Source organism: Arthrobacter sp. D3-16 (assembly GCF_054408515.1).
Genome location: NZ_CP096437.1, coordinates 3753148 through 3810042, shown reverse-complemented (window position 1 = coordinate 3810042; position 56895 = coordinate 3753148). Strand labels below are relative to the sequence as shown.

The 56895-nt window shown below is 64.1% G+C and carries 52 protein-coding genes and 1 pseudogene (2 of these 53 cut by a window edge); 18 read left to right on the top strand and 35 right to left on the bottom strand.

Going from position 1 to position 56895, the window contains the following annotated elements; all coding sequences use genetic code 11:
* The 6 genes from M1D32_RS17815 to M1D32_RS17790 form a co-directional block, all read right to left on the bottom strand.
* On the bottom strand, window positions 1-386 hold the 5' portion of the coding sequence (locus tag M1D32_RS17815) for a sensor histidine kinase (RefSeq protein WP_458779945.1). Its footprint begins 88 nt before the window's first position; only the first 386 of its 474 coding nucleotides appear in the window; its start codon is at window positions 384-386; its stop codon lies beyond the left edge, outside the window.
* 203 nt (window positions 387-589) lie between these two features.
* Window positions 590-2098, bottom strand: coding sequence for a glycoside hydrolase family 32 protein (locus M1D32_RS17810; RefSeq protein WP_458779944.1), 1509 nt, complete (start codon window positions 2096-2098; stop codon window positions 590-592).
* Between the two features lie 126 nt (window positions 2099-2224).
* Window positions 2225-3832: an ABC transporter substrate-binding protein gene (locus tag M1D32_RS17805; protein ID WP_458779943.1), complete on the bottom strand. Its 1608-nt coding sequence runs from the start codon at window positions 3830-3832 to the stop codon at window positions 2225-2227.
* Window positions 3833-3917: 85 nt separating this feature from the next.
* The gene (locus M1D32_RS17800) at window positions 3918-4877 is read right to left on the bottom strand and encodes a carbohydrate ABC transporter permease (protein WP_458779942.1); all 960 of its coding nucleotides are present in this window, start codon (window positions 4875-4877) and stop codon (window positions 3918-3920) included.
* 7 nt (window positions 4878-4884) lie between these two features.
* Window positions 4885-5859, bottom strand: a complete 975-nt coding sequence (locus M1D32_RS17795) for an ABC transporter permease (protein WP_458779941.1) — start codon at window positions 5857-5859, stop codon at window positions 4885-4887.
* Window positions 5856-6899: a LacI family DNA-binding transcriptional regulator gene (locus M1D32_RS17790; RefSeq protein WP_458779940.1), complete on the bottom strand. Its 1044-nt coding sequence runs from the start codon at window positions 6897-6899 to the stop codon at window positions 5856-5858. Before M1D32_RS17790 ends, M1D32_RS17795 begins: the two co-directional genes overlap by 4 nt.
* Window positions 6900-7073: 174 nt before the next feature.
* Here M1D32_RS17790 and M1D32_RS17785 point away from each other — a divergent pair, with 174 nt between their 5' ends.
* Window positions 7074-8165 (top strand): SDR family oxidoreductase, encoded by a 1092-nt coding sequence (locus M1D32_RS17785; RefSeq protein ID WP_458779939.1) that lies wholly within the window; start codon window positions 7074-7076, stop codon window positions 8163-8165.
* Between the two features lie 124 nt (window positions 8166-8289).
* On the opposite strand, the gene M1D32_RS17780 is transcribed toward M1D32_RS17785, so the two are convergent.
* Window positions 8290-9477, bottom strand: a complete 1188-nt coding sequence (locus M1D32_RS17780; protein ID WP_458779938.1) for a rhamnogalacturonan acetylesterase — start codon at window positions 9475-9477, stop codon at window positions 8290-8292.
* A gap of 248 nt (window positions 9478-9725) precedes the next feature.
* On the bottom strand, window positions 9726-10655 hold the full coding sequence (locus M1D32_RS17775; RefSeq protein ID WP_458779937.1) for an aldo/keto reductase: 930 nt from the start codon (window positions 10653-10655) through the stop codon (window positions 9726-9728).
* 337 nt (window positions 10656-10992) lie between these two features.
* Here M1D32_RS17775 and M1D32_RS17770 point away from each other — a divergent pair.
* A pseudogene (locus tag M1D32_RS17770) lies at window positions 10993-11074 on the top strand (YkvA family protein); the annotation flags it as partial.
* Window positions 11075-11266: 192 nt separating this feature from the next.
* Window positions 11267-11452, top strand: a complete 186-nt coding sequence (locus M1D32_RS17765; protein WP_458779936.1) for a hypothetical protein — start codon at window positions 11267-11269, stop codon at window positions 11450-11452.
* A 625-nt stretch (window positions 11453-12077) separates the two neighbouring features.
* Here M1D32_RS17765 and M1D32_RS17760 read toward each other — a convergent pair.
* From M1D32_RS17760 to M1D32_RS17720, 9 genes are all read right to left on the bottom strand, one after another.
* Window positions 12078-12254, bottom strand: a complete 177-nt coding sequence (locus M1D32_RS17760; protein ID WP_458779935.1) for a CsbD family protein — start codon at window positions 12252-12254, stop codon at window positions 12078-12080.
* A 266-nt stretch (window positions 12255-12520) separates the two neighbouring features.
* Window positions 12521-14386, bottom strand: coding sequence for a glycoside hydrolase family 15 protein (locus M1D32_RS17755; RefSeq protein WP_458779934.1), 1866 nt, complete (start codon window positions 14384-14386; stop codon window positions 12521-12523).
* Window positions 14383-14859: a hypothetical protein gene (locus tag M1D32_RS17750; protein ID WP_458779933.1), complete on the bottom strand. Its 477-nt coding sequence runs from the start codon at window positions 14857-14859 to the stop codon at window positions 14383-14385. Before M1D32_RS17750 ends, M1D32_RS17755 begins: the two co-directional genes overlap by 4 nt.
* A 192-nt stretch (window positions 14860-15051) precedes the next feature.
* A complete protein-coding gene (locus tag M1D32_RS17745) occupies window positions 15052-16038 on the bottom strand; it encodes an aldo/keto reductase (RefSeq protein ID WP_458779932.1) in 987 nt (328 codons plus the stop codon).
* 158 nt (window positions 16039-16196) lie between these two features.
* The gene (locus M1D32_RS17740) at window positions 16197-18185 is read right to left on the bottom strand and encodes a fibronectin type III domain-containing protein (RefSeq protein WP_458779931.1); all 1989 of its coding nucleotides are present in this window, start codon (window positions 18183-18185) and stop codon (window positions 16197-16199) included.
* Between the two features lie 492 nt (window positions 18186-18677).
* On the bottom strand, window positions 18678-20396 hold the full coding sequence (locus M1D32_RS17735) for a glycoside hydrolase family 13 protein (RefSeq protein ID WP_458779930.1): 1719 nt from the start codon (window positions 20394-20396) through the stop codon (window positions 18678-18680).
* 47 nt (window positions 20397-20443) lie between these two features.
* Window positions 20444-21334, bottom strand: coding sequence for a carbohydrate ABC transporter permease (locus tag M1D32_RS17730; RefSeq protein ID WP_458779929.1), 891 nt, complete (start codon window positions 21332-21334; stop codon window positions 20444-20446).
* Window positions 21331-22269: a carbohydrate ABC transporter permease gene (locus M1D32_RS17725; RefSeq protein WP_458779928.1), complete on the bottom strand. Its 939-nt coding sequence runs from the start codon at window positions 22267-22269 to the stop codon at window positions 21331-21333. Before M1D32_RS17725 ends, M1D32_RS17730 begins: the two co-directional genes overlap by 4 nt.
* Before the next feature lie 37 nt (window positions 22270-22306).
* Complete coding sequence (locus M1D32_RS17720) at window positions 22307-23584, bottom strand: ABC transporter substrate-binding protein (protein WP_458779927.1); 1278 nt, start codon at window positions 23582-23584, stop codon at window positions 22307-22309.
* A 90-nt stretch (window positions 23585-23674) separates the two neighbouring features.
* Between M1D32_RS17720 and M1D32_RS17715 the strand changes: the two genes are divergently transcribed.
* Window positions 23675-24880 carry an ROK family protein gene (locus M1D32_RS17715; RefSeq protein WP_458779926.1) on the top strand — a complete coding sequence of 402 codons (1206 nt, stop codon included), beginning with the start codon at window positions 23675-23677 and terminating at the stop codon, window positions 24878-24880.
* 1052 nt (window positions 24881-25932) lie between these two features.
* Window positions 25933-27051, top strand: a complete 1119-nt coding sequence (locus M1D32_RS17710) for a M20/M25/M40 family metallo-hydrolase (protein ID WP_458779925.1) — start codon at window positions 25933-25935, stop codon at window positions 27049-27051.
* A 76-nt stretch (window positions 27052-27127) separates the two neighbouring features.
* Here M1D32_RS17710 and katG read toward each other — a convergent pair whose 3' ends face one another.
* From katG to M1D32_RS17690, 4 genes are all read right to left on the bottom strand, one after another.
* Window positions 27128-29422, bottom strand: a complete 2295-nt coding sequence (katG, locus tag M1D32_RS17705; RefSeq protein ID WP_458779924.1) for a catalase/peroxidase HPI — start codon at window positions 29420-29422, stop codon at window positions 27128-27130.
* Window positions 29423-29586: 164 nt separating this feature from the next.
* Window positions 29587-29907, bottom strand: a complete 321-nt coding sequence (locus M1D32_RS17700; RefSeq protein WP_458779923.1) for a DMT family transporter — start codon at window positions 29905-29907, stop codon at window positions 29587-29589.
* The gene (locus M1D32_RS17695) at window positions 29904-30260 is read right to left on the bottom strand and encodes a DMT family transporter (RefSeq protein WP_458779922.1); all 357 of its coding nucleotides are present in this window, start codon (window positions 30258-30260) and stop codon (window positions 29904-29906) included. Before M1D32_RS17695 ends, M1D32_RS17700 begins: the two co-directional genes overlap by 4 nt.
* A gap of 116 nt (window positions 30261-30376) precedes the next feature.
* Window positions 30377-31015: an isochorismatase family protein gene (locus M1D32_RS17690; RefSeq protein ID WP_458779921.1), complete on the bottom strand. Its 639-nt coding sequence runs from the start codon at window positions 31013-31015 to the stop codon at window positions 30377-30379.
* 131 nt (window positions 31016-31146) lie between these two features.
* Here M1D32_RS17690 and M1D32_RS17685 point away from each other — a divergent pair, with 131 nt between their 5' ends.
* On the top strand, window positions 31147-32097 hold the full coding sequence (locus M1D32_RS17685) for a GlxA family transcriptional regulator (protein ID WP_458779920.1): 951 nt from the start codon (window positions 31147-31149) through the stop codon (window positions 32095-32097).
* 141 nt (window positions 32098-32238) lie between these two features.
* Entirely contained in the window at window positions 32239-32826 is a 588-nt protein-coding gene (locus tag M1D32_RS17680) for a helix-turn-helix domain-containing protein (protein WP_458779919.1), read from the top strand.
* Window positions 32827-32850: 24 nt separating this feature from the next.
* Here the strand turns inward: M1D32_RS17680 and M1D32_RS17675 are convergent, their stop codons facing one another.
* Entirely contained in the window at window positions 32851-33018 is a 168-nt protein-coding gene (locus M1D32_RS17675; RefSeq protein WP_458779918.1) for a hypothetical protein, read from the bottom strand.
* A gap of 113 nt (window positions 33019-33131) precedes the next feature.
* Here M1D32_RS17675 and glnT point away from each other — a divergent pair, with 113 nt between their 5' ends.
* From glnT to M1D32_RS17645, 6 genes are read left to right on the top strand one after another with little or no spacing between them, the layout of a single operon-like run.
* Window positions 33132-34520, top strand: coding sequence for a type III glutamate--ammonia ligase (gene glnT, locus M1D32_RS17670; RefSeq protein ID WP_458779917.1), 1389 nt, complete (start codon window positions 33132-33134; stop codon window positions 34518-34520).
* A gap of 45 nt (window positions 34521-34565) precedes the next feature.
* Window positions 34566-35474: a class II glutamine amidotransferase domain-containing protein gene (locus tag M1D32_RS17665; RefSeq protein ID WP_458779916.1), complete on the top strand. Its 909-nt coding sequence runs from the start codon at window positions 34566-34568 to the stop codon at window positions 35472-35474.
* Window positions 35462-36193: a GltB/FmdC/FwdC-like GXGXG domain-containing protein gene (locus M1D32_RS17660; RefSeq protein WP_458779915.1), complete on the top strand. Its 732-nt coding sequence runs from the start codon at window positions 35462-35464 to the stop codon at window positions 36191-36193. Before M1D32_RS17665 ends, M1D32_RS17660 begins: the two co-directional genes overlap by 13 nt.
* Window positions 36194-36202: 9 nt before the next feature.
* The gene (locus M1D32_RS17655; RefSeq protein ID WP_458779914.1) at window positions 36203-37582 is read left to right on the top strand and encodes an FMN-binding glutamate synthase family protein; all 1380 of its coding nucleotides are present in this window, start codon (window positions 36203-36205) and stop codon (window positions 37580-37582) included.
* A complete protein-coding gene (locus tag M1D32_RS17650; RefSeq protein WP_458779913.1) occupies window positions 37582-38727 on the top strand; it encodes an FAD-dependent oxidoreductase in 1146 nt (381 codons plus the stop codon). The genes M1D32_RS17655 and M1D32_RS17650 overlap by 1 nt, the downstream gene beginning before the upstream one ends.
* Window positions 38728-38738: 11 nt before the next feature.
* Complete coding sequence (locus M1D32_RS17645) at window positions 38739-40022, top strand: allantoate amidohydrolase (protein ID WP_458779912.1); 1284 nt, start codon at window positions 38739-38741, stop codon at window positions 40020-40022.
* A 134-nt stretch (window positions 40023-40156) separates the two neighbouring features.
* Here M1D32_RS17645 and M1D32_RS17640 read toward each other — a convergent pair whose 3' ends face one another.
* The 8 genes from M1D32_RS17640 to M1D32_RS17605 all read right to left on the bottom strand — a co-directional run bounded on the left by M1D32_RS17640 (window position 40157) and on the right by M1D32_RS17605 (window position 48290).
* A complete protein-coding gene (locus M1D32_RS17640; protein WP_458779911.1) occupies window positions 40157-40654 on the bottom strand; it encodes a hypothetical protein in 498 nt (165 codons plus the stop codon).
* Window positions 40655-40805: 151 nt separating this feature from the next.
* Window positions 40806-41723 carry a carbohydrate ABC transporter permease gene (locus M1D32_RS17635; RefSeq protein ID WP_458779910.1) on the bottom strand — a complete coding sequence of 306 codons (918 nt, stop codon included), beginning with the start codon at window positions 41721-41723 and terminating at the stop codon, window positions 40806-40808.
* Window positions 41720-42592: a carbohydrate ABC transporter permease gene (locus M1D32_RS17630; protein ID WP_458779909.1), complete on the bottom strand. Its 873-nt coding sequence runs from the start codon at window positions 42590-42592 to the stop codon at window positions 41720-41722. Before M1D32_RS17630 ends, M1D32_RS17635 begins: the two co-directional genes overlap by 4 nt.
* A 3-nt stretch (window positions 42593-42595) precedes the next feature.
* Window positions 42596-43510 carry a phosphotriesterase family protein gene (locus tag M1D32_RS17625; protein WP_458779908.1) on the bottom strand — a complete coding sequence of 305 codons (915 nt, stop codon included), beginning with the start codon at window positions 43508-43510 and terminating at the stop codon, window positions 42596-42598.
* Complete coding sequence (locus M1D32_RS17620) at window positions 43500-44279, bottom strand: SDR family NAD(P)-dependent oxidoreductase (protein ID WP_458779907.1); 780 nt, start codon at window positions 44277-44279, stop codon at window positions 43500-43502. The genes M1D32_RS17625 and M1D32_RS17620 overlap by 11 nt, the downstream gene beginning before the upstream one ends.
* The gene (locus tag M1D32_RS17615; RefSeq protein ID WP_458779906.1) at window positions 44255-45385 is read right to left on the bottom strand and encodes a pyridoxal-phosphate dependent enzyme; all 1131 of its coding nucleotides are present in this window, start codon (window positions 45383-45385) and stop codon (window positions 44255-44257) included. The genes M1D32_RS17620 and M1D32_RS17615 overlap by 25 nt, the downstream gene beginning before the upstream one ends.
* Window positions 45382-46944, bottom strand: coding sequence for an N-acyl-D-amino-acid deacylase family protein (locus tag M1D32_RS17610; protein ID WP_458779905.1), 1563 nt, complete (start codon window positions 46942-46944; stop codon window positions 45382-45384). The genes M1D32_RS17615 and M1D32_RS17610 overlap by 4 nt, the downstream gene beginning before the upstream one ends.
* On the bottom strand, window positions 46941-48290 hold the full coding sequence (locus M1D32_RS17605) for an ABC transporter substrate-binding protein (RefSeq protein ID WP_458779904.1): 1350 nt from the start codon (window positions 48288-48290) through the stop codon (window positions 46941-46943). Before M1D32_RS17605 ends, M1D32_RS17610 begins: the two co-directional genes overlap by 4 nt.
* A 115-nt stretch (window positions 48291-48405) precedes the next feature.
* Between M1D32_RS17605 and M1D32_RS17600 the strand changes: the two genes are divergently transcribed.
* Both M1D32_RS17600 and M1D32_RS17595 read left to right on the top strand, forming a co-directional pair.
* A complete protein-coding gene (locus M1D32_RS17600; RefSeq protein ID WP_458779903.1) occupies window positions 48406-49416 on the top strand; it encodes a sugar kinase in 1011 nt (336 codons plus the stop codon).
* Window positions 49400-50134 (top strand): IclR family transcriptional regulator, encoded by a 735-nt coding sequence (locus tag M1D32_RS17595; RefSeq protein WP_458779902.1) that lies wholly within the window; start codon window positions 49400-49402, stop codon window positions 50132-50134. The genes M1D32_RS17600 and M1D32_RS17595 overlap by 17 nt, the downstream gene beginning before the upstream one ends.
* On the opposite strand, the gene M1D32_RS17590 is transcribed toward M1D32_RS17595, so the two are convergent.
* Window positions 50131-51120, bottom strand: coding sequence for a Gfo/Idh/MocA family protein (locus tag M1D32_RS17590; RefSeq protein ID WP_458779901.1), 990 nt, complete (start codon window positions 51118-51120; stop codon window positions 50131-50133). The genes M1D32_RS17595 and M1D32_RS17590 overlap by 4 nt on opposite strands.
* 29 nt (window positions 51121-51149) lie before the next feature.
* Here M1D32_RS17590 and M1D32_RS17585 point away from each other — a divergent pair, with 29 nt between their 5' ends.
* Window positions 51150-52316, top strand: coding sequence for an amidohydrolase family protein (locus M1D32_RS17585; RefSeq protein ID WP_458779900.1), 1167 nt, complete (start codon window positions 51150-51152; stop codon window positions 52314-52316).
* On the opposite strand, the gene M1D32_RS17580 is transcribed toward M1D32_RS17585, so the two are convergent.
* Window positions 52285-53433, bottom strand: a complete 1149-nt coding sequence (locus tag M1D32_RS17580; protein WP_458779899.1) for an ABC transporter substrate-binding protein — start codon at window positions 53431-53433, stop codon at window positions 52285-52287. The two genes, M1D32_RS17585 and M1D32_RS17580, sit on opposite strands and share 32 nt — an antisense overlap.
* Window positions 53434-53531: 98 nt before the next feature.
* On the opposite strand from M1D32_RS17580, the gene M1D32_RS17575 reads away from it, so the two are divergent.
* Window positions 53532-54170, top strand: a complete 639-nt coding sequence (locus M1D32_RS17575) for a bifunctional 4-hydroxy-2-oxoglutarate aldolase/2-dehydro-3-deoxy-phosphogluconate aldolase (protein ID WP_458779898.1) — start codon at window positions 53532-53534, stop codon at window positions 54168-54170.
* Window positions 54163-54546 (top strand): RidA family protein, encoded by a 384-nt coding sequence (locus M1D32_RS17570; RefSeq protein ID WP_458779897.1) that lies wholly within the window; start codon window positions 54163-54165, stop codon window positions 54544-54546. Before M1D32_RS17575 ends, M1D32_RS17570 begins: the two co-directional genes overlap by 8 nt.
* A 40-nt stretch (window positions 54547-54586) precedes the next feature.
* Here the strand turns inward: M1D32_RS17570 and M1D32_RS17565 are convergent, their stop codons facing one another.
* The 3 genes in view from M1D32_RS17565 to M1D32_RS17555 are tightly spaced (at most 2 nt apart) and all read right to left on the bottom strand, a layout consistent with a single transcriptional unit that may run on beyond the window.
* Window positions 54587-55111, bottom strand: a complete 525-nt coding sequence (locus tag M1D32_RS17565) for a flavin reductase family protein (RefSeq protein WP_458779896.1) — start codon at window positions 55109-55111, stop codon at window positions 54587-54589.
* 1 nt (window position 55112) lies between these two features.
* Complete coding sequence (locus M1D32_RS17560) at window positions 55113-55469, bottom strand: cupin domain-containing protein (protein ID WP_458779895.1); 357 nt, start codon at window positions 55467-55469, stop codon at window positions 55113-55115.
* A 2-nt stretch (window positions 55470-55471) separates the two neighbouring features.
* Window positions 55472-56895: the 3' portion of a 4-hydroxyphenylacetate 3-hydroxylase family protein gene (locus M1D32_RS17555; protein ID WP_458779894.1), read on the bottom strand. Its footprint extends 43 nt past the window's final position; only the last 1424 of its 1467 coding nucleotides appear in the window; its start codon lies off the right edge, out of view; it ends in the stop codon at window positions 55472-55474.

Sequence of the window (56895 nt, the reverse complement as noted above, 5' to 3'; positions counted from 1 at the left end):
ACGGACATGAGCCGTAGCCCGTATCCGTGGTGACGGCCGCGCGTGGCGAGCTGGCTGTCAAAGCCGGTGCCGTCGTCCGCCACCACCAGGCGGATGCCGTGGTCCACGGCGGCGAGCTGGACGTTGAGCTGTGACGCTTCCGAATACTTGAATGCGTTGCTGAGCGCCTCCCGCGCCGACTGGTACAGCAGGGCGGCGCAATCTGCCGGAATTTCGACGCCCCAGTGCGGAGTATCCCAGCGGATTGCCATCCCGCGCTGGCGGAGGGGTGCCGTGAGCCGGTCAATGCAGCCGGCCACACCCAGGGTGTAGAAGTCGAGCGGATGCTGGTCCGTGAGCAGGCCTTCTACGGCTGTTACTTCGTCTGAAACTACTTTGTTTCCCATGACTTCCTGCTCCTGCAAGCTGTTTGTCTGATACCTCCAGCGTGAACCTCCAACAGCAACAGGTGGCAAGGTTTACCTCAAGATCCCATCAATTTTCAGCGCGGCGCCGGGACCCGGGAGCATAAGCAGTTAGCAAGCACCTGCAGCGGATGGTGCGGCTCGCCGTTGTTGTGCATGTTGTCTTTCCTGGCTTGGGTGCTGCCCTACGCGAGCTGCCTGACATGAAGGCTGGTGATGGTTGCTGTGCCGCCGGTGGCGTAGACGGAGAGGCTGGTGCTGGTCTCGGCCGGGAAGATCAGTTCGGTCATGGTGATCAGGCCACCCTCGGCGAAGACTTCGACGGAGCAGTGGTCCACGAAGATGGTGAGGCGGTAGGAGCCCGAGGTTGCCTGGATGGGGGCGGTGTCGATGGAGGGGAACGATTTGTGGAAGTCTGTCTGCCCTGATTCCCGCCGGTCCACAGAGAGTCTGCCTTCTCCGGGGCGTATTCCGACACGGGTTCCGTTGGCACCGTCTCCGCGCAGGATGAGCCCGAATTCCTCCGCGCTTCCTGGCGTGAAGGTGGCGTCGATGCGCTGGACCGTTCCGGCCGCGCCCGCCAGAACCTGCACGCCGTCGTGAACTGTAGTTTCAGCGAGGCAGAAGGGGTCCGCGCCGGCCAGGGCTGTCCAGTCACCCGCGGGCTGCTGGACCAGGGACAGGCCGCCGTCGTCGGTGGTCTGGAGTGAAATTTCACGGGCAAGGCTCATGGGGCTGCGCCAGGGCGTGGTGGGGATGTGGTTGGCGTATTCCCAGTTGTTCATCCAAGCGATCATCAGGCGGCGGTTGTCCGGGGCGTCGCTGAAGGAAACGGCGGCGTAGTAGTCCCGGCCCCAGTCAAGCCACCGGTAGTCACCCAGCCGGTCTGGATCTTGGAGGCCTTCGGTCACGGTGCTGGCGGAGGTGAAGGTGGTGCCGTCGAAATCGCCAATGAAGTATTGTCCGGCTGAGCCGTTGTTGGGCCCGCCAGGGTTGAGGTTGACGGTAAGGATCCACTTGAGGTTTTCCGGGTCGCCGTCGACAGGCAGCGGGAAAAGGTCGGGGCATTCCCAGACGCCGCCGGTGGCGTTGGCGGGGCCGAAGGTGCTCAGCAGTTCCCAGTTCTTCAGGTCGTCGGATTTGTAGAGCACCACCTGGAAGTCTTGGGCTTCGACGGCGACCATCACCCAGTAGCTGCCCGCATCGCCGTCGTACCGGATGACTTTGGGGTCGCGGAACTCCGCGGACCCGCGGTTAAGCACGGGGTTGTTAGTGTGCTTTGTCCAGGTGTAACCCCCGTCCAGGCTGAAGGCCAGGGACTGGGCCTGGACGCCCTCATCCAGGGAGCCCGGTTTGAAGGCGCTGGTGTAGATGGCCACGAGCGGGGCAACGGAGCCGGTGCCGAAGCCGCTGGTGTTGTGCCGGTCATGGACGATGCTTCCGGAGAAGATGTCCTCATTGTCGTCGCAGGCGATGGCGACGGGGTGTTCGGTCCAGGTCAGCAGGTCGGGGGAGGTGGCGTGCCCCCAGGACATGTTTCCCCAGACGTTTCCCAGCGGGTTGTTCTGGTAGTAGAGGTGGTAGACGCCGTCATGGAAGATCAGGCCGTTGGGGTCATTGAGCCAGGTGTTCCGGGCGGCATAATGCAGGGCCGGCCGGAAGGTCTCGGCTGTCGTGGCGGTCGCGGCAGTCATGAAGGTGGCGTCTCATTTCTTGGCAGTTGTGGTCTCTGCGGGTCCCGTGGGAGTACCGGCAGGGGGATGAGTGGGGCGGGTGGGGGAAAACGCGGGCAGTGCCGGCCCCACCCGCCTTTTGGGGTGTTAGGAGTTCTTTTTGTAGCGGTCGTAGGCCTGCTGGTAGACCTCGATCATCTTGTCGACGCCGACGTTCTTGAGCTGGGAGACGTAGCCGTCCCATTCCTGCTCGATTCCACCTGAGACGACCCACTTGGCCATGTTCTGCTTCACCAGGGACGTGACATCGGTCTGGATGGTGCTGATCTGCTGGAGTTCCTCGTTGGACAGGGCCACCGGGGGGTAACCGTCGTTGCCGGCGAAGGGCTTGTAGAGTTCCTCAACGGTTTTCTGGCGATCTGCTGCCCGCGGTTCCGGGGCAACCACCGTTGTGAAGCTCTCAGCGGTATTAGCCTTCGGGCCGCCCGGAGCAACCTTTTGGCGGCGTTCGCCTTCGCTGGTTCCGGCCGGCGCCGGGATCTGGGTCAGCAGGCCGCTGGCATCCTTTTGCAGGGTCTCGCCGATCGGTCCCCAGTTGGCCTGTGCGGACTGGATGGGGTCGTAAAGGTTGTCGGCCCAGCGCATGGTGGCAGCAGGGTACTTGTTGTTCCGGGTGATGGCGAAGGCGCCGCGGGCGATTTCCTGGTTGTTGGCCTGGCTGGCGATCCGCTTGCCGTCCACGCCTTCCAGCACGGGGACCAGGGCGTAGTCGTTGGCGCGGTCAGCGCCCACCAATTCGGGAATCTCCCACCAGACAAAGGAGCCGAGGTTGGCGGTGGCGGCCTTGCCCTTTGCCAGGTATGCCTTGTCATCCTGCGAGAAGGACTCGGGGTCGATCAGGCCTTCCTGGTACCACTCGTGCAGGGTCTGGATTGCCTTTTTGTAGCCGTCCTGGGTGGCAGTGAAGATGACCTTGTCGTCCTGGACAATGCGGTGGTCCATGTTGTCCGGCACGCCGCCGAGGGCTGCGATGAGGTCCACGATGTCCCCGCACCAGGATCCGGGCATGAAGCTCAGCGGGATGGTCTTGCCGGTGCCGGAGGCGTCCTGGGTTTTGAAGGCCAGCAGTGCATCGTGGAACTCGTCCACTGTTTTTGGCATGGGGATGTTGAGCTTCTTCAGCCAGGAGGTGTTGATGGCGAGCTCGTGGGGGAACTGGACCAGGCCGAGTTCTTCGACAGAGGGCAGGGAGTAGATGTGCCCGTCCGAGGAGGTAATGGCTGCTTTGATGTCGAGCCGTTCGGAGAGCAGCTTGGAGAGGTTGGGGGCGTTCTTTTCGATCAGGCCCTCGAGCGGAATGAGGGTGCCGCTGGCGGAGTAGGTGGCGATTTCGGCGTCGGTCAGGCCGGTGTTGAAGAACGCGTCGGGCAGGTCACCGCTGGCCAGGATGAGGTTCTTCTTTTCCTGGAAGACCGTCTCGGGCAGGTTCTCCCAGTTGACGTGGATGTTGGTGGCCTTCTCCCATTCCTGCACCACGGCCATGGTGTTGTAGTCCGGGGCCAGGGCGGTTTTGGTGCCGGAGAATGTCAGGTCAAGTTTCTTGCTGACGATCGGGAAGCCTGTTTCCTGGAAACCGAAGTCAGCGGAGGCGTCTTTGATCTCCGTGGTTCCCGAGCCGCCGCCGGAGCAGGCGGTGAACGTCAACGTTCCGGCCAGGACGGCGCCGAGGGCGGCGTATTTGCGGCTGAATGCCATGGTCATTCCTTATCTGAGGTGGAGTTGTTCCGAGTTTGCTGTTGCTGCCCGCAGGCGGTTGCCGGGGCGGTGGTACTGGAAGGAGCTATTTGACGGCGCCGATCATGGCGCCCTTGGTGAAGTGCTTCTGCATGAATGGCAGGGCAATCATGAGGGGCAGGCTCGAGACGACGATCATGGCGTACTTGGTGAGCTCTGCGATCCGCTGGGCGGCGGCATAGGATTCGATGTCTCCGCCGGTGGTACCGGTGGATGAGACGTCTGACTGGATGAGGATGTTGCGCAGGACGAGCTGCAGAGGGTATTTGGTGTCGTCGTTGAGGAAGATCAGTGCGTCGAAGAACGAGTTCCAGTGCGCCACCACGTGGATCATGATCATGAGCATGATCAGTGGTTTGGACAGGGGGAGCACCATCTTGAAGAAGAACTTGAAGTCGGTTGCCCCGTCCATCTGTGCGGCTTCGCGCAGTTCGTTCGGGATGGTGTGTTCGAAGAACGATCTTGCGATGATCAGGTTCCACACACCTACGGCTCCGGGCAGGACAACTGCCCAGACGGTGTCGAGCATGCCCAGGTCGCGGACCACCAGGTACTTGGTGATGAGTCCGCCGTCGAAGAACATGGTGATGACGAACAGGAGCATCAGGAATTTCCGGCCGGGCATGTCCTTGCGGGACAGGGCGTAGGCACCGCAAAGGATGGTGCTGACGCTGACGGCGGTGCCGAGCACGGTGTAGACGACGGTGTTGCCCAGGCCGTTCCAGATCCTGCTGTCCGCGAAGATCCGCTCGTACCCTTCCGTGGTGATACCCGAAGGGAAGAGCCAGACCTTTCCTTCGTAGACGGCGTTGGGGTCGCTGATGGAGGCGATCACGATGAAGTACAGCGGATACACCACGGCCAGGATGGACAGCACGAGGACGGCGGTGGCGGCGATGCCGAAGGCGCGGTCGCCGTACCGGGCCCGTAACGACTGCTTGGGGCGGACCTGGCTGACGGTCCGGTTCGGGGTGTCGGTAGTGCGGGGGTTTGTTGTCAGGGACATATCGGCATCACCACAGGGTCGCTTGGTTGGCCCGGCGCGCAATCGTGTTGAAAACGAGCAGCAGCGCCAGGTTGAGGAGGGAGTTGAACAGGCCGATAGCGGCCGAGTAGCTGAACTGCGCCTGCTGGAGGCCCGCGTGGTAGACGTACGTTTGGATGATCTCCGAGGATGAGATGTTCAGCGGCGTCTGCATCAGCAGCGCCTTCTCAAAACCGACGTTGAGCAGATTGCCGATGGCCAGGATGAACAGGATGGTCACCACCGGCATGATGCCCGGCAGGTCGATGTGCCGGATGCGCTGAAGCTTTGAGGCGCCGTCCACCTTGGCCGCGTCATGCAGGGCAGGATCGATGGCTGCCAGGGCCGCGAGGTAGACAATCATCGAGAAGCCGGCGTTCTGCCACACATCCGAGATCACGTACACGGGACGGAACCATTCGGCGGAGCCCATAAAGAAGACCGGCTCCCCGCCGGCAAGCTGGATGGCATTGTTCACCAGCCCCGACCGCGGGGAGAGGAGGACGAACATGATGCCCACCACCACGACGGTGGAGATGAACGCCGGCGAGTAGAGCACCGTCTGGGTGAACTTCTTGAACCTCTCGCTTTGAAGCTGGTTGACCAGCAGCGCGAGGATGATCGGAATCGGGAAGGCCACCAGCAGGCCGAGGATGGCGATCCACAGCGTGTTTCCGACGACTTGGCCGAACTGGTAGGAGTTCACAAACCTGATGAAGTGCGTCAGGCCCACCCAGGGGCTGTCCGTGAAGCCGTCCACCGGGTTGTAGTTCTTGAACGCTATCTGCACGCCGTACATCGGCCAGTACTTGAAGACCAGGATGTAGATGACGGCCGGAGCTAGTAATACGTATAACTGCCAGGCACGGGAAATTCTCTTGAAGCGGAGCGAAAGAGAATTTTTCCGCTGCGGCAGCGGTGCCGCAGCTGGACTGCCGTGTCGGGCCGGGGTGGTGCGGCTCATGGCATCTCCTTGGGATGGGTCACTGAGTTCCGTTCGATCAGAGGGCAGTCCATAAGCTCGACCCGGCCATCGGGTTCGGCGTCCTGGAGGATCAGTTCAACCGCGCGCCGGCCCATGGCGACGAACGGCAATTCAAAGGTAGTCAGGCCTGGCCGCAGGAACGGTGCCAACGTCGCCTGGTTGTCGAAGCCCACAATGGACACGTCCCCAGGGATTGAAAGGCGCAGGTCAGACACCGCCTGGTAGGCGCCCCAGGCGCCGCGGTCGTTGGCGCAGAAAATCGCGGTGGGCGGGTTGCTGGCGGTCAACAGCTCCATCGCATACTTGTAGCCGTCTACCTCGCCGCCACTGCCGAAGCGGACCAGGTCCGGGTTGATCTCCAGGCCGGCTTCTTCAAGTGCTTTCCGGTAGCCCTCGTAACGTCCGACGGCGGCCGGCAGTCCACTTTCAAGGCTCTCAATATTGATCAGCGCGATCCGGAAATGCCCGGCCTGGAGCAGCCGGCGGGTAGCCGAATATCCGCCTGTGACTTCGTCGGGAGCGACACTCGCAACCCTTCCGGCCCGATCCTGTGAATTCAGCACCACGGATCGGACCCCTGTCAGGGCCTCCGGAACGTCCAGGCGGCGGTGGTACATGCCGGCGTAAACCACTCCTGCAACCCTGTAGGAGAGCATGGTGTCCAGCGACGCAGCCTCCAGCTCCTTGTCCCCGCCGGTGTTGACCGTCAGCAGGAGGAGCCCGTCTTCCCACGCCCGTTGCTGCGCGCCTTCAATGATGGCACCGGCAAAGGGAGTGGTGGCAACGGTGTCGCCGATGAAGCCGATCATCCCGGCCACGCCTTCGCGAAGTGTCTTGGCATGGGCGTTAGTGCGGTAGCCCAGGCGGTCCACTGCGTCCCGGACCTTTCGGCGCGTATCCTCGGAGAACCGCGATCCTGAAGCCGAGTTCAGCACCAGGGATACGGTGGCCTGCGAGACGCCGGCGGCAGCAGCGACGTCGTGCATTGTCGGTCCTGTCTTTGGCCGTGATCCAGCCATGGGCACCTCCTCGGGCCGCTAGTAATTCTTGCAGTTATTCGTATAACTGGGACAACTGTAGCGGGCGTCACGTTGGAGCGTCAATAGTGCCAAGTGGATTGCGGTATGCAGGAATATCTCCCCGGCACGCGGGCTTGTCCCCATTGGCACGAGCAACGCACTACGAGGAGGACCATGACTATCGGCACGGGAACAACAGCGGGAACGGGGCGTACGGCTCTGGTGGTCGGAGCCACCGGCATCGCAGGATCCGCCCTCGTGGACACCCTGGCAGGCGAAGGGTGGGACGTCCTTGCCCTGTCCCGCAGGCCCGGAGCGCAGCGCGCCGGAGTCCGTTGGCTATCCGCAGACCTGACCTCGGCTGCATCCCTGACCAGCGTGCTCGGCCCGGAGAATCCCTCGCACGTCTTTTTTACAGCCTGGTCCCGGCGCGACACGGAAGAGGAGAACATCACCGTCAATGCCGGTATGGTCCGCGACCTGCTCGCCGCACTCCGCGGCAAGGACGTGGCCCACGTTGCCCTGATGACCGGCCTTAAGCATTACCTTGGACCCTTCGAGGCATACGCAGCCGGAGAGATGGCGGACACGCCCTTCCACGAGGAGGAGCCGCGCCTGCCGGTGCCGAACTTTTACTATGCACAGGAGGATGAGCTCTGGGCCGCGGCGGCCGGGCAGGGCTTCACCTGGTCCGTGCACCGTGCCCACACCGTGATTGGGCACGCGGTGGGCAACGCCATGAACATGGGCCTTACACTGGCCGCCCAGGCCACCCTTTGCAGGGAACGTGGGGAGCCGTTTGTCTTTCCGGGATCCGAAACGCAGTGGAACGGCCTGACCGACATGACCGAGGCAGGCTTGCTCGCCGAGCACATGCTCTGGGCATCCACTACGCCTCAGGCCGCAAACGAGGCCTTCAATATCGTCAACGGCGACGTGTTCCGCTGGCGCTGGATGTGGCCGAAGCTTGCAGCCTACTTCGGCGTGGAGTGGGAGGGGTACGAGCGCGAGCCCCGGCCCCTCGAGCAGTCCATGGCAGGGCGGGAGGACCAGTGGAGGGAACTTGCCCGGCGCCATAACCTCAGCGAGCCGGACCTGGATCGGGTTGCCTCCTGGTGGCACACGGACGGCGACTTGGGGCGCAACATCGAGGTGGTGACAGACATGGGCAAGAGCCGGGACGCCGGGTTTACCGGCTACCGTCGGACGCTCGACGCCTTCATCGCACTTTTCGAGCGCTACCGGGCGGAGAACCTCATTCCCTGATCTTGGCGCTCGCCGAGGGCGGTTCCGCCGGTTCCCTGCGCGGCACTTCGTACCTTGGGGCAGGGGGACTTCACGACGGCGGGATGCGGCTCCCGGCCGCATCCCGCCGTCGCTTCCTGCTCGGTTAGAGGCCCTGGCGTGCCAGGTCCTCCGCTACGAGCCGCGCAAGTTCAGTGGCGCCGGCCCGGTTGGGGTGCAGGGTATCGCCGGTCATAAACAGGGCCAGCGTCGCCTCCGGACCAATTTGGGTGAAGTAGGCGGACGCCAGGACATTCAGGTCAACCAGGGGGATGCCTTCCTCCTGGGCCAGGGCAACAGTGGAGTTGCGGTACCAGCGGTTTACTGAGGAGTGGACGCCGTCCACGAAGTCAGTGGCCCTGCCCTGCGGCGTGACCAGGACGGGCGTCGCTCCGGAGGCCGCCACCTGCCGGACCATGTCCCGCATGATCTCCTTGAACTCCGCCTCGGTGGTGGCGTTCTTGGCAGCGGTGTCGTTGATGCCCATTTCCAGCAGGAACAGGTCGCCCGGCTTGATGTACTGCAGGATGGCCTCCAGCTGGCCGTCGTTGCGGAAGCCGCGGGCGATCTGTCCGCCGGTTGCCATGTTCCGGACGTCGAAGGCTTCCGGGTCAACAAACTGCGGGAGCATCTGGCCCCAGCCGCCCTGGATGCTGGTCTCCAGGGGGTAGTAGCTGGCAACCGTGGAATCTCCGCCCACCCAGATGGTCGGGTCCATCTCCGGATGGCGGGACACCTTTTCGATTTCCAGCGCGCTCAGCGTGAAGGCCGTGCCAACCTTGCCTTCAGTGACCAGCAGGTTCAACTGGCCATCGGTCACGGGAACCTCGAAGGAAGCCGTGGCGCCGTTTCCGGTCAGGTTCATTTCCTGGAAGACGCCCTCGGCTGCAATGCTCGCGCGGGATGTGTCACCGAGAGTGACGGACACCCTGTACAGGCCTTCCTTCAGGTCCACATCAAAGGTGTTGGCGCTCTTGGTCCCGAATTGCAGGAAGCGGACGGCGTCGCTCCCTGCTCCGGTGTCCTTGGCGGGAACGTTGACCATGTGCTCGGGCGTGTTGAAGCCGTAACGCTTCTCGGGGCTGTACGCGTCGGTGGCGTTGACCCCGATGTACCCCTGTTCAACCGGTCCGCTGCCGAAGTCAAAGAGGTAGTTGCTGGGTTCGGCGTGGGCGGCAGGTGCGGACAAGCTGACTCCTGCACCGCTCACCAGCGCCGCAGCTGCCAGGCAGCAGGCAAGGGTTTTTTGAGTGGGTTTGCGGGACGTGTTGCGCAGGCGGGGACTTTCGGTCACGTTCATCTCCTTCGATGACGGGTGGAACGGGGACCACGGCGTCGCGTTCTTGTATCGATTCAAAACTAAGCCAGCAAAGGCAGCGTATTTGAAGTGGGGCCAACCGGACGGAATTGGCTTACCGGCTGTAACAACTTTTGTAACAGTTGTTAACCGCGGCCGTCAAGAGAAATTGGTAGATCTGTGTTCCGTTTTGTTCTGGAATGTAGTCGTCGGTCCACCTAGACCTGGGGTGTCGGGGCAGCGTGTCAGCCGAGTTCCCCGGTCCCGGCTGCAGCAAGAGGGAGGATCCTGTTCCAGAAATCCTCGGGAATGTCCGTGCTGGCCAGCTGCAATGTTTCCTCCACGCGGCCCGGTTCGGACATCCCCACGATCGTCGAGCTGACCCGGGAGTCGCGGGTGGAGAATTGCAGCGCGGCGGCCGCCAGCGGTACGGAGTACTCGGCGCAGAGTGCCTCCATCTTCCGCACGCGCCCGATGATAGCCGGACTGGCCGGGCGGTAGCAGTAGTTGGGCGCGGCGTCGGGCCCCTTCACCAGCATGCCGCCACCAAAAGGTGCGGCGTTGATGAACGCCACCCCGCGCGCCATTGCGTCCTGGATCAGGGGCTCGGCGGTCTGGTCCACCAGCGTGTAGCGGTTGTGGCTGATGACGACGTCGAACATGTCGGTGGCCAGGTATTTCAGCTCCAGATCGATCGGCCCGCCAGCCACGCCCAGGTGTCCGATGACGCCCTGGTCCCGCAAATCAACCAGCGCCTCCAGCGGTCCGCCTTCCGCGACGCCTTCCTCGAAGGTGATCTTTTCCGGATCGTGCAGGTAGACCAGCTGCAGCCGGTCCAGGCCGAGCCGCTCGAGGCTTTCCTCCACGGAGCGGCGGACGCGGTCTCCGGAAAAATCTTTAGTCCCGCGGATGGGGTCCACCTTAGTGGCCACAACGAAACCTTCCGGGAGGCCGCCCGCCTCGGCAAGGGCCTGGCCGATCCGCTTCTCACTGTTGCCGCCGTCACCGTACTCGTTGGAGGTATCGATAAAGTTGAAGGGGCTTTCCAGGATGCGTCGGATGGTTGCGACAGCGGTGTCCGTCCCGCGCGGAGCAGGGTGGCTGCCTAAGGAGCTGGTGCCGACACAGATGGCTGAGACGGAGAGGCCGGTACGGCCGAGAACACGGTAATCCATTGCTTGCTCCTCAGGGGCGGGGTTCCCGAAAGGCTACCCCGATCTTGGGCCGGAACCACTGAAGTACGCTCGTCCAGGAGCCGGATCCTCACTCCGCACACCAGGCAGGGAGGTACTGATGACCTGGGAGACCGCCGCTGGAATAGCGGCCGGACTGCTGCTGGCGTATGCCTTGCTGCTCCTCCTTCTGTGGTGGTACGCGCGCCGCCATCCCGAGACGGTCACCATGAAGGATGCACTGCGCCTGCTGCCGGACCTGCTCCGGCTCATCAGGAGGCTTGCGGCGGACCGGACCCTCGCCGTCGGGGTGCGGGTGCGGCTGGTGCTGCTGCTTGCCTACCTGCTCATGCCCATTGACCTGGTGCCGGACTTCATCCCGGTGATCGGCTATGCGGACGATGCCGTCATTGTTGCCCTGGTACTGCGGTCGGTGCTTAAACGGGCCGGGCCCGAGGCGTTGGAAAGGCACTGGCCGGGAAGCCGGCCCGGGCTGGACGTCATCCTGAAAGCGGCGGCCCCGGTCCGCCGTCGGCCCTAAATTCTTCGGCTATGTCCGCTCCTTTCGCGCCTAGGGCTGTTAGCGTGGAGGCCCGGCCACTGAAGGAGGAGCAATGACCATCAACTCACCTGATTCACTGCCTGACGACGAGCTGCAGGAAGGCGCTGCCAGCAAGGGCAAGGACGACGGCAGCGTTCCCGGCGGCGTGGACGGCGTCGGCATCGGCGCTGATGCCGAGCCGAACACCTTCGAACCGGAAGAGGATCCAGAGGCAACCGGCGATCCGGAGACGGACTGAAGCCGGCCGGTTATCGCCCCACGGCCCGCTCAAGGTTCAATCAAGATTCACGGCCAGCGGCCCAAACCGGCTTTTTGGTAGTTACCAGCCGGTAAATTTCTAGGTGCTTCCACATTTTCCCCCAACGCGGAAGCACGGAAGCCCCTGCGCTCGAGCTCGACTCGCGCGGGGGCTTCCAATCACGGCCCGTCCTCGCCGCGTGTGGCTCCAGCGTGGAATTATTTCGGTTCCGGTCATTCGCGCCTCTGCCCTGGCCGCATCTGCCTGCGATGGGCACCGCTCCCGGTGGCCCCGCTGGCGGCTAACCGTTGCAGGTGAGTGGGGCCGGCGACGGCTGGGGGCGGTGCCCGCGGTCTCAGACGGGCACCATCGTCGCCGGCCCCAGCTTGATCCCCGGCGCATAGCCGGAGAAATTCATGGACTGAGACCTCGCAGCGGGATAACTTCCCCGCTGTTGAAAAGACTAAAGTGCTTCAGCCACGTGGACACGAGTAGTCAGTACTCGTTAACGGGATTCAGTCCACTTAGGAGAAGGATGCGGAATGGAATCCGGGACGATTGACGGGCCAACACAGGGAAGGGCGCCGCTCCCGCTGGAGCGACGCCCTCTTTAGTGATGGGAAAATCAGTCTTTCTTGAAAGCGTCTTTGACTTTCTCTCCAGCCTGCTTCAGGTCACCCTTGGCCTGGTCGCCCTGGCCTTCGGCCCTCAGGCTCTCGTCGCCGGTAGCGTCCCCGGCGGCTTCTTTGCCCTTGCCGCCCAGCTTCTCGGCTGCGTTACCAATCTTGTCGTCCAAACCCATGGTGTTTCTCCCCTCGGTCGGAATCCGCCCGCGTTCAGCGGACGGCCTTACGCCCCCATCCTAGCCCTCTGGTTCGCTGGGGCAACCTCATGTCCAATAAGAGATCGCTGGCTCTGCGTCTTTTCGTCGGCAACTCTGTCCCCGTAGTGATAGGCGAGTCTGCCGCCCGAGGTACCGTGATGGCCCAATGCCCTTCAGGTCCTGCCAGGGGTGTTTTGGGATGCTTCGACCGCTGCTGGGGGGTGAGGGTGTCCATCATGTGCTCTTTACTGGTGGTGCTGTTTCCGAGGGGGGTAGTCACGGAGGGCGAGTGAAGCCTGGACCAGCGCGGAGTGGGTCAGGGCTTGTGGGAAGTTACCCAAAAGCATGCCGGAGGAGGGGTCCATCTCCTCGCTGAAGAGTCCCAGCGGCGACCCCTTGTGCAGGAGGGCTTCAAACAAGGCGGTGGCTTCATGGTGCCGGCCCGTCATTGCCAGGGCTTGAACGAGCCAGAAGGAGCAGGGCAGGAACGCTCCCTCGGTTCCGGGAAGGCCGTCCTGGCCGGGCGGATAGCGGTAGAGCAGCGGGAATCCGGCGGACAATTCCCGCCGGACTGCATCGATTGTTGCCGCCAGGCGGGGCGAGCCGGGTTCTTCCAGGCCGGTGAGCGGCAGGACCAGGAGGGCAGCGTCGAGGTCATGGGAGCCGTAGGTGCGGGTGTATGAATTCCCGGAACCGCTGTAACCGCATGATCGCACCTGGGCAGCGATCTCGCTGCGGGCCGACTCCCAGCGGAGCCGGCGCCCCTTGCTGAGCCGGTGTGTAGCCGCAATGCTCAGGGCGCGGTCCATTGCGAGCCAGGCCATGACTTTCGAATGGACGTGCTGGGCAGCGTCGCCCCGGACTTCCCAAATGCCGGCGTCGGGTTCCCGCCAGTTGGCGGCGACAAGATCAGCGAATCCGCGCATGGCCCGCCACGTTTCGGAGGTCAGCCTGCGGCCGCTGTCCACGAATGCCCAGGCGGCGTCCAGGACCCAGCCGTAGCCGTCGAGCTGGTGCTGGCCTGCCGCGAGGTTGCCGGTCCGCACCGGGCTGCTTCCGGCGTAGCCGGGCCACGCGGACAGGCTCCGTTCTGCCGGGACGCGTCCTCCGGTCAGGGTGAGCAGGGCGGGAAGGTGCGGCCGTTCAAGGCGGCTGGCGTGCAGGAGCCAGCCGAGGAAGTCTTCTGCCTCCTGCGTCTTTCCCGCACGGAGGAAGGCGCCGACGCCGATGCTCGCGTCGCGGGGCCAGGCGTACCTGTAGTCCCAGTTGCGGATGCCTCCCGGATGCTCAGGCAGCGAGGTGGTGGGAGCGGCCACCGGAGCGCCCGAGGGGGAGTAGGTGAGGAGCCGAAGTGTCAGCAGGCTGCGTACCACCGCATCACGGTAGGGGATGGCGCCGTCGATCTCCTCTGTCCAGCCCTGCCACCGGGCCTCGTCCCGGCTCACCAGGTCCCATGCTGCCCCTGGGTCTACATGGATCAACGGTTCACCGTAAGCCAAGGCAAGGACAAGGGTGAGGGGTTTGCCCGGGACGATGTCGAACGTCAGGGCGCGCCCCGGCTCAAGATAGAGGTTTGGGGTGGATCCCAGGGAAGTTGCCAATGGACCCCAGTTGCAGACGAGGTCCTGGCCTTGGCGCACATGCGGGCGCCGGTGCTGTTCGCCAAGTTTAGGGTCGAAAAGCACTGTGGCACGGACCGGTGCGCCTTCCGTTGTAAGACGCCTGACCAGGAGGGTGGTGGGGAGCAGTTCTCCGGCCACTTCCGCGATCATGGCTTCGGTCAGCGTGAGCCTGCCGTTCCCCGCTGCCCACACCGTTTGCAGGGTTGCGGTGTTCGGGCGGTACCGGCGGAAAATGACTGGGGCAGGCCCTGCCGGTCCGGCGAGGAACTGCCCGGCCTCCGGTCCTCCCAGCAGGGCACCAAAGAGGGGCTCGCCGTCGAACGCGGGAGCGCAAAGCCAGTCCACTGACCCCGCGGCGGAAACAAGCGCGGCTGTCCGGGTGTCTCCGAGCAGGCCGTAATCAGCGATAGGCGTGGGCGCGTGCTGCTCCCACAACGTGGCCGGCAGCTCCCGCTCCTGAGGGGCCTGGTCCCAATGATCAAGCCTCATCGCGCCCCCAGGAGCAGCCCAAGCACCGCGCCGTAGACGACGTGGGCCACCACGGCAACGGCCGGGGTCTGGATGCCGTAATTCAGCCCCAGCAGGCCCGGCGGTTCCAGGACAGCGGTGGTGGTGGGCCCGGCCCTGGTGGATGCCATCCGCGGATGGACTCCCGGCAGCAGGGGGAGGATGGCCGTCAGGGCAACCGCGACGTGGAGGAGTCCCAGCAGGGCGCCAAGCCACCACGTTGCCTGCCCCAGGAGCGCGAAGACCGCAGCGTAACCGAGGGCGAAACCCTGCCCGGCACCGAGGTGGATAAAGAACCCTGCCACCCGGGCCTTGTCCGGATCGGGCGTAACGAGGGTCCCGAGCACCAGCGGCAGATCCAGCCGGGTGAGTCCGGCCATCTGGGCGGCTATCATCACAGCGGTCAGCACAGAGGTTGCCACCAGCCCGAACAGTGCCCAGCCCTGCCAGTCCATCTCAGGTCACCCGGCCGGAGTACCTGGGCACGTGAATGCAGCTGAGCTTTATGGCCGGATCTCCACAGCGCATCGTGGACTCCTTCTAAAAGTAGATAACCTAACTTTAGAAGTCGCAGCGGGTTTAAACAAGGAATATGTTTTTAGAAGGAGGGGCGCAGGGATCCTGTGACTTCTGCACGTTGGGAACTGTTAGGCCGGGATCATGCCCCGCTCCCGCAGGTCCTGCCACAGCGCCTCGGGGACCTCGGTGGCCATGCGTTCGGCGCTTTCGCTGATCTGCTCCGGCCTGCTCGCACCAACGGTGACGTTGACCACCGCTGGGTGGCGGAAGGGGAACTGTATTGCGGCGGCGGGAAGTTCAACACCATGTTCCTTGCAGATGCTTGCCAACTGGCGGGCCCGGTCCAGGATCTCCGCGGGGGCCTGGGAGTAGTTGTAATGCGCATCGGAAGGCAACTCGGGCTTGGCAAGAATGCCGGAGTTGTATACGCCCACGCTCACCACCCCGGTGCCCAATTCCTGGCATCGGTCCAGCAGTCCTTCGCCGGGGCGGCCGTCCGAGCCCGGCTGTTCCAGCATGGTGAACCTGCCGGCCAGCATGAGGAGATCAAGGTCGGCCGCTTCCACGCACTGCAGGGCGGCGCCCGCGGTGTTGGTGCCGACGCCGATGGCCCGGACCAAACCTTCAGCGCGGAGTTTCTCCAGGGCCGGCAGGGCAGACTTCACGGCATCCTCCATGCTGTACACGTCGGGATCGTGCAGGTAGGCGATGTCGATGTAGTCCAAGCCAAGCCGTTCCAGCGACTGCTCGATGCTGCGCCGCACACCGGCCTCGGATGGATCCCATTCGCGCCGCAGGCCAGCGGGTACGTCAAAGCCGTCCGGATCTTTTGTGTCCTTGGTTGCGGGTGACGGAACGAGCACCCTGCCCACCTTTGTGGAGAGGATGAAGTCTTTGCGTGGTTTCCGGGCCAGGACCTCGCCGATCCGCCGCTCGGACAGGCCGAGCCCATAGTGCGGCGCTGTATCGAAGTAGCGGATGCCGGCATTCCACGCCGCTTCCACCGTGGCAGCCGCCTGCTCGTCAGAGATGGCGCGGTACAGGTTGCCCACTCCGGTACCGCCAAAGCCAAGACGGCCCAACTGATCCCGTAACTGCCCGTTGTCCTCATTCACGGCCTTATCCCTTCGTTTACGCATCCGTAGCTCACAATGGCAGGAGCCTAAGTTGGGGCGGTGGTGCTGTCAACGGAACGGAAAAGCAATCGACGGACGCCAGAAGGCTCCGTCCCGGATGGGACGGAGCCTTCTGCTATGGGCTGGACTGGATGTGGCTACCTTGTACTGGCGGATACCGTGATGGACCCGCCCGCCGAGGACGTCACCTTGATGGTTGACGTCGCTGCCGCGGCCGAGTTACGGGCGCGGATCGTCCAGGTACCGTCAGCGGCGACCGTTGCGGTGCCGATCCGAACACCGCTGGCGTTGGTGGCCGTGATGGTGTTGCCGGCGATGATGCTGGCGCTTCCACCAATCCGCCATTCCCGCTTGTCAGCGCGGAACTCGGCCGTGGCCGTGAGCTGGTCCGCAGGGGTCACGGTTGACGAGGCACCCGTACCAAAGGTTGCCTGAGCACTTTCACCTGCTGCGCTGGTAGCGACCAACTTGAGGGTGTACGTGGTGCCGTTGGTCAACCCGTTCAGCACAGCGTTACGCGCCGCCGCATCCGTCTCCACCGTGATCGCTGTTCCTGCGGCCGGCGTGGCGGTCAGGACGTAACCGGTAACCGGCGTATTGCCTGCGGCTGCACCCTGCCATTCGACAGTTGCGCTGCCGTTGCCGGTGGTCACCCGAACGACGTTGGGAGCGGCCGGGGCGGTCATTGCCCCTGCCTTTACGGAGAAGACCACTGGTTCAGCTGCGGTTTTACCTGCACCGCTATTAGCAGTGACGACGAAGCTGTACTGGGTGCCGGGTGTCAGACCTTCGAGTTTGGCTGAGGTGGCACCGCTTCCTGCGTCAGCCGTCGCGACTACCGCATCCCCGGACAGCGCCTGAACGGTGTACCCGGTTACAGCCGAGCCGTTGGCGGCGGCCGCGGTCCATGTGACATCCGCTGAACCGAGCAGGGAGCCGTCCTTCACGGCCACGTTGCCCGGGGTTGCGGGTGCGGTGGCCGCTGGTGGCAGGTCGGCAGACGTCGCGGTAACCGTGCCGGCCGCCGCAGGGATACTTGCCTGTCCGTTCAATGCCACTACCTTGACCGGGTACGCCTGACCGTCCACCAAGCCGCGGATGATGGCGCTTGTTGCTTCGGCTCCGACCTTGATGCTCACTTCCTGGCCCAGGACAGTGTCCTCTGCGATGACTTCGTAGCCGGTGATGGCAGGAGCGTCCGCGGGAACAGTGGCCGGTGACCAGGTAGCGGTAATGCTGTTGTTGGCTGCCGCGCTGGCGAACGCCGCAGTTGGTTGGTTGGGTGCTTGCCCGGAGGGCCCAGCGGGGCATCCGCCGAAGCCCGGGCCGTCGATCTCCTTGAACTCGGAGATGGTCAGGCCGAGCTGGGCTTCGACGCCAACCGGTTCTGCCTGCCAGCTGGCGACGGACGGGTCGCCAGCCATAGCGGCGTCCCGCTCGGCTGCGGAGAAGAAACCGTACGTCACGGTGAACTCGCCGTTAGCAGCGAGGCCATCGACCTTGTACCCGGCAGGTACCTCATCATCAGGCCAGCCGATTGCCCGCTCACCGATGCCCATGTTCCTCATGGCGGGGTTGACGATTTCCACCGCCATGCGGGCGGTGTCAACGTCGGTACCGTACTTGCCCTTGACCACAACCTGGCCCTCGACGTCACCGGCGATGTTCGGAGTGGGCGTCCCGTCAACAGCGTCGACTGAGGTGATGACCGATGTGCCTGCCAGCGCTCCGTCTGAGCTGCCGTCCTCAAACTCGACCGTGACTTCGTCGCCTCCTGCGATGTTGGGTGTAACCACATCCCAGCAAACACCTCCCGGGTGATTGACCTCAAGGAAGCCTGTGGCATCGACCACGCCGCGTGCGACGCCGATGAGGTTACCGCCGCGGGACACGCGAATGGTTGCATCCTGTCCCGCCTGTGCAGCGTATCCCTCGATGGCGACCATGTCGCGCTTGGTGAAAATTTCAATGTTGCCAGGGCCCACCGGGGGGTTCGCCGCCATCACAGCGGACGTGCCAACTCCCACAAGGGCCAGCGTGGTGGTTCCCGCGAGCAAGCCAGCGATGCGTCTGCGTGAGGACGAGTTACCCGGCGTACCAGGAGAAAGTTGCCTTCGAAAGCTCATGACGAGTCCTTTCCTAAACGAAGCTCTCAGGCCCCGAAATAGTTCAGCTGCAGGACGGACGCCTGCGAGATAACAACCACTCTCATGAACCCGAGTTGGAGAAACGTTAGAAACCAAGTTGCAAAAACCTTGATGAAGCCTCGTTTCCGGGCAGAAGATTTCTGAGCCTTGCCATAACCAGGCCAAGGAAAAAATCACGAGGGCACGCGGCATTGCGCCGCATGTACCGGCGATGTCCACACATACCTGCTGTAGAGGGAAGCGTGCGAGCCGGGCCCGGCAATCGAAGCCGGACCCGGCGGTTCTTCAATCAGCGGCTGTCATCCAGCATCAATTGGTTCAGGATTCACAGCTGATTCCCGAACAGCGCCAGCGTCGGGGGCACCTTGTGGAAATCTGGGACAAGGCAGGCTAACCTCGGAACGTTGATCAGGCGGGCAGCTTACGCCCCCAGGGCAGGCTGTTTCCACGGCCTTTTTAACTGCAGTACAGCTACAGCTGGAGCCAGGCAGTGGTCGCTCCGGGCAGGGAGTCGGCTTGGAGTGGCGAACTGGAGACCAGTACCTTGCCGGCGGGCAGTTCGAAGGCTTCGGTACCGAAGTTCGTTACGGAGGTCCAGCCGTTGGGGCGCCGGAAGGCTATGACGTCAGACCGGCCGGTCTCCAGCCATTCCAGCGTTTCGGTGGTTTGCAGCTGTGACCGCAGGGCCAGTGCCTCGCGGTAAAGGGCCAAAGTTGAGTCCTCCTGCGTTTCCTGGACTTCCACGGAGTGACCCGCAAACCACTCTGGCTGCGGCAAGTGGGCGCCGCCTGTTCCGAAACCGAATGAGTTGCCCGAGGCTGTCCAAGGCAACGGGACCCGGCAGCCGTCACGGCCGATTTCCACGCCTTTGTTGCGGAAGAAGGCGGGGTCCTGGCGCTCGGCGTCGGGAATTTCGCTGCCGACTTCCTGCAGGCCCAGTTCCTCACCCTGGTAGAGGTATGCAGAGCCTGGAAGGGCAAACATCAGCAATGATGCGGCGCGGGCACGGCGCAGGCCGAGTTCGACGTCGACGTCCTCCTGCCTGCCTCCGTCAAGCAACCACTGCTTGCCGGCCTCGCCGGCCATGATCCCGCCCTCGGCCGAAGGCCCGGACACCGGAAGCCCGTAGCGCGTAGCGTGCCGGACGACGTCGTGGTTGGAGAACACCCATGTGGAGGAAGCGCCGGACGCCTCCGCCTCGGCGAGGTTCTTGGTGATGATTCTCCGGAACTGGGCGCCGTCAAAGTCTGCCTGCAGCAGGTCGAAATTGAAGGCCTGGCCAAGGCCCTCAGGGCTCGCGTAGCGGGCACGGCGGTCCGAGTGCACCCATGCTTCGGCAACTGCTGTGCGCGGCGGGTTGTACTCGTTGAAGACCTTGCGCCACTCGGCGTAAATCTCGTGGACTTCGTCCCGGTCCCAGTACGGATGCGCACCGGCAAGGTAGAGCGCCTCGCCCTGTGCTTCGAGGTCTGCCTTGGTGGGCAGGGACTCTTCGAGGTTCTTGGTCAGGGCATGGGCGACGTCAATGCGGAAACCGTCCACGCCCCGGTCGGACCAGAACCGCAGGGTCGTCAGGAAGTCTTGGCGGACCTCGGGGTTGTCCCAGTTAAAGTCCGGCTGCTCCTTGGCGAAGATGTGCATGTACCACTGCCCCGGGGTTCCGTCGGGTTCTGTAATGCGCTCCCAGGCCGGGCCCCCGAACACGGAGTCCCAGTCGGACGGCGGCAGTTCACCGTTTTCACCGAGTCCGTCCCGGAAGATGTAGCGGTCGCGGGCCGGGGAACCCTTGGGCGAGGCGAGGGCTTCCTGGAACCACTCGTGGAGGTTGGAGGAGTGGTTGGGCACGATGTCCACGATCAGCTTGATGCCGGCGGAGTGCAGGGCGGAAGCCAGGCGGTTGAAGTCCTCCAACGTGCCGAGCCGCGGATCAACGTTACGGTAGTCGTCCACGTCATAGCCGCCGTCTGCAAGGGCCGAAGGGTAGAAGGGGCTCAGCCAGACCGCGTCGATTCCAAGCTCCTTCAGGTACGGGACCTTGGCGGTGATGCCGTTGATGTCACCGATGCCGTCACCGTTGGAGTCAGAGAAGCTGCGTGGGTAGATCTGGTAGACCGAGGCCTGGCGCCACCAGTTGGGGTCGGACATCTGCTGGTGCTTGGTGCTGGTTGCCTGGGTGACGATGGAGGGCAAGACTGGTTCCTTTACTTTTTTTGAGGGGTCGGTGTCGTGGTAAGGGGTCACTTGACGGCGCCCTGGGTCAGGCCGGCCATGACCCAGCGTTGTGTAAACAGGTAGACGACGATCGCGGGCGTCATCGCCATCAAGTACGAGGCGAAGGCTACGTTGTAGCTGTTGCTGAACTGGGTCTGGAAGATCTTCTGCAGCACCGGGATGGTCTGCAGTTCTGGATCGGAGATGATGAGTGACGGCATCATGAAGTCGTTCCAGGAGGCGATGAAAGCGAAGATGCCCACCGTAGCGCTCATCGGTCCCAGCAAGGGGAAGATGAGCTTCCAAAAGACCTGCCAGGTGCCGGCACCGTCCATGCGCATGCTTTCTTCCAGCTCCAGCGGGATGGAACGCAGGAACGCGGTGAACAGCATGATGTTGAACGCCAGGGCAAAGACGATGTGCAGGATCGCTACGCCGAGCGGGTTGTCCAGCCCGACGAGGCCGGTGAGCTGGATCTGCGGCAGCGCCACCACGGGGAACGGGATGAACATCGCCGCGAGCAGGTAGAAGAAGGACCAGCGGAAGAGCTTGCGGTCCCAGTTCCGTACGATCGCGTAAGCTGCCAGCGCTGACACGATGATTTCCCCCGCAACCGCAGTCACGGACACAAACACGGAGATCGCGAAGCCGCGGGGAAAGTTCGTGAGCGTCCAGGCCTGGACGAAACTATCGAAGGTCAGGGGGCTCGGCCACGAGAAGGCGTTGCCGTCCACCGCCTGGCCGGTGGTTTTGAACGCCATGCTGATGGTGACGTACAGCGGGACGAGCACGCTGAGCGTGCAGACGATCAGGACGATGGTGGCGGGCCAGTTGCTGCGCTCCTTAGGTGCCCGGACCCGTTGGTTCTTCCCGGCGGCCCCGGGTTCTGCTGGGATGGTGATGGGTGCGCTGCTCATGCGGCGATCCCTCCTTTGCCACGTGTGAAGCGAAGCTGGATGAGTGCGATGACGATGCTGATGAGGAAGAAGATCACGGCGTTGGCCATCTGGTATGCGTAGTCGCCGCCTTCGAAGCCGCGGAAGATTGACATGGCGACGCTGCGTGTGGCGACTCCGGGGCCGCCGTCGGTCAGGCCGACAATGATGTCGTAGGCGTTGAGGTAGTTCTTGAAGCCGAGGACCATATTGATCACGGCATACCCGGCAACGAGCGGCAGGGTGATATGCCGCAGGTTGTGCCACGGTGATGCTCCATCGATGGAGCTTGCCTCGTACACCTCGGCGGGAACCGTCAGGAGCCCTGCGATGTAAATCAGCATCGCACTCGGAATCGACTGCCACGCCGTGACGAAGACGATTGCCAGCCACGCGAGGTCCGGGTTGGCGAGGATGCTCGTCGCCAGCGGTTCGATTCCCATGGCTTGACCCAAGAGCGGCAGCGAGTTCGAGAAAAGGTATTGGAAGACGAAGGCGATGACGATGCCCGAGACCACCATGGGGATCACGAATACTGTGCGCAGTGCAGCACGGAAGCGGACACGGGACGTCAGTCCCAGAGCCAGGAAGAAGGCCACTGCGTTTACGACGATGACGGTCACCAGCGCAAAGGCGAGTGTGAAGCCGTAGGCGCTGAGGACTCCTTCATCCTGGAGGACCGCGATGAAGTTTCGGATGCCTATGAAGTCGAACTCACCAAAGCCCACGGAGTTCGTGAAGCTGTAGACGAATCCGAGTACGGCGGGCAGCGTGACGGCGAGCGTGAAAATCGCCAGTGCGGGGAAAAGGAAAAAGTAGTAGAGCGGATCGACGCGGCTCTTGCGTGCATTTCTCGCCTGAGTCGCTGCCGGGGCTGTCACCACCGCTCCAGTGGAAGGCTTTGTCGTCGATGACATGGTGGTCCTCGTTTCGTGCATTAGGTCGGAAGGGTGATCACGCACGGAAAGCCAGACGCGCCCAGTCGGCGTCCATCCGGCGCAACATGCTCTCGGCGTCGGCACCGCCGATGATCGACTGAAGGTAGTTGGCGGCGGGGATCGAGTTCGGAATGAACTGTGAGGCACCCATGTAGAAGCGGCCCTCGTCGTAATACTTCTGCATTTCAACGATCCGGGGGTCTGTGACCGCTGGTGCGTCCTTGCTGGTGCCGAATCCCAGGAATTCGGCGTTGTAGGAATTCTGGATCTCCGGCTGCATGAGGTATTGAAGGAAGTCACGGGCACCCTCCTGGGCATTGGCAACTTCCGGAACCGAGAGCGAGAGGTCTATGTTGACGCGAACTTTCAGATCGGCGGGGTCGCTGGTCATCGGCAGCGGGAACGTGCCGAGATCAACATCCGTGCCGGCCTTTTCTATCTCTCCGAAGGCCCACGGCCCCTGGAGGTACATCGCCGCCTGGTTCTGCGCCATGGCTGTGTTGCCGTCCCCGTAGCCACGGCTGGCGGCATCGGGGTTGATGTAGGTCGTCAGCTGGACCATGCGCTGGACCGGCTCAAGCATCGTTTTCTGGAAGGACACTTCGGAGTCCGGTCCGACGTTCTCGCCAATCGCGTGCATTGTTTTGTAGAAGTCGCGCACGTTGACCATGCCGCCCACGGTGTAGTCGAAGAGGCCCTGCGCGATGGTCCACGGGTCCCGGAAAGTGCCGTAGATGGGGGTGATGCCTGCGGCTTGGAGCACCTCGCATACTTCGATCAGTTGGTCCCAGGTTGTCGGGACAGCCAGACTGTTCTGCTCGAAGATGCGGCGGTTGTAGATGACCGAGGCAGCCATGACCGAGTACGGGATAACGCTCGTACGGCCCGGGTATGTGGGGTACCAGTTCGTGAGGTCCAGAACGTCGTCCCGGATGGAGGCTGCTGCCGGGAGGTCGGAAAGGTCCGAGAGGGCCCCGCGCTCCATGAATCTGGCCATTTCAAGGTTGTAGTTGAGGCAACCGAGATCCGGCGGACTGCTGCGCACAAAACTGGCAGAAAGATTTGTCGCCATATCGTGCAGAACGCGGACACGGTCCTGCGACGCGGTAAATTTCGCCGCCAGATCGCGGAAGTATGGCACGGCTTCCGGTTTTGACTGATGGAACGTGACGGTAGGACGTTCACCTCCCGGGGCACACCCAGCCAGGCCGAAAGCGGCCAGTGCGCCCCCGGCGGCGGCAAGGAAAGTGCGTCGGGAGACTGTCGTCCCGGCGGACGTCAAAGGTGGCAACATCGGCTCCTAAGGGGTCTCACTTCGTATTTATTTGGATCTTATATTTAGGTCCTATACGAGGATGGAGGATATTGGCGATATCGTCAAGGGATGAATGGGACCACGGCGCGCTCAACGCAGCTGTTGCGGCAGATTAACTCCGATGCATTGTTGCGGTTCGCTCTTGAGGAGCAAGTCTTCACAGCTGGAGAGGCCATGGCCGTGACCGGGCTGACCCGCGCGACGGTGCTCGGCGTTTGTGATGGGTTGGTCGACGCCGGCTGGCTGGAGGAAGTGGATGACAGTCACGCCGCCGGCCGCTCACTCAAGGGCCGGCCAGCCCGCCGCTACCAATTGCGCGAGGCTGCCGGTGTTGTGGTTGGACTGGACGCCGGCGAGACCCACTTCACCACCATCGTCGCCGATTTGCGCGGCCGTGTGATGGGCACGCGTCGCACGAGCATTGATTCGCATGCGCTGGGACGCGCGGGTCGCGGCGCGAGCGCACGGGAGCTGATCCGTCTGACCCTCGACGACGTCGGGCGCGCCGTGGATGACGTCTTGCTGACGGTCGTCGGTGTTCCCGCGCCGATCGATGCTCACGGCATGTCTCCTGAAGGAGAATTTTGGCACCTGATGAATTCCGGTTTCGCCTCGCACCTTCACGGCATGGTCGTCGTCGAGAATGACGCCAATCTCGCCGCTGTGGCCGAGCGGGCACACGAGCCATCGGCTAACCAGGCGACGTTGTTGACCGGCGAGCGATTCGGTGCCGGCCTGATCGTGGACGGGCGCTTGCTGCGGGGACCTCGAGGCGGCGCAGGGGAGATGCGATTCCTCGACACGCTTACCGCCGGCAAGTTCGTGCCCGACGAAGGGGGTGCGGATGGTTTTGGAGCACTTGCAAGAAAGTGGGCACGCTCGCGCATCCGTTCCTACGAGGGAAAAACCATGCTGCGGCAATTGCCTGAGGCCAAGATCAATGCGGAGGACGTGTTCCACGCAGCCCGGGAGGGGGATCCGTTTGCAGCGGACATCATCGCCCGGCTCGGCGCCCGGCTGGCGCGGATTGCGGTTGTGCTCTCCAGCCTCCTGGACATTGAGCGTGTAGTCATCGCAGGCGGCATCTCGCGGGCCATCGAACCGGTCCTCGAGCACGCACGTATGCTGCTGCCCACTGATACAGGCTTACCGCTTCCGGAACTGGTGGCGAGTACGTTCGGAGCCGAAGTCGTAGTCAAAGGCGCTATCGAGTCTGCACTGACACGGGTCAAGGCCGAACCTAATGCGTTCCTCCCTCGGGCCGCCGGAAACTGATTTAGCCAATTGGTTCGGCTTTTTCGAGACGCTGCAGAGCTTCCCGACGTCACCATTAACCTGCCCGCATCACTGCCGCTGCTATGAATGGACGCGGCTTCGGCCGCAATCCTCACAGGCGTTTCCTATACACTCCCGCAATGAAACGATTTCAACAATCTTGGGAATTTCACTCACAGTAGTGCCGCCGCTTATGCCGGAGAAGAGCATCGCTACACCTGCAACAGCAACAAGTACTCCGAACGCGATAAGGGCAGTAAGGGTAAGCGAACGCTGCTTCTCAGTCATACCTTCTCCAGTCACGGAAACTACGGCCGACGTCGTGGTCTAATACTGGACCTGTGGCGACACCGTGGCAAGACTTCCGGTGAGACCGCGAAAGTTCGAGACCCGGACTAAATTCCCGTAGCTGCCACTGGCGCCCCATGAGGGGGCCAGCGACACGGCTTCAGCCTGGCCGGCAGTCACAAGCGGAGTTGGACAAAACCCAATACGTGGTAAATCCATTGCTGTTTCCCATCGAGTTCCCAGACTCGCGGATTACGGTCCTGGCATTGAGATAGGGAAAACTAAGGAGTAGCGCGATGGTAAACGATGTTTCGCATAAAAACCGTACGCGGACGAGCTCGGCCGTGTTCTTTTGGGTGGTGTGCATCTTAATTCTGGCAGCCGTCATTGCTGCCTTTTGGGACGTAGTCGTCGTTTACGTGGTGCCCTTTATAGATGCCGTGCGGGACGCGTATTTTTAGGCTTCAGCGTGGCTTGCAAGAATTCACTCCATTTGGCGGATTGTCCGGATCAGAACGCTGGTTTGAGCCAGAGTAAGAGCGCCCTCCTCGAGAACTTTGTGCCCCACTTCAACTTCACAGCTTTCTTTAAGGTGCCGGCCCTAGGCTGTCGGTATCTGGCCGGGTAGTCACCTCGAGGCTTGTTCCGGTCAGGGCGTCGGGCGGGCCAGCGCATCCCGCATGTAAGGCGAAGCCCGGCGGCAAACCCCGCTCCAGAGGCAACCTCTCACGCGCTTAGCGTACCGAAGCGGCGTCACGGATTGGATGACGAAGATGCCCGACACCAGCGATGTCGCCCGGGCCAGAGGGCTCAATGCCTACAAGCATGGAAACTCCCCCCAGGTACACAGGCGGCGTGGACGGTTGACGGCCGCTGCCGCCGCTGCTGTGGTCTTGATCAGCCTCCTCTCCGGATGTACCGGTGGCCGCCCGGATTTCATCACGCCGGGCTCAGGGCCCGTGCCAGCGCCGGAAGGCATGTCCGCCCGGACGATACTGGAGGAATTCAGGGGCCGGGGGATGATGGACCACCTGGAGGCGCTGCAGCGCGTCGCTGATAACAATGGCGGAAACCGCGCCTCCGGCACGTCCGGGTACGAGGAGTCTGCCCGTTACGTCGAAGAGCAGCTGCGTGCCGCAGGGTATTCTCCCATCCGGCAGACGTTCACCTACGAGCGCGATGACGAGACGGTGGAGTCCTTCAACATACTCGCTGACACCGAGGGCAATGCCGACCACACCATTGTCGTAGGAGGGCACTTGGACTCCGTGAGACGCGGTCCGGGAATCAACGACAACGGCAGCGGTGTCGCGGCAGTCCTGGAAACGGCCCGGTGGATCAAGGAATCCGGGATCAAACCCACGAACAGGGTCAGGTTCGCGTTTTGGGCAGCCGAGGAGAATAACTTCGACGGTTCCCGGCATTACATCCGCGAATTGAGCAGGGCCGAGATCCGCAGGACTGCCGCATACCTGAATGTGGACATGGCCGCCTCGCCGAACGGCATGAGGTCCTTCCACGACGGCGACGGATCTGATTTCGGAGACGCCGGCCCGGGTGGATCGAAAGAAATCGAGGACGTCTTCTCCCACTACTTCAAAGAGAACTCTCTGCCGGCGGAAACCACGGTCTTCGATGGCGGATCCGACTACGGACCGTTCGTAAAGGCCGGAATCCCAAGCGGGGGGCTGTTCTCGGGCGATGTCGAACGAAAGACCAATGCACAGGCACAGGCCTACGGCGGTGAAGCCGGGGAAGACCTTGATTCCTGCTACCACAAAGCCTGCGACACGATCAAAAACATCAACCCGGAACTGCTCAAGGAAATGTCGGGCGCCCTCGCTTTCGCCACCGCGTCCTTCGCCACAGCCCGGCAGGGATAAAACCAAAGCGGCAGGACGATTTCGAGACGGGAGCCGTCCGGGCCGGCCGCAGCTGCAGCCGGCCCGGACGCCTCAATCAGCGCAGGTCGAAGCGGTCGAGCTCCATCACCTTCACCCAGGCCGCCACGAAGTCGTTGACGAACTTCTCCCTGGCGTCGTCGCTCGCGTAAACCTCGGCGATTGCCCGGAGCTGTGAGTTGGAGCCGAAGACCAGGTCCACGGGTGTGGCGGTCCACTTCAGCTCGCCGCTAGCGACGTCGCTGATTTCGTAGACGTTCTCCTCGTTCTCCGACGCCTTCCATTTGGTGCCCGGTGACAGCAGGTTGGCGAAGAAGTCGTTGGTCAGGACCTGGGGCCTGTCCGTGAGGACGCCGTGGCTGGAGCCGCCCACGTTGGTGCCGAGGGCGCGCATGCCACCGATGAGCGCCGTCATCTCCGGTGCGGAGAGGTCCAGCAGGTACGCCTTGTCCAGCAGGAGGGTTTCCGGCTGGAGCTTCTCGCCCGGGCGCACATAGTTCCGGAACCCGTCCGCCCGCGGCTTCAGGTACTGGAACTGATCGACGTCGGTCTGCTCCTGGGCGGCGTCGGTGCGGCCGGGCCGGAACGGCACGGTGACCGCGAAGCCTGCGTCCCGGGCAGCCTTTTCAACTGCGGCGCAGCCGCCGAGGACGATCAGGTCCGCCAGCGAGACTTTCTTGCCCCCGGCCTGGGCGGCGTTGAACTGCTGCTGGACCGTCTGAAGCGCCTGCAACGCCGTCGAAAGCTGCTCAGGCTCGTTGACCTCCCAGCCGCGCTGTGGCTCCAGCCGGATCCGCGCCCCGTTGGCGCCGCCGCGCCGGTCGGTCTTGCGGAACGTGGACGCCGCGGCCCAAGCCGTACTGGCGAGCTGTGAGACGGACAGGCCCGAGTCCAGGAGCTGGGCCTTGAGCGAGGCGATGTCCTGCTCGTCGATCAGCTCGTGGTCCACTGCCGGGACAGGATCCTGCCAGAGCTGGGCCTCCGGGACCCAGGGCCCGAGCATGTGCGGGCCGACCGGGCCCATGTCGCGGTGCAGCAGCTTGTACCAGGCCTTGGCGAACGCGAGCGCGAACTCGTCCGGGTTCTTGAGGAACCGACGGCCTATTTCCCCATAGACCGGGTCGACGCGAAGCGACAGGTCAGTGGTCAGCATGGTGGGCCGGTGCTTTTTCTCCGGATCGTGGGCGTCCGGGATGATCTCCGGGGCATCCTTGGCGACCCACTGGTGCGCGCCGGCAGGGCTCTTGACCAGCTCCCACTCGTACTCGAACAGGATCTCCAGGAAGCGGTTGCTCCACTGGGTGGGCCGGTCCGTCCAGGTGACTTCCAAACCGGAGGTGATCGTGTCCGACCCCTTCCCGCTGCCGTAGGTGCTGAGCCAGCCCAGCCCCTGCGCCTCGAGGTTGGCGCCTTCCGGCTCCGGGCCCACGTGCGCGTCGGCGTCACCGGCGCCATGGGTCTTGCCGAACGTGTGGCCGCCGGCGATCAGCGCGAAGGTCTCTTCGTCGTTCATGGCCATCCGCTTGAAGGTTTCGCGGATAAAGGCTGCTGCTAGTTTGGGATCCGGGTTGCCCATTGGTCCTTCGGGATTGACGTAGATCAGGCCCATCTCCGTGGAGCCGACCTCCTCAGACATCTGGCCCTCACCGATGTAGCGTTCGTCGCCAAGCCAGGTGTCCTCAGGCCCCCAGAAGATCTCTTCGGGCTCCCACACGTCTTCGCGGCCGAAGGCGAAGCCGAACGTCTTGAAGCCCATCGATTCCAGGGAGACGTTGCCGGCAAGGACCAGCAGGTCCGCCCACGAGAGCTTCTGGCCGTACTTCTGCTTGACGGGCCACAGCAACCGCCGGGCCTTGTCCAGGTTGGCGTTGTCAGGCCAGCTGTTGAGCGGCGCGAACCGCTGGCTGCCGTCACCTGCACCGCCGCGGCCATCGTGGACGCGATAGGTGCCGGCGGCGTGCCAGCTCAACCGGATCATCAGGCCGCCGTAGTGGCCGAAGTCCGCCGGCCACCAGTCCTGGGAGGTGGTGAGGACTTCGATGATGTCCTGCTTGAGCGCCTCGACGTCGAGCTTCTGGAACTCTTTGCGGTAGCTGAACGTGGGGCCAAGCGGGTTGCCCTTGGCGTTATGGCTGTGAAGCACCGAGAGGTCCAGCTGGTTGGGCCACCAGTCCGCTACGGTTCGTGGCCGGTGCCCCTTGGGCTGCGGCGAATCGATGGCCGGGTTTTCACTCTCGCTGCCGTGCGAGGTCACGCTGCCATGCGCCACCGGACAGCCACCCTCAACCTTGGTGTCCAGGCCTTGGGCACTTCCGGGGGTGGGGATCGGTGGGTGTTCCGGGCGATCGGTCATGTGCTTCCTTCCTATGGCCGAGGCCGTGGTCGGACTCGGGCGGCCGGTTCAACCTTCCCATTTGACCATGGACGGCTGCGCGGGGAGAGCCCCTGTCCGCGATGAGAGAAACCGCATGATTGCCACTCCGCTTCCAGTAGGTCCCAGCTCCAGTGACGGAACCGCTAGTGTGCTGCGCCGAGCTCGATGAGCAGGACACCGCCGATGATGAGCCCCAGTCCGAGCATCATGATGGGCGTGATGGTTTCCTTGAAGAAGACACGGCTGGCAAGGGCGGTCAGGGCGACGCCGGCGGCGGCCCAGATGCCGTAGGCAACCCCGAGGTTCATTCCCTGGTCCAACGTCAGGGTGAGGAGTGTGAACGCCAGGAAGTACCCGACGCCGACAGGTATGTACCAGCGCCGCTTACCTGTGGATGCGACGCGGAGGAACAGGGTGGCGGTTACCTCGGTGAGGATTGCCGCCGCCAGCAACAGCCACATCATGAGCGGACCATTTCTTTTGCCGGTTCTTTTGCGGGCTCTTTATGCGATCCGAGTTCCACGCAGAGCACGCCGGCGATGACCATGGCGACGCCGATCATCATCACCGGGGTCAACGCTTCGCCAAAGATGAGGGCGGCCAGGAGCACCGTGAGTGTCACTCCCAGTGCAGCCCAGATGCCGTAGGCGACGCCGAGTCCCAGGCCTTTACGAAGGACTGCTGCGAGGAAACCGAAGGATGCGGAATAACCGAGAACAACCACGATGAAGAATGCAGGATTCTCCAGGGCCGCTTTCAAGGAGAGGGACGCCGTCACCTCACTCAGGATCGCGCCGGCGAGGAGAATCCACTTCATGAAATTAGTCCTTGAGATTCGTTTGGGGCTTGGTCCCCGTGTGTGCAACGGCGCGAATGCTGCCGATGTTCCCGGGCTTCCCGCCGGCCGGCAGGTGGGAAGCCCGGGACGGTTGGTTAAGCCTGGGGGAGAAGCTCCAGCCCGGCGACAGCTGAGCTGCCGAGGTCACTCTTTGAGAGGGCCTGCCGGGTACCCAGGGCATCGGTCCAGGTATCAGTATCGGCCACAGCTGCCCAGTTCGAGTTCAGCAGGGCGAGGAGTGTCGTGTGCACGGTCTTCGCGTCGGCGGAACCGGCATCGTTGGCGAGGTTGATGGCGCCGGTGGCGTCTGAGAGGACTTCGGTGGTGAAGCCAAGGAACTCTGCCTCCACCGCGGAGGCGAGCACGCAGTTGTTGGTCATGTAGCCCGCCAAGGTGACCGTATCGACGTCGTGCGTCCGCAGCCATTCGGCGAGGTCCGTACCGGCGTAAACGGAACCATACTGCTTAACAAGCGACTTCCACTCACCGGTTTTGCGGCGTTCAATCTCGGGGTGCAGCTCGAAGCCAGGCGTGCCGGGCGCGAAGACGGGCGCACCTTCGCCGGCAGAATGTTGGACGACGGCAATCGGAATGCCCGCGGCCGTGGCGGCGTCAACTGCACGGGCAATGGCGGGCAGGGACTCCTGGTGCGGCGGGTACTGGATTTCGAGGGGGCCGCCAAAGTACTGCTGCTGCACGTCAATGAGGATGAGGGCGCGACGAGGGGTGCTCATGGTTGTTTCTCCTGGTGGTTCTCTCGGCTGCCATCTGGCAACCGTTCCAGTCTTCCCGGTGCCTATCGAAGCCACCAGTGGCACGAAGGCAGATATACGATGGATTCGGGCCAAGCTGGAGGAGGGCCACTTTGAGGATCGCGGTGTATGCCTTCGATGGCGCAACGATGTTCCACCTCGCTGTTCCGCAGATGGTTTTTGACGAGGTGGCCCGTCAAGGCCTTGCCGAATGGAAGACCTTTCTTTTCTCTGACCAGGAAGGTGAGGTGACAACCGCTGAGGGTTACCGGCTGGGCGAGGTGGAAGGGCCCGGGGCAGCGGAAGAGGCCGACGTCGTGGTGGTGCCTTCGTGGTTCGACGACGGGCGCGTCCCCAGCGACTCACTGCGGCAGGTCCTTCAAGGGGCACACGGGCGTGCGGTGCCCATCTTGGGTTTGTGCCTTGGCGCGATTCCCTTGGCGGACGCCGGGTTGCTTGCGGGGCGCCGGGCCGTCACGCACTGGCAGGCTTTCGATTCCCTTGCCGCCAGGCATCCCGATGTCCCGCTCGACCAGTCCGTGCTTTACATCGACCACGGTGACGTGCTCACCTCGGCCGGTACAGCCTCCGCATTGGACGCCTGCCTGCACCTGGTGCGTGCCAGGCTTGGAGCGGAGGCGGCGAACCAGGTGGCCCGCAGCCTGGTTATCGCTCCGCACCGGGAGGGCGGACAGGCGCAGTACATTGCGCATCCTGTGCCGGAGCGCTCCACCGATGATCCGATCTCGCGCCTGCTCGAATGGGCCCTGGGCCATCTGGCTGAGCCCCTTACCCTCGACCAGCTTGCCGCGCAGGCACATCTGAGCCGCCGCACCTTTGTCCGTGCCTTTCGGGCAGCAACGGGGACGACACCGGCCGCCTGGATCCGCGCCCGCCGCCTGGACGCAGCGCGGCGGCTGCTCGAAACCACAGATCTTTCGATTGACCAGATCTCCGCCGACTGCGGATTCGGCAACGCCGTCACCCTCCGGCAGAACTTTGCCGCAGCCTTTTCCACAACGCCCACGGAGTACAGGCGCCGGTTTGACGCCCGGCTGGGGTAACGGGCCGTGCAGTGGTCAGTCGCGGACGCCCAAGCTGCCAGGAGCAGACTTAGGACTTTCTCCAACGCAGTGTGGAAATAGCCGATGGTGATCCTTTTCGGACAAGAGTTGCGGGAACCCTCGCCGCCTATGATGGCTGATATGACCGAACATGTCCGGGAAGAGGTTGCCGGAAAACTCGAACAGGTAATTGCCGCCCAGCTTCGGCATTACCGCACGTCCCAGGGCCTGTCCTCAGCTGAGCTTGCTGCCCGCACCGGGATGTCCAAGGCTATGATCTCGAAGATCGAAACAGCGAGCACGTCCTGTTCTCTGACCACCCTGCAACGGCTTGCTGACGGGCTCAAGATCCCGGTGACGGCATTGTTCCGAGGCGCCGATACAGACCGGGACGCCACCTTCACCAAGAGCGGCCAGGGGAGCCTTACCGTCCGCAGCGGTACCCAGCACGGGCACGAATACCGGGTGCTGGGTACCTTGAAGGGCCGCACGGATGCACTGGAGCCAACCTTGGTGACGCTGACGGATGCGTCGGACGTTTTTCCGCTCTTCCAGCACCCCGGTACGGAGTTAATCTACATGCTGGCAGGCAAGATGATCTACGGCCATGGCCAGTACGAATACACCATGGAGCCAGGCGACTCGCTCCTCCTTGACGGTGAAGGTCCCCACGGTCCGCTGGAGCTGCTGGAGCTTCCCATCACGTTCCTCGCCGTGGCCGCGAAGTAGCACGCTCGGGGGACAGGCCTCAGGTCAGGACATCACCCGCTGGGGCGAGCCCAGCTCAACCGGCTCTTCGTCGCTGAGGTACGCGGCCTCCGCGTGGGCCGCGATGTCGATCCCGCGCAACTCGTCCGCCGCATCTATGCGCAGGCCCATGGTCATGTCGATGGCCTTGGCGGGAAGGCCGACGTTCGCCATTGGACCTGACATCCAGAGTTAACAATTCGCGTGCCTACTGGAAACACTGTTTTGACTACTGTTGTTCAACAGCGTTTCATATCAAGTAACTGCAAGCGAACAGGACAGTTCCGATGACAAGTCTCGCGACCCCTGAAGTACAAACAGATGCATCTTTGGCAGTGAGCGCCGCCCGTATCTCCCTTGCGGACATTGCGAAAGCGCACGACGTCCGCTTCCTCCTGGCCACCTTCGTGGACATGACCGGCAAGCCCTGCGCCAAGCTGGTCCCGGTGGACGCCGCCGACGAACTCGAAAACGGAGCCATGGGTTTCGCCGGTTATGCAGCGGGTCTTATGGGGCAGAAGCCGCAGGACTCGGACCTGATCGCCGTTCCCGAACTGGCCTCCTTCACACCGGTTCCCTTCATCAAAGAGGGCCTTGCCATCATCCACTGCGACCCGCACGTTGACGGCAAGCCCTGGCCTTACGCCCCGCGGGTGATCCTGAAAAATACCCTGGCCCGCCTCGGGGGCAAAGGCATGCAGGCCAAGGTGGGCGCTGAGGTGGAGTACTTCCTGGTGAAAAAGAACGACGACGGGACGCTGAGCACCGCCGATGAGCGGGACGATTCTCCGCGCCCGTGCTACGACGCCCGCGGCGTCACCCGGATGTACGACCACCTCACGTCGATCTCGGATGCGATGAACGGTCTGGGTTGGGGCAACTACGCCAATGACCATGAGGATGCCGCCGGCCAGTTCGAGCAGAACTTCAACTACGCGGATGCGCTGACCACGGCTGACCGGGTGGTCACCCTGCGCTACATCCTGAACATCCTGGCCGAACAGCGCGGCATGACCGCCACCTTCATGCCCAAGCCCTTCACCGACCGCACCGGCACCGGCCTGCACTTCCATCTGTCCCTGTGGTCCGGCGCCGAAGCGCTGTTCCCAGCCAACCAGAACAATGCGGACGACGACGGCCGCGGCCTTGGGATCTCCAGCCTCGCCTATTCCTTCATCGCCGGAATCCTGGACCACGCACCCGCTCTTCAGGCGTTCCTCGCCCCCACCGTGAATTCCTACAAGCGCACGGGCGCTACTACCAGCTCCTCCGGCGCTACATGGTCGCCCCGCAAGGCGTCCTTCGGCGGCAACGACCGCACGCACATGATCCGGGTCCCGGACAACAAGCGGATCGAGCTGCGCTCCGGTGACGGCTCCGCCAACCCGTATCTGGCCATTGCCACTGCCATCGCTGCCGGGCTGGACGGCGTCGAGAAATCCGCTGACCCCGGCGCGCCCTCCGGTCCCGGCGAGTCTAAAGCGGACGCGCACCTGCTGCCGGCAACCCTGCTCCACGCTGTGGAGGCGCTCCGGCAGGACCCCGTGATCCTGGCCAGCCTCAGTGGCGACGCGGAGATCGGCAAGTACTACGCGGACGCCAAGGAGGAGGAATTCCTGAGCTGGCACAACCAGGTCAGCGACTGGGAAATCCGTTCGTATCTGACCTCCATCTAATCCAGCTTCGATGTGACCACTCCAAGCAAGTAAAGGACCCCCACCATGTGCGGAATCGCCGCGCTGCAGCTGCGCAATCCCTCGCTGCACCCCCAGATGGGCAGCCTGCTGTCCTCCATGCTGTGCCAGATCGTGGACCGCGGGCCGGACTCCGCCGGCCTGGCCGTCTACAACACCCCCGGTTTGGTTTCGGCCGGCACCTCCACCCTCAGCCTCCTCGGCAAGGACCATGGCATCACGACGGCGGCAATCACCGCAGGCGTCGCGGCTTTGCTGCCGTCTGATGCCGCAGCTGCGGTCCAGGTGGTGGGCGACACCACCCTGGTGAGCGCCACCGTCGGGACTGACCTGCTGGTGAAGGCCGTGAGCGAAACCCTGATGGACGCCACCATCATCGGCCGCGGCGAGCACGTGGCGGTCATGAAGAGCGTGGGCCATCCCATGGACATCGCCGCCGAGCACGGCCTCGAGGGGATGGCCGGAAGCCAAGGGTTGTCCCACACCCGGATGGCCACCGAATCCGCCGTCACCGCCGGCGGTTCCCACCCGTTCTCAGTGGCCGACGACCTCTGCCTGGTCCACAACGGCTCCTTCTCCAACCACGCCACGGTGCGCCGGGACCTTAAACGCGAAGGCGTGGTGTTCGACTCCGAAAACGACACCGAGGTGGGCGCTCGATACGTCGCCTCCCGGCTGAAGCAGGGTGACACCCTCGAGGAAGCCCTGGTGAACCTGGGCAAGGTCCTGGATGGTTTCTACACCCTGGTGGTCACAACAGCGGACAGCATGGCCGTGGTCCGGGACCCCATCGCGTGCAAGCCGGCCATCATCGCCGAAACGGGTGACTACGTGGCCATGGCCTCCGAATACCGCGCCCTTGCCGGACTGCCCGGCATCGAGAACGCCCGCATCTTTGAACCGGAACCCGGAAAGGTCTACACATGGTCACTCTGACAGCCCCCGAAATCCTCGCCCCAACACCAGCCGCTGCCGCCAACCCTGCAGTCCTCGACCTCGCCGCCAGCTCGGTCCGGGAACTCAACCAAGCCATCCACCAAGCCGTGGACGGGCAATCGTGGACCGTCACCAACCCGGGCGGCAAGCACAGCCTGGCCGTCGGCATCGACGCGGACATCAACGTGACCATCGAAGGCCATGCCGGCTACTACGCAGCCGGGATGCACCAAAAAGGCGACCTGACCATCAATGGCAATGCCGGCGTCGGCCTCGCGGAAAACATCATGTCCGGCACGGTCCATGTGAAAGGTGACGCATCCCAGTCAGCGGCCGCCACGGGCCATGGCGGCCTAGTGATCATCGACGGGAACGCCGGTGCGCGCTGCGGCATTTCCATGAAAGGTGTGGACATTGTGGTGGGCGGCAACATCGGCCACATGTCCGCCTTTATGGCCCAGGCCGGCCGGTTAGTGGTCTGCGGCGACGCCGGCGACGCCCTTGGCGACTCCATCTATGAGGCCCGGATCTACGTCAAGGGCACCGTGGCCTCACTCGGCGCGGACTGCATCGAAAAGCCGCTGCGCGAAGAGCACCTTGCCGAGCTCGCGGAGCTGCTCGCCGCCGCCGGCCGTACGGACAACCCTGCTGACTTCAAGCGCTACGGCTCAGCCCGGAACCTTTACCACTTCCACGTCGACAACTCGACGTCGTACTAGGAGCCCACTATGACCATCACCTCCGTTCCGCAGCAGGCGCCCACCCCAAGCGCTTCGCCCCAAGACATCGCCGAATTGGGCCTGCGCGAGTCCGCCACTTTCGACCGCGCCACCATCGCGGACATCCAGCGGGCTGCAGCCACCGGCGTCTACGACATCCGCGGCTGGGGCGCCAAGCGCAAGGTCCCGCACTTCGACGACCTGCTCTTCCTCGGCGCCTCCATGTCCCGCTACCCACTGGAGGGCTACCGCGAAAAGTGCGATACCGACGTCGTCCTCGGCGACCGGCACGCCACCCGCCCGCTGCACCTGCAAACCCCGGTGACCATCGCCGGGATGAGCTTCGGGGCGCTGTCCGCCAACGCCAAGGAGGCGCTGGGCCGCGGCGCGTCCGAGGTGGGCACCTCCACCACAACGGGCGACGGCGGCATGACCCCTGAGGAGCGCGGCCAGTCCAAGCACCTGGTGTACCAGTACCTGCCGTCCCGCTACGGCATGAACCCCGACGATCTGCGCAAGGCCGACGCCATCGAAATCGTGCTGGGCCAGGGAGCCAAGCCAGGCGGCGGCGGGATGCTCCTGGGCCAGAAGATCACGGAGCGCGTGGCCGGGATGCGGACGCTGCCGGTGGGCATCGACCAGCGCTCGGCCAGCCGGCACCCGGACTGGACCGGCCCGGACGACCTCGAAATCAAGATCGGCGAACTGCGCGAGATCACCGACTGGAAGACGCCCATCTACGTCAAGATCGGTGCCTCCCGCCCGTATTATGACACCGCGCTCGCCGTGAAGTCGGGCGCCGATGTGGTGGTGGTGGACGGCATGCAGGGTGGAACCGCCGCCACGCAGCAGGTGTTCATCGAAAACGTCGGCATCCCCACCCTCGCCGCCATCCCGCAGGCCGTCCAGGCCTTGCAGGAACTCGGCGTCCACCGCAAGGTCCAGCTCATCGTCTCCGGTGGGATCCGCACCGGGGCCGACGTCGCCAAAGCGATGGCTCTCGGCGCTGACGCGGTCGCCATCGGGACCGCCGCCCTCATTGCCCTCGGCGACAATGATCCCCGCTACGCTGCCGAATACTCGGCGCTTGGATCCGCCGCAGGTTTCTACGACGACTTCCAGGACGGACGTGATCCCGCCGGCATCACCACCCAGGACCCGGAGCTGGCCTCCCGGCTGGACCCGGTAGCCGCCGGCCGCCGGCTGGCCAACTACCTGCGCGTCCTCACCATGGAAGCCCAGACCATCGCCCGGGCCTGCGGCAAGTCGCACCTGCACAACCTGGAACCCGAAGACCTGGTGGCGCTCACCATCGAAGCCTCAGCCATGGCACGCGTGCCGCTGGCCGGCACCAGTTGGATTCCGGGCGCTGGCCAGGGGAGCTTTTGATGCCTGATTCGTCCGATTATGTGGTGGTGGGCGCCGGCCTGGCCGGCGCCGCCACCGCCTGGCAGCTCGCCGCCCGCGGCCACCAGGTCACTCTCCTGGAACGCAGCGCCCCCGCCGCGCATGATGGCAGTTCCCACGGCTCCGCCCGGATCTTCCGCTACGCCTACCCGGACCCCTTCTACACGCAGGCGGTGCTGGAATCCAAGGCACTGTGGGACGGGCTCGCCCTGGACACCGGCACGGAGCTGATCACCCCGTTCGGCGCTGTGGACTACGGCCCTGAACGCAACCCTGCACTGCTCGCCGGAGTGCTGGCCGCCGTCGGTATTGACCACGAACTGCTCTCCGCTGCCGACGCCAGGACGCGCTGGCCGCAGATCGCCTTCGACACGGAAGTTCTCTGGCACCCCGGCGCCGGCGTCATCGATGCCGAAACCGCCGTGAAAGCCATGGTTGCCCTGGCCGTTCGGAACGGCGCCGAAGTGCTGACCGGCTGGAGCCTGAGCAGCCTGGAGCCCAGCGCCAGCGGCTACCGCCTCATGTCCTCCACCGGGGAAACGGTCGACGCCGGCAACATCGTCATCAGCACCGGCGGCTGGCTGCCGGAGCTGCTGGGGCGGCTGCCGCTTCCGGAAGGGTTCCTCGGCGGCCTGCCGGAGATCACCGTCCGGCAGGAACAGGCGTTCCATTTCGCATACCGGGATCCGGAAACCGCCAGCCAGTGGCCCACCTTCATCCACAAGGCTGCGGACATCCAGACCTACGGCCTTCCCGGCGGACGCGACGCAGGTTTCGCCGGACAAAAAGTAGCCGAGTACAACGGCGGCGCGTTCATCCCCTCCGCGGAGCAACAAACCGGCGTTGTTGATCCGGCCAACCGGAAACGGGTAGTGGACTACGTCCGGCGCTACCTGCCGGGCCTGGACCCCGAGCCGTACGCGGAAACCACCTGCCTGTTCACGAACACGCCGAACGAAGACTTTCTCATCGACCGCGTGGACAACCTGACCATTCTGTCCCCCTGCTCCGGGCACGGGGCCAAGTTCGCGCCGCTCATCGGCGAATGGGCTGCAGACCTCGCTACAGGGGCCGGCGGTGTCCCACCGCGGTTCCGTCCCGCGTCGTCAACAGCTGTGACCACATAGAACGGATACCAGTGAGCCTTTCACAGACAGTACCCACGGCGGACGCCCTGCCTTCTGCCACCACCGCATCCACTGTTACCAGCCTGCTGCGGGACATCTCCACCATCGGCAGGGACACGGCCCGGGGCGGCTACTCACGGCCTGTTTTCTCCACCGCCGAAACGGACCTGCGCACCTGGTTCATCGAGCAGACAGGGCGGCGGGGACTGGACGTTACCACGGACCATAACGGGATCATCTGGGCATGGTGGGATACATCCGCCGGCACCCGCAGGGACGCGGTTGTTACCGGCAGCCACCTGGATTCTGTTCCCGGCGGCGGTGGGTACGACGGACCGCTGGGCGTCGCATCGGCGCTGGTCGCCGTCGACATCCTCAAAGCCCGCGGGCTTCGTCCCAGGCGACCGCTGGCTATCGCGGTCTTCCCCGAGGAAGAGGGCTCGCGGTTCGGGGTTGCCTGCCTGGGCTCCCGACTGCTGACAGGCCAGCTGGACCCGGACAAGGCCCGCCGCCTCAAGGACCCGGACGGCAACACGCTCGCCGACGTCGCAGCCGCCAACGGGCAGGACCCCCGGCTGATCGGCGCGGACTACAAGACGCTGCAGCAGCTGGGGGTCTTCGTGGAGCTGCATGTGGAACAGGGCCGGGGACTGGTGGACTTGAACCAGCCCGTGGCCATTGGTTCTTCCATCCTGGGCCACGGCCGCTGGAAGCTCAGCATCAGCGGGCAGGGAAACCACGCGGGCACCACCCTGATGAAGGACCGAAGCGACCCGATGATCGCGGCGGCCAAGATGATGCTGGGCATCCGTGACACAGCCAGGAAGTACCGGGACGCCCGCGCAACCGTCGGCAGGCTGCAGCCAGTCCCCGGCGGGACCAACGTCATCGCGTCCCGGGTGGATCTGTGGATCGACGTGCGGCATCCGGACGATTCGGTCACCGCAGCTTTGGTGGAAGCGATCGGGCTCAACGCCCAGGTCACGGCGGCGGAGGAGGGGTGCACCGCCAGCATGACCACTGAGTCACTGAGCCCGACGGTACATTTCGACGGCGGGTTGAGGGACCGGCTGCAGGGGCTGCTTCCCGCAGCTCCTGTCCTGAACACCGGAGCCGGGCACGACGCAGGCGTGCTGAGCTCGCACATCCCCACTGCCATGCTTTTCGTCCGGAACCCCACGGGCATCTCCCACTCACCTGAGGAACTTGTGGAGGACTGGGACGCGGAAGCCGGCGCCGTGGCCCTGGCCGACTCACTCGCCGGGCTGCTGGGCGAGGCTCGCATCATCAGCTAGGGCTGCCGGAGCATCTGTCGCCCGCTGCAGGTGGGGAACTGTACTGCTCAACAACTGACTTCCATGCGCCGCTTTGGGCGGCGGTGGCTGTTGCGAAGTACTTCCGCTCCAACCCCGGTGAAGAGGGAAGCGCCTCAGCGCAGAACCTCGACGAGCGCAACCCAGGAGAAAATAACGGCGCCGATCAGTGCCACGATCGTGCCAAGGGCCACCACGGGCAAACCTGCAGGCATGGACAGCAGGAGCAGCACAGCCCCGGCAGCGTAGATGACGAGCGGGAACACGAATGACACGATGTGCTGGGTGTCCCAGTTGCGTGGACGTCCAGGTGTGTCGTCCCGAAGAATTGCCCGGGCGGCGAGGGCTGCGATAACTCCTCCGGCGAGGGTTCCAGCCAGGACTTCGATTCCGAACACCCATAGCGGTTGGTCCGGGATGAGTGCCGTACACGCCAGGATCACACCGAGGATGAGGGCGGAGATGGCGGCCCCTGCACGTGCTGCGAGCCCCCGTGATTCCGCGATCTGTTTGATGTTGACTGACAAAGCCACGATGAGCAGACCGCCGAGCGCGGCGCCGGCCCCGGCAATGGCCACGTTGAAGTCGCCCCACGAGGAGAGTGCCGGTTCCATCGGATCAGCGTAGCCACAGCTTCTTCGCCAGCGGAAGACCCGGCTCATGCCGCCACGTCCGCTGACGGGGTACTTGCCGCCCGTCCGAAGCCGGCGGCCGGGCACCGTAGCCCAACCGCCGGCGTCGGAACAGCTGTTCTTTGCGTCCGTGTCAGTCGACGAGGCCGCCCGAAAGTCCCTTACCAAGCCACTTCCGGGCCAGGATGCCGAAGATGACAGGCGGCAGGATGCCCAAGGTGCTTGCGGCGAACATTGACCCCCACTCCACCTGGAAGGCGCCGAAGTACCCGGGGATGGTTGTGGGGAAGGTGTTGGCGGTCCGTTGGGTGAGCACGAACGCGTAGAAGAATTCATTCCACGTGAGAATGAAAACCAGGGTCGCGGTCGCTATGACACCGGATGCCGCCATGGGAAGTGAAACTTTGCGGAAGACGCCCCACTCCGTCAGGCCGTCCACCAGGCCCGCCTCTTCCACCTCGGCAGGGATGTCCAGGAAGAAGCCGTGCATCATCCAGATACCGAATGCCAGGTTGTAGACGATATAGACGGCGATAATTCCGGCATACGTATCGATGAGGCCTGCGCCGGATGCCAGCAGGTAGATCGGCAGCGCGAACACCACGGCAGGACCCATCCGCGTGCCCAGGACCAGGAACAGGAAGCGGTCCTTGTGCTTGCCCTTCATCCTGGCGAGCGCGTGGCCTCCCATGGCGGACAGCGCGACGACGATGGCCGTGGTGACCAGGGCAATGAGGAAGCTGTTGAACAATGCACGCGGGAAGGCGCTGCCCAGAACCCGCTCGAAGGAAGTCCAGTCCGGAGCCTGGAGCCAATCGATGGGCATCTGGCGCCAGTCCAACTGGGGTGTGACTGCGATCCGGAGCATGACAGCAACCGGCACCAGGCACACCAGGCTGACCAGGATCATTGCCACGTAGTTGGGGATGTCCCAGAGCTTCCGGGAGTGGAACTGCCGGGGAGGGATCGGCCCTGGGATGGTGGGAGGGCTTGGGCTCCGGGGCGGCGCCTCGGTGGCGGTCCTGCGCTTGGAGGTGGTGTGCGAGCTCATTCTGATACTCCCTTGTTTGCTCGGAAGAATTTAACGATGAACGTGCTGACCACGCTGATGATGACCAGCACCACGAAACCGACGGCGGCGGAGAAGCCCAGGTCCAGGTACTGGAAGGCGTTGCGCCAGAGGTAGATCGGGAGGGTTTCGGACGACGTTCCCGGCCCGCCGTTGGTCATGATGAAGAGCTTGTCGAACTCCCGGAAGCTGTCCATGAACCGAATCAGGGCAACGAGCACCAGCAGCGGACGGATCTGCGGGAGGATGAAGTGCCACAGCTCCTGCCAGGCGTTGGCGCCGTCGAGCTTTGCTGCTTCCATAACGTTCTGGGGGACCGTTTCCATGGCTGCCCCCACCACGATCGCCACGAACGGTGTCCACTGCCAGGCGTCCACGAAGGCGACGGTGACGAGTGAGACGCCGGGGATGGACAGGAAGCTGGGTGCGGTTAGCCCGAAGAGGCTGAACAGCCAGGGAATGAACCCGCCCGAGTCGAGCAGGAAACGGAACATCGCTCCGACGACGAGCGGTGCCAGCACCATGGGAACGATCAGGATGATGCGGAAGAGACCGTGCCCGAGGAGTCTGCGGCTGACGAGCAGGGCGATGGCGATGCCCACGGGGATGCTCACGGCCATCGACACGGCCGAGAATGCCGCTGATTGGCCCGCTGCCTGCCAGAACCTCTCGTCGCCGGCAAGGCGGGTGAAGTTCTCGAAGCCGATGTAGCGGTTCCCTGCGGGGGCTGTAAGGGTCTCCCTCTTGAACATCAGATTCATGATGTAGATGGTGGGGAAGACCAGGACGATGAGGAAGATCACTGCTGAGGGTGTCAGCGAAAGAAGCGTGTATCGCCGGCTTGTTTTCATTTCCTATTTCACCTCATTCGATGCCAGCCACCTCAGGGGGTTGGCTGTTGTGAGCTGCGCGAAGACGTCACGTTGGAGTCCAGCCTCCAGCGCGCGGTGCCGGAAGGACTCCGGCAGGTAGGAGATACCGCTGAAGGTGTGGCCTGCAATCGCCTCCGGACCGGTGAACTGCTGGACGCTGTCGTGGCTTAGCAGGATCCTGCCGGCCAGCCCCTCGGCGGCGAGCTTTTGGATGAGCTGGATCCAGTGGTCGTCGCTGTGGGAGGTGTGCCCGATCCTGTCGAAGCCGACGAAAGCTCCCCGCCGGGCAATGTCGATGGCGTATTCAGGAGGTTCCTCATCGGCACATACGTGCGAGATGAGGACTTTGGCCAGGTCGACGCCCAGTTCCTTGTAGAGCCTGGCCTGTTCAATGCCCAGCGAGCCGGTGGTGTGGCTGACTATGGGCGCGCCGGTTTCCCGGTGGGCTTGCGCCGCAGCATGGATGGCTTTGATCTCGTTTTCGGTGGCTTCGCCGTGGCTCGTGGCTACCTTGATGACACCGCAGCCGCGGTTGAGTTCGGCGATGAAGGCCGCGGTCAGGTCTTCGACGGCAGCGTCGCGCACCCACGCGGGCTGGCCACTCCACTGCTCGCAGAACGTCCCGGTGCTGGCGATAATGTGGACGCCGCTGCGCTCGCTGGCGCGCCGCAGGAAGTCCAGGTCCCGCCCATACCCTGGGGGCGTGCAATCCACGATGGCCTGGACGCCCAGCGGCGGAAGGGCCTTAAGGGCCCGGACGCAATCGTCTTCGATGGCAAGCGTTGGCGGGGGTGCGGCTCCTTCCTTCTGCCGGTAATCGATGACGACGTGTTCGTGGGGCAGTACAGCCAGTGCGGGATCGAGTTCGGCCACGCCCCGCACGGTCCTAACGTGCATGTGATCCTCCTCCGGAGAATGAGTCGCCGTAGTCGAAGGATGCGGTCAGGCCGCCGTCGACGACGATGTTGGTGCCGGTCATTGCCCCTGCCGTTTCGGGGAACAACAGGTGCACGATGGAGGGCGCGATGTCCTCCGGGGTGAGGAGCCGGCCGAGTGGGTGGCGCCGGGTCAAGTGCTCCTGCGCCTGGTCTCCCGCAGGAATGCTTTTGAAGTGGCGTTCCAGCAGGGGAGTCATGGTGGTACCGGGGCACACCGAGTTGACCCGGACGCCATACGGTGCCAGCTCTATCGCCAGTGCCCGGGTTAGGGCCACCACGGCGCCCTTGGAGGCAACGTACGCCGCGGAGCGGTCCTGCCCGACGAGTGCCGCCACCGAGGCGACGTTGACGATGCTTCCGGGGGCTGCGGTAAGGAGGTCCCAGAGCTCCCTGGTGCCGACAAGGATGGAGCGGACATTCGTTGCGTACGTGGCATCGATTTGGGCGTTGGTGGTCTCGGTGAGCGGCGCTATCGGGGCGATGCCGGCGTTGTGGACCAGGGCATCGACGCGGCCGTACTCCTTGCGGAGGTGACTGCCGAACCCTGCCCAGGCGTCGGCGTCGCCCACGTCAAGGCGGTAGGGGGACAGGCCCTCCTGCCCGGCGGCTGCGAGCGCCGCCTCGTCGAGGTCCGCGACGACGACGGGCCCGTAGGCGGCGAGCCTGCGGGCGACGGCCAGGCCGATGCCGCTGGCTCCGCCCGTTACAACTGATACTCGTGGATCCACTGGTCCACCTCCTTCGCCCCGGCGGGGTCGTTGAGGACAGAACGGAAGAATTCGTCGACGCCGGCGCCTGGGGAAGCGGGCTCCCACCCGGTGAGGGTTTCCTTCACGCCTGCGCCCGTGAGGATGCAGACCGAATCCCCGCCGCCCAGCCCCGAGGCAAGGAGGGCTGCGACGGCGGCACAGGATGACAGCTCGACGTCCAGCCCGTCATAGCGGGCAAGATCCGCCCGGATCTCGCGGAGCCTGGCGTCATCGGCAGCGCTCACGGTGCCGTTGCTGGCACGGACCAGGTTCAGGAAGAACGTGCCTTCCGGGGCGTAGCCGGTCAGCCTGTCGGCGATCGAGGTGGCCCGTGTCAGGACGGGTCCTTCCCACGGCTGGACCTCCTGGCTGCCCTCGGAGAAGGCCCTGGCGATCGGGGCACAGCCCGCTGCCTGTCCCGCCACCATCCGGGGGAAAGGCCGTCCTGATTCGGTGAGTCCCCGGGCCGCACCCAAAAGGACCGGGCCCACACTGACGGAGGCGGCGAGGGTGGTCACTTCTGCGTCCTTCAGTTGGGCGGAGATCTCGTGCCCGATGGAACGGCAGGCCCACTCGCACCCGGAGGCGCCGAAAGTGGAGGCGAGATTCGGCAGGCCGTATTTCCCGGCGACAAGCTTCGCCAGGTGGTGGACGGCTGCAGGGCCTTCGCCGGCGCGAAGGATGGTTGCGCCCCGCAGCTGCACCATGGCCAGGATGGGGACGGGGACCTGTTCCGGGACAAGGACGAGAAGGGGCAGGCCGGCACGGGCGCAGTGGGTTGCGGCGGCCACGGCCGCGTTTCCCGAGGAGGCGACGACGGCTCCCGGGGCTCCCTCGGCCACCGCTTCCCGAACGAGCACGTCCATGACTCGGTCCTTGAAGGACCCGCTGGGATTAGCCCCTTCGACCTTCAACCAGGTGCCTTCGAACCCCGGGATCCTGCTCCGGACCAGCGGCGTGTGCGAGGGGGCGCCCGCCGGCGGTGCAGACCACGGGTCACTCCTCAGGCACACTCCTCCACATCCGGCGCAGTGCCCGGAAGTGCCTGCAAACGCCGTTCCGCAGCTCTGGCAGACTGTTTTCATACCGCACCCTTTCTGGCCGCAAGGCCGGGCAGCTTGGAACCCTGCCACGATCCCTGGCTGACGATCGGACTACCCCCGATAAACGAGTGCTGCAGCGCGCTGGGGGTGTAGGGACCCATGGCCGGTCCTTCCTCGAGCTTCTCCGGCTGGATGACCACGACGTCGGCAGGCATCCCGGCCGCAAGACGGCCAGTGGGAAGACCGAAGCGGGTTGCGGTGCGGGAGGTCATTCGGGCCACCATCTGCTCCACAGATACATCCAGCAGGCCGCGGTTGGCCCAGTCCAGGAACCGGTAGAAGCTGTTGGTTGCCCGGGGGTGGGGGATTCCGGACCCGAGGATGCCGTCGGAGCCCACGAGGTGGTTGTCGGTGCCGGCGAGGGTCCGGATGTTGTCCGGATGGCCCTGGTCCACCAGTACGCAGGCCCGGCCCTGCGCTTTGACGAAGAGCTGGAGGACGGCCCGTCCGCAGGAGATAGCCGCCTCTTCCGCAATGCGTGCAATTGACCAGTAGTCCCAGCGTTCCAGCGGGGTCCCCCGGAGGCCCGCAACAGAGATGGCATCCCAGCCCGCCGCGAAGGTGGGGCCGGGACCACCGGCGTCCAGCTCGGCAGCAAGCTCCGCTGCCTGGGCCGCGTCGCTGGTGTGGGCGAGGAGGTCCGGGGCGTTCAGGGACTGGACGGAGCGCGGGAGAAGCGCGCCGATGAAGGTGCAGCCGGCCGTATAAGGATAGGTGTCCCACGTGATCCCCTGCCCGGCACGGTGGAGGCGCTCAACGAACTCTCCTGCCGTGCCCGCCCGCCCAGGACCGGAAATGTGGAAATGCGAGAGATGCAGTGACAGGCCGCTGCTGCTGCAGATCTTCAGTGCCTCCTCCAGCGATTCCTCCAGGCGGGGCCCGTAGTCCCGGAGGTGGGTGACATAGGGCGTGCCCTTCGGAAGCTCACCGGTGACATCGATCAATTCGGTGGTCGTTGCGGCCAGCGCAGGCGCATAGCTGAGACCCGTGGACAGCCCAACCGCGCCCTGGTCCATGCCGCTCTGGAACAGGCGGCGCATCGCTGCACGCTCATCCTCGGACGCGTCCCGGAGCTGCCTGCCCATGACCTTTGCGCGGACAGTGCCATGGGGAATTAGGGTGGCCACCCGGGCGAAGGCGCCGCGGTCAGTGAAGTCGAGGTAGGACTGCGTATCGGGGAATTCCTGGTCGGGGAGCGTCCCGGCGATCGGCCCGAGGATGTCGGCCATGATCCGGTGCGACTCGCCACTGGCGAAGGACAGCCCCAGGCCGTCCTGGCCCACGATCTCCGTGGTGACCCCGGCCAGCGCCCTGGCTTCCATGCCTTCTCCCGTCAGGACTGCAGCGTCTGCGTGGGAATGGGCGTCGATAAATCCGGGCATCACCCACAGACCTTCGACGTCGATAATGGTGCTGCCGTCGACCGGCAGGTCCGGACCGAGCTCGGCAACCCTTCCATCGACGATCCGCAGGTCTCCGGGGGACCTGCGCGGGGAGGCGCCGTCGAACACGGTGCCTCCCCGGAGCAGGTAACCGGTCACTTCAGGTGCCCGGCGTTCTTCATGATGGTGGTCAGCTCCGACTGCGCTGTCTCCAGCGCGTCGTCCACGGACTTGCTGCCCGCTATCGCCGCGGAGATCTCCTTGGTGAAGGTGTCACCAATGGAGGTGAACTCCGGGTAGAAGGGCCAGTGCTCCGCCGTGGTGCCTTCCCAGCTTTGCTGGAGGGCGGCGCTGAATTCCTCAAGGCCCTTGGACGCCATGTAGTCCGTGTACTCCTTGCTCTGCAGGACGTTCAGGTTGGGCACGTCCGTGCGGTTCAGCTGGGTCAGCTCCTTCATGGTGGTGTCACGGGACATCCGCCACTGGAGGAACAGCCAGGCGGCGTTCTTGTTCTTGCTCTTCGCCGTGATGGCCAGGCCCTCGTTGTACAGCCACTGGAGCTTCTTCCCGCTGGGGCCACTGGGAAGGGTGTACCCGATCTTCCCGGCAACCTGGGACTGCTTGGCGTCTTCGAAGATGGTGCCGAACCCGGAGGTATCGAACATCATCGCCGCCTGGCCGGAGGAGAACTTCTCACCGGCCTGGGTGAAGGTCAGCGTCGCGGCGTCACTGGGGCCGTAGTCCTTCATCAGTGTGACGAAGTCGGCCATGGCCTTCTTCATCTCCTCGCTGTTGGCCTTGGGATTGCCGTTCTCGTCGAACAGGAGGGCGTCGTAGCCGTAGGACCAGCCGATCTCGGTGCCGAGCGAAGCGAACGTCGACGCACCACGGGCACTGAACGGGGTGAGGTCCGGGCGCTTCTCCTTGATCACCTTCGCTGCGGCGAGGATGTCATCGGTTGTCTGCGGCGGCTGGATTCCCAGTTCCTGGAACACATCGGCGCGGTAGAAGAACATGCCGCCGATGATGGTGTGCGGAAGGGCGTAGAGCTTGCCGTCGATCGTCATGGAATCGAGTGCACCCTTGGGGATGTTCTCCATCTCCAGCCAGTCGTCCTTGGCCTTGCTGACATATTCATCGAGGGGCTCCAGCCACTTGGCAGAGACGAACTCGGGCATGTTCCAGAAGGATCCGGATGTGATGTCGTAGGTTCCCGTGCCTGATGTGGAATCGAGGACGAGCTTCTGCCGCGCAGTCGGCTCGTCGTACACCTCGAGATCTACCTTGATCCCGGTGGCCTGCTCGAATTCTCCCTTGAACTGCTGGATGGCCTGGATTTCATAGCCCTCCTTCAGCAACACGCGAAGATTTGTCCCCTGGAAGGACTCCCGCCCGCCTGTGGGGGCGGTTTCGGTGGCGCCGCCGCCACCACATGACGTGACCATCAGGGCGGTGGCGACAAGGGACGCCATGCCGGCCAGCCACCCCTTCTTCAGTGCTTTCATCAGCCCTCCCGAGCTATTGCATATGGTGCAACGGCTGTTGCAAAAGGATGCTTCCATGATTACAGTCGTGTTTTGTAGTGTCAATCACATGCAATGAGGCAAACCGGGAGAGCACGTGGAAGAGAAATCTGGAATGCCTGCCGTCGTCTGCGCGGGAGAATCCATGGCGATGCTTGTGCCCGAAAACCCCGGCGCGATGGGTGCCGGGACGGCTTTCCGGCCGTCGGTGGCGGGAGCCGAATCGAACGTTGCAGCCTACCTGTCCATGCTCGGCTACGACGTCGCCTGGATCAGCAAGGTGGGGGCGGACCCTTTCGGCCGCTTCCTGCTGGATCAGATCCACAGCTTCGGCGTTGACGTGGGACATGTGGTCCGGGACCCTGAACGTCCTACCGGTGTTGCCTTCAAGGACCGGTCCCGGGCGCAGACGAAGGTCTGGTACTACCGTTCCGGATCCGCGGCGAGCACCATGGGTCCGGACACGGCCCGGCTCGTCAACTCCCTTCGCACGAGATTGATCCATCTGAGCGGGATCACGTCGGCGTTGTCCCCGTCGTGCAGGGATTTCCTGGCCGAGGTCATCAGCACCAGGGCGGCAGGCACGGCTGTGTCCTTCGACGTCAACTGGCGGCCGGCGCTGTGGAAGGACGACGCCGGGCCGGCAGCGATGCTCGAAACCGCACGGGCCGTGGACATCGTGTTTGTCGGGCTGGACGAGGCGAACGAGCTGTGGGCATCAACGCATCCACTGGAGGTGCGGACGCTCCTCCCTGAGCCGGAGTTCCTGGTGGTGAAGCAGGGCGCCGAAGGCTGCACTGTCTTCCACGGGGACGAGCAGGTCTTCGTGCCCGCCCTTATCGTCGACGTCGTTGAGCCCGTCGGTGCCGGCGACGCGTTCGCCGCCGGATTCCTCGCCGGCTACCTGAGCGGAATGGCCATCCGCGAGGCAGGAAGGCTCGGAACGATCGTGGCCAGCTGTTCGCTGAGCGTAGTAACAGACATAGGTGCCCTTCCGGGGCGAGAATACATGAGTGGGCTTTTGCAGCTCACCGACGAAGGCTGGAGCCGCCAGCGCTTCGCGCCGGCATTAGAAGAAAGCAGCAACATACGTGTCCCAAACCGTTGACCGCGCCCTGCAGATCCTGCCGTTCCTGGGCAAGGGCGAGAAGGACCTTGCCGAGACGGCTGAAATGCTCGGGGTGCATAAGTCCACTGCCCTGCGCCTGCTCCAGACGCTGGAAGCCCAGGGCTACGTCAGGCACAGCGACAACCACCGGTACCGCCTTGGTCCGCAGCTTTTCAAGCTGGCTGCGGTGGCACTGGGCAGCCTGGACATCCGCCCCCTCGCTGCCCCGCACCTCCGCATGCTCGGCGAAAAGACCCAGCAGACAATCCACCTTGCGGCGTTTGACGAGGGCGAGGTGTTCTACATCGACAAGTACGAAGCCCGGACGTCCGTCCGCATGTACTCCCGGATTGGAGCCACTGCCCCTCTCTACTGCACGGGGGTAGCCAAGGCGATTATCGCCCATCGCCCGGTCCCGGAGCAGGTGGAGCTGGCGAACAGGATCGAGTATGTCCGGTACACCGACCGCACCATTGTGACCCCGGAAGCGTACCTGGCGGAGCTGGAGCAGATCCGCCAGCGCGGGTACGCCATCGACGACCGGGAGCACGAGGACTACATCCACTGTGTGGCCGTGGCCATCAGTACCGGATCGGGCGAGGTTTCCCACGCCATCTCCGTGTCCGCTCCGGTGGTCACCCTGACCCGTGACCGGCTCCTGGATATCGAGCCCCTCCTCCGGGAGACAGCGGCGGCCATTGGCAGGGAATTCACCTAGGCGACTGATGCCTGCCGTTGTAACTGAAGGGCGAGGCGCACCGACCAGATGGCGTCCTCCAATGTCACCGCCGTCTCCACTGCGGTTCCGCGGACGTGGGCGGCAAAGTAGCGGAGCTGGTTCGCCAGGGCACCTGCCGGCACACCGTAGACAGAGCCTTCAAGCTCGACGGCGGGAGCATACTCCCCGGCGGAAGTCGCCAATGACACTTCGCCGCCGGGAAGGGACAGGACGGCAAGGGTGCTGTCCGATGAGACCTCCAGGCGTGCGTCGATGTATTTCCGGGCGTGGGGCAGCGTCCACAGATTGTCCACCGATGCCACCGTCCCGTCTGCGAACCGGAGATGCACGAACACCGCCTGCGGATGGGGCAGGGCCGGATCAATCCAGGACTGGACGGAACTGACATGTTCCAGTTCCGAAGGCACCAGGGCCCGGATGAGGTCGAAGTCGTGGACCATGGCACTGAGGGCGGGATGCGATTCCCCGTGCATTGCCAGCCGCTCCCGGGGAACATACCTGACGGCCCTGATGGCCCGCACCTTTTCCCCGCGCATCCGCTCCCGCAGAGCGCAGAAGGACGGAAGATAGCGGCTGATATGGCCCGGGAGGACCAGGCGCCGGAGCTGGGCCGGCAGGCTTTCCAGCGCCGCCAGGTCTTCTTCGCTGGTGACCACCGGCTTCTCGACGAGGACCGGAAGACTCCGGTCGAGCGCCAGGCGGAGGTCCGCCATGTGGGCGGCCGGGGGAGTGGCGATGACGACGGCGTCAATCCCCACGGCGTCAATCCCTCCAGTGCCGAGGGCCGCCTCGAGGCTGCTGAAGGGGCGGGCCCCGTGCAGTCGGGCGGCCTCCAGCGCAGCTGCTTCGTTGCGGTCCGCAACCGCCACCAGATCAAACTCCGCAAGTGCGGCGAGTGCCGCAATATGCCGCTTGCCGAAGTCTCCGGCGCCGACTACCGCGACCCGGATGGATGTGCTGGCCATGGGAACCTCCGATGATTGGTAGGGAGACAATGCATAACGCGATGCGCTTCAGGAAGGCATTGATCGGTCCGGGTTTGGAGCCCGCGGACGATGTGTGGATCACCATCAGCGATGGCATCATCACGGGCCTCGGAACGGGTGACGGGCCAGGCATAATTCCCCGCCACCCGGCCGCCGTCGCGATCCCGGGACTGGTGGACTGCCACGTGCACCTGGCCCTGTCCGGCGGGGCGGACGTGGAGCGGGGGGCAAGGGCATCGGACCCTGCCGCCCGGCAGGACGTGATCGAAGCCAACGGCCTCCGCTATCTCCAGTCGGGCGTGACCACCGTGCGGGACCTCGGCAGCCCGGGTGATGCGGTGCTGCATGCGGTAAAGGGCGGCGGCCTGGCCGCTGCGCGAGCGCCGCGGATCGTGGCGGCCGGTGCCATCAGCTCGCCCGCCGGCCACGGGAATTTCCTTTCCCGGTGGGCGGAGACGCCGGGTGAATACGAGGAAGCCATTGGCGCACTGTCCGGTCTCGCCGCACGCTGGGTCAAGCTGTTTGCCACCGGCGGTGTCATCACCACCGGCACGGTGCCTGGTGCCACCCAGATGGAGCCTTCCCTGATCAGCCACGTGACGGCGGCCGCGCACCATGCCGGGCTCGCCGTGGCAGCCCACGCCCACGGGCGGGACGGGATCCGGAATGCCATCGAAGCAGGGGTGGACTCCATCGAGCACTTCTCCTACCTCACCGCCGACGAAGCCGGGCTCTTGGATGGGAGCCGCTGCACCCTGGTCAGCACGCTGGTGGCCACCGAGCGCTTCGTCTCCTCCGACCAGCGGGAGACCGCAAATCCTGAAGCCCTGGCGAAGATCCTCGCCCATGCCCCGCACGAGCGCGCCGCGCTGGAACTGGCGGTAGCGGCGCGGCTGCCGCTTGCTGTGGGAACGGATGCCGGAACAACGTTCAACCCCCATGGGTTCGGCATGCAGGAGCAGGCGCTGCACCTGAACCGCGCCGGCATGGACCCGCCCTCGATACTTCGGGCAATGACTGTCAACGGTGCCAGGCTGTTGAAAGATGGTGCGGGATGCCTCGACGTCGGGCGGCCGGCGGACATCCTGTGCCTCGACGCCGATCCCCTCGAAGACCTGGGGGCGCTGTACAAGATTAATGAGGTCATCCTCGGCGGCCGTCCTGTTGGTAGGTGACGGCGTAGGCATCGGCAAGGGAGGCATACTTTCCTGAGACCGTCCCGCTGATGGCGCCCATCAGCGTGCGGGCAGCCTCCACGAAGTCCACCCGCAGCGGGATGTGGCGGAAGTCGATGCCGGACCAGGACTCGTCCACTGCCCGCAGGCATTCCTGCAGGCCCGCCTCGGCCACGAAATCCCTGTACCAGTCCCGCTCACGCAGGTCCGCCCGCGGGATATCGATGCGGCGGACGCCCTCAACCTCGGCGCGCAGCACCTCCTCCGAATGGCGCCATGTGATGAACTGCCGCGCCGCCTCTTCGCTGCGGCACCCCGCGGTGACGCCCAGGCCTTCGGCGTACACGAACTGGGCGGGGCGTTTATCGCCGACGGTTGTGTAGCCCATAAGTCCCCGTACCGGCGATCCCGGGTCCTCGAACTGGAACGCCCAGGCGCTGGTGTCGAAGAGGTGGGAGGCATGTCCTTCGCTGACCAGGCTTCCCACGCCCGCATAGTCCAGCGACGTCAGGTCCCGGGGCCCCCCGGCGAGTGCCTGCGCAAGGTCCCCGGCGCCGTCGAGCAGGTCCTCGAAGGTGGGGTCCCCAGCGTCGGGGAGAAGCCTCACACCCTTGGCCGCAGCCCAGCCGGAGAAGGTCTCCAGGGAGGAAAACTCGCCGTTGCACCGCGCAACGAGGCCCATGCCCCGCTCCCGCAGCACGGCATGGGCGGCGAGGACGTCCGCCAGTGACTGCGGGCGCCCCAAACCGGTGGCATCGAAGAGGTCCTGCCGGTAGGACAGCATGCCTCCGGTGAGGGTGTGTGGCACGGCCCAAAGCATCCCGCCCCGCCGCAACGCCGCGAGCGCATGGGGGACGAAGGCACTTTCGTCCAGTCCGAGGTCGGCCGTTGCGATAGGGAGCAGGGTCCCCGAGGCGCGCAATTCCTCGAGGTACCAGAAAGGGACCGTAACCACGTCGGCCAGCGGCGATCCCTGCACCAGGGCGTCGTGGGCCACCCCCTCAGGGACGACGTCGAGGGCCACCTCGATGCCGGTGGAGGCGCGGAATTCCGGCAATAGACGCCGGATAATTTCGACAGTGTGCCCTGCCTTCAGCCATACCCGAAGTGTCTGCACAATTCCTCCGTTGCAATATGCGCAATGCTCTGGACAGCATGTGCAACCACTATATAGGGTAGGAGCCGCACAGTCTCCCCAAGAATCAAGGAAGCGCCGTGGCCAACGATTCCGACTTCTTCCTCCGCCACCTGCAGGTGTCGCCTGTGATCGCGATCCTCCGGGGCCTGCCGGCCGCGGAGACCGTGGAGATGGCTGTCCGGTGCTGGGACTCCGGGATCCGGCTGGTGGAGGTCCCGCTCCAGTCCCAGGAAGCGTTCCTCGCGTTGAAGGAAGCCGCCGAGGCTGCTGCCGGCGGCCCCGACCGGCAGATCGGCGCCGGCACCATCTGCACTTCCGAGGATGTGGACCGCGCGCAGGAGGCAGGGGCGCAGTTCCTGATCGCCCCGGGGTTCTTCCCGCCGTCCATCAGGCGCGCCCAGGAGCTGCAGCTCCCCATTTTGCCCGGTGTCGCGACGCCCACCGAGATCCACGGTGCGCTCAGCATGTCCCTGAACGTCCAGAAGCTGTTCCCGGCGGACATGGCAGGTCCGGGCGCACTGAAGACCCTGGCCGGGCCGTTCCCGCAGGTCAGTTTTGTTGCGGTCGGCGGGGTCACGCCGTCCAACGCCCAGGACTTCCTCGACGCCGGTGCTGTCGGCGTCGGGGTGGGCAGCGCCCTCAACAGTCCGTCCGCCCTTGACTACTTCTCCCACCTGGAAAGCCCAACGAAAAGGAAGAACAGTGCAGATGACTAAGCAAGATATTGTTACCGACCTCGCCCCGACGCCTGTTGCCGCCTATTCGCAGGCTGTGAAAGTCGGGACCACGCTTTACCTCGCGGGGCAGGGCGGCTTCGACGCCAAAACCGGCCATCTCGTGGGGGAGGGCATCAAGGAGCAGACCCGCCAGACGCTCCAGAACCTCAAATATGTGGTCGAGGCGGCCGGCGGCACCATGAACGACTTCGTCACGGTGCGTGTGTTCATCAGCGAACACGGGGAATTCCCGGGCATGAACGAAGTCTACGGAGAATTCTTCGACGAGCCCTATCCCGCCCGCACCACCGTCTCCGCAGGGCTGGGACCCGGAATGAAGGTGGAGATCGACGGAATCGCAATTCTTCCGGAGTGACCAAAAGGCTGGGGGCCGATGAGGGCCCCCAGCTTTTTGTTTAGTAGAACCAGGGAAGTTCTTCGTGGCCGAAGTCTTTGAAGGAGCCGAACTTTCCAGCGCTGAACGCGAGCCCCTGTCCCTCGCGCTCACGGCAGCCTGTCACCTGGCCGAAGAAGACCTGGTGGTCACCTATGTCGTACTGGTGAACCACCGTGCAGTCCGCCTGCGCCAGTGCATCCTTTACCACTGGGAGCCCGGACTCGGTGAAATCAAACTCGCCGCCGTCGAAGTGTTCAGCGCCGCGGGCGGCGAACCGTCGCGCGATCGATTCCTGTTTTGCCCCAAGAATCGAGATGGCAAACTTTCCGCTTTGCAGCAACGTGTCCCCTGTGCGGGTGTTGAAGTTCAGCGAGATCATCAGGATCGGCGGCGTCAGGCTGATCGAGGTCAGGGAATTGATGGTCATACCGTGCAGTTCGTCACCTGCTTTGGTGGTAATCACTGCAACGCCGGTAAGAAACCTTCCCATGGTCCGGCGCATATGCAGCGCATCGGGTTCTGCGAAGCTGAGGGTGCGGTTCATTTTAGTTGTCACTGTCCTGGTAATAGCGGACTTCAAACATTTTGGCTCCATTCTCGGAGACCCATGGCCCGTGTTCCATGCCCGGGGGGCGGGTAGCCCAGTCTCCGGCCTTGAAGGTACGGTTCAGGCGCTGATCGACAAAGGACCCTTCGAAGATGAAAACTTCTTCCCAGAAGTCGTGGGTAAGAACACCGTTGGGTGAAGTATCCGTCCCCGGTTCGAATTTGAGGATGCGGGTGACGCTGTCGTTCTTGTCGTCCCGGGCCAGAATTGCTTCCGAGAGCCCCTCGATGGGAGGGGTGCAGGGAGTGAATACAACCGAAGAAGTCGGAGTGAACTCAAATTCAGGTTTAGCCATGGCTACTTCGCCTCCGCATTCTCGGTGATTCGATATCCGGCCAGGAACTCGTCGAGTTCGCTGACAAGAGCGTCGTAACCGTAGTTTCGGTACGTGTAGGCACCCTTGACCACAAAGGGTGCGCCGGCGTAGAACATCTCGTACTGCTGGTGCCGGCCGGCGAATTCAGAGCCGATGATGTCCCAGGCAAGCTTGAACAACTTGACCCGTTCTTCGCTGGGGACTCCCGGAGACTGGACGTAGCGGTCCATGTCGGGGCGGCTTACGTCGCTTGTCATGTCGGCAATGCTTGAGGGCAACTGAAGAACGCCGCCACCCACGAGGTCCCGAAGGATACCGATGACACGCGGGTAGGTCTCCGACTGGAGCCCCATGGCTCCGTACAGCGCACGCTTCCCCGGAACCATCATCCCGTTCGCGTCCGCAGACGCCGTGTATTCGGCGGCCAGAACCGCTGATTCAACGGACGACACGATCGCGGCGAGTTCGCCAAGTTTCTCCTGGACGCCGGGAATCTTGTCGGTGCCGTTGACCTGGGTGACCTTTCGCGCGACGGAAGCGATGAACTTCAGTTTGGTAGCAAACCGAATCTGGGCCTGCCAGTTACCCAGGGCGTGGGCGCCGGTGTCGAAAAACTGCTTGCGCAGCATGTCGACGTTGCGGTCGATGAAAACCCTGTCCCACGGAACAAGGACGTCGTCGAATACCACGAGGGCGTCAGGTTCGTCGTACCTCGTAGTGAGCGGGTAGTCGAATTCGCTGGTAGCTGCGGGAGCGAACGGGCGCCGGCAGTACAGCTTGAGACCCTTGGTTGCTGCGGGCAGGGCGAAGCTGATGGCGAAGTCGACATCGTCCGGGCCGAGTGGCTTTATGCAGGTTACGAAGACTTCGTCTGCGATCGCCCCGCCCGTGGCGAGCATTTGGGAACCGCGGACAATCATGCCTTCTTCGGTTTCCCTGACAACACCAACCTGGAGGAAGTCGCCTTCCCAGCCTGACGCATTGGTGGCCCGCGATATCTGGGGCGGAATGATGGCGTAGGACACGTAGAGGTTCTCGGCGAGGATGCGCTTGTAGTAGTTGCTGATGTTCTCTGAGAAGTCGTGCTTTTCGTCCTTAAAGACCTCCGGGTGCGAGCCGAATGCTGCAAAGAAGGTTCCGACGTGGTCGGGGCTGCGGCCTACCCAGCCATGGGTGTGCTTTGCCCACTTCTCAATGGCCTGGCGGCGGAGCACCAGTTCCTCCTGGGAGCGGGGGGCGGCAAAGACCCTGTTTGCCGGACCGTTGATTTCCTCAGAATGGAACTGCATTCCGTTTTCGGGATCCGCGGCGATGTCGTAAAGTTCGGCCATCGTCTGGGCAATGTGGCTGAAAGCCGGGTGCTCCAATACGTTTTCCACAACCTGGCCGTCGACAATGACAGTAC

Bases quoted from the DNA above. Each gene is read 5' to 3' on its own strand.
- M1D32_RS17700 (WP_458779923.1), bottom strand. From the start codon at position 29,907: ATGATGTGGCTGTTGCTGGCGGCGGCAATCCTCACCGAGGTAACCGCC.
- M1D32_RS17765 (WP_458779936.1), top strand. From the start codon at position 11,267: ATGACCATCAACTCACCTGATTCACTGCCTGACGACGAGCTGCAGGAA.
- M1D32_RS17755 (WP_458779934.1), bottom strand. From the start codon at position 14,386: ATGAGGCTTGATCATTGGGACCAGGCCCCTCAGGAGCGGGAGCTGCCG.
- katG (WP_458779924.1), bottom strand. From the start codon at position 29,422: ATGACCGATCGCCCGGAACACCCACCGATCCCCACCCCCGGAAGTGCC.
- M1D32_RS17585 (WP_458779900.1), top strand. From the start codon at position 51,150: ATGCATAACGCGATGCGCTTCAGGAAGGCATTGATCGGTCCGGGTTTG.
- M1D32_RS17725 (WP_458779928.1), bottom strand. From the start codon at position 22,269: ATGTCATCGACGACAAAGCCTTCCACTGGAGCGGTGGTGACAGCCCCG.
- M1D32_RS17805 (WP_458779943.1), bottom strand. From the start codon at position 3,832: ATGGCATTCAGCCGCAAATACGCCGCCCTCGGCGCCGTCCTGGCCGGA.
- M1D32_RS17605 (WP_458779904.1), bottom strand. From the start codon at position 48,290: ATGAAAGCACTGAAGAAGGGGTGGCTGGCCGGCATGGCGTCCCTTGTC.
- M1D32_RS17660 (WP_458779915.1), top strand. From the start codon at position 35,462: ATGGTCACTCTGACAGCCCCCGAAATCCTCGCCCCAACACCAGCCGCT.
- M1D32_RS17625 (WP_458779908.1), bottom strand. From the start codon at position 43,510: ATGCACGTTAGGACCGTGCGGGGCGTGGCCGAACTCGATCCCGCACTG.
- M1D32_RS17630 (WP_458779909.1), bottom strand. From the start codon at position 42,592: ATGAAAACAAGCCGGCGATACACGCTTCTTTCGCTGACACCCTCAGCA.
- M1D32_RS17760 (WP_458779935.1), bottom strand. From the start codon at position 12,254: ATGGGTTTGGACGACAAGATTGGTAACGCAGCCGAGAAGCTGGGCGGC.
- M1D32_RS17640 (WP_458779911.1), bottom strand. From the start codon at position 40,654: ATGGAACCGGCACTCTCCTCGTGGGGCGACTTCAACGTGGCCATTGCC.
- M1D32_RS17615 (WP_458779906.1), bottom strand. From the start codon at position 45,385: ATGAAAACAGTCTGCCAGAGCTGCGGAACGGCGTTTGCAGGCACTTCC.
- M1D32_RS17750 (WP_458779933.1), bottom strand. From the start codon at position 14,859: ATGGACTGGCAGGGCTGGGCACTGTTCGGGCTGGTGGCAACCTCTGTG.
- M1D32_RS17655 (WP_458779914.1), top strand. From the start codon at position 36,203: ATGACCATCACCTCCGTTCCGCAGCAGGCGCCCACCCCAAGCGCTTCG.
- M1D32_RS17790 (WP_458779940.1), bottom strand. From the start codon at position 6,899: ATGGCTGGATCACGGCCAAAGACAGGACCGACAATGCACGACGTCGCT.
- M1D32_RS17675 (WP_458779918.1), bottom strand. From the start codon at position 33,018: ATGGCGAACGTCGGCCTTCCCGCCAAGGCCATCGACATGACCATGGGC.
- M1D32_RS17665 (WP_458779916.1), top strand. From the start codon at position 34,566: ATGTGCGGAATCGCCGCGCTGCAGCTGCGCAATCCCTCGCTGCACCCC.
- M1D32_RS17565 (WP_458779896.1), bottom strand. From the start codon at position 55,111: ATGAACCGCACCCTCAGCTTCGCAGAACCCGATGCGCTGCATATGCGC.
- M1D32_RS17720 (WP_458779927.1), bottom strand. From the start codon at position 23,584: ATGTTGCCACCTTTGACGTCCGCCGGGACGACAGTCTCCCGACGCACT.
- M1D32_RS17800 (WP_458779942.1), bottom strand. From the start codon at position 4,877: ATGTCCCTGACAACAAACCCCCGCACTACCGACACCCCGAACCGGACC.
- M1D32_RS17590 (WP_458779901.1), bottom strand. From the start codon at position 51,120: ATGGCCAGCACATCCATCCGGGTCGCGGTAGTCGGCGCCGGAGACTTC.
- M1D32_RS17650 (WP_458779913.1), top strand. From the start codon at position 37,582: ATGCCTGATTCGTCCGATTATGTGGTGGTGGGCGCCGGCCTGGCCGGC.
- M1D32_RS17680 (WP_458779919.1), top strand. From the start codon at position 32,239: ATGACCGAACATGTCCGGGAAGAGGTTGCCGGAAAACTCGAACAGGTA.
- M1D32_RS17775 (WP_458779937.1), bottom strand. From the start codon at position 10,655: ATGGATTACCGTGTTCTCGGCCGTACCGGCCTCTCCGTCTCAGCCATC.
- glnT (WP_458779917.1), top strand. From the start codon at position 33,132: ATGACAAGTCTCGCGACCCCTGAAGTACAAACAGATGCATCTTTGGCA.
- M1D32_RS17710 (WP_458779925.1), top strand. From the start codon at position 25,933: ATGACGAAGATGCCCGACACCAGCGATGTCGCCCGGGCCAGAGGGCTC.
- M1D32_RS17730 (WP_458779929.1), bottom strand. From the start codon at position 21,334: ATGAGCAGCGCACCCATCACCATCCCAGCAGAACCCGGGGCCGCCGGG.
- M1D32_RS17715 (WP_458779926.1), top strand. From the start codon at position 23,675: ATGAATGGGACCACGGCGCGCTCAACGCAGCTGTTGCGGCAGATTAAC.
- M1D32_RS17785 (WP_458779939.1), top strand. From the start codon at position 7,074: ATGACTATCGGCACGGGAACAACAGCGGGAACGGGGCGTACGGCTCTG.
- M1D32_RS17795 (WP_458779941.1), bottom strand. From the start codon at position 5,859: ATGAGCCGCACCACCCCGGCCCGACACGGCAGTCCAGCTGCGGCACCG.
- M1D32_RS17810 (WP_458779944.1), bottom strand. From the start codon at position 2,098: ATGACTGCCGCGACCGCCACGACAGCCGAGACCTTCCGGCCGGCCCTG.
- M1D32_RS17570 (WP_458779897.1), top strand. From the start codon at position 54,163: ATGACTAAGCAAGATATTGTTACCGACCTCGCCCCGACGCCTGTTGCC.
- M1D32_RS17740 (WP_458779931.1), bottom strand. From the start codon at position 18,185: ATGAGCTTTCGAAGGCAACTTTCTCCTGGTACGCCGGGTAACTCGTCC.
- M1D32_RS17695 (WP_458779922.1), bottom strand. From the start codon at position 30,260: ATGAAGTGGATTCTCCTCGCCGGCGCGATCCTGAGTGAGGTGACGGCG.
- M1D32_RS17560 (WP_458779895.1), bottom strand. From the start codon at position 55,469: ATGGCTAAACCTGAATTTGAGTTCACTCCGACTTCTTCGGTTGTATTC.
- M1D32_RS17690 (WP_458779921.1), bottom strand. From the start codon at position 31,015: ATGAGCACCCCTCGTCGCGCCCTCATCCTCATTGACGTGCAGCAGCAG.
- M1D32_RS17635 (WP_458779910.1), bottom strand. From the start codon at position 41,723: ATGAGCTCGCACACCACCTCCAAGCGCAGGACCGCCACCGAGGCGCCG.